The organism is Geopseudomonas aromaticivorans, from assembly GCF_019097855.1.
GTDB classification, from domain to species: domain Bacteria; phylum Pseudomonadota; class Gammaproteobacteria; order Pseudomonadales; family Pseudomonadaceae; genus Geopseudomonas; species Geopseudomonas aromaticivorans.
This window is the reverse complement of record NZ_JAHRGL010000015.1, coordinates 1-56,073: the sequence shown is the minus strand read 5'-3', so window position 1 is coordinate 56,073 and position 56,073 is coordinate 1. Positions and strand designations below refer to the sequence as shown.

Genomic DNA, 56,073 nt, shown 5'->3' with positions numbered 1-56,073 from the left:
GCCTTGGCCACCTACGCCCACAAGCTCAACAAGGACGAGGCGCGCCTCGACTGGAGCCGCCCGGCGGTGGAGCTGGAGCGTCTGGTGCGCGCCTTCAACCCCTGGCCGATCTGCCATACCACCCTGGGCGAGGCCGCGCTCAAGGTGTACGCCGCCGAACTCGGTGAGGAGCAGGGCGCGCCCGGCACCATCCTCGACGCCAGCCGCGACGGTCTCACCGTGGCCTGCGGCACGGGCGCGCTGCGCCTGACCCGCCTGCAATTGCCCGGTGGCAAGCCGCTGGCCTTCAGCGATCTGTACAACAGCCGCCGCGAGCAGTTCGCCACCGGCCAGGTGCTGGCCTGATGAGCGTCAATCCGCGGCTGGCCGCCGCCCGCGCCCTCGGCGCCGTGCTCGCCGGCAAGGCCTCGCTGGGCAGCGCGCTGCCGGCGCAGCTGGACAAGGTCGAGGCCCGCGACCGCGGCCTGACCCAGGAGCTGGCCTTCGGCACCGCGCGCTGGCAGCCGCGTCTGGCGCTACTCGCCGACAAGCTGCTGCAGAAGCCGTTCAAGGCCGGCGACAAGGACCTCGAGGCGCTGCTGCTGATCGGCCTGTACCAGCTGCTGTACACGCGGATTCCCGCCCATGCGGCGATCGGCGAGACGGTCGGCTGCGTCGACAAGCTGAAGAAGTCCTCGGCCAAGGGCCTGCTCAACGCCGTGCTGCGCCGCGCCCAGCGCGAGGGCGAGGCGCTGCTCGCCGAACTGGAAAGGGACCCGGCGGCGCGCACCGCCCATCCACGCTGGCTGCAGAAGGCGCTCAAGGCGCACTGGCCGGCGGACTGGGAAGCCATCTGCGCGGCCAACAACAGCCATCCACCGCTGACCCTACGGGTCAACCGCCGCCACGGCAGCCGTGACGCCTATCTCGCCGAGCTGGCCGCCGCCGGCATCGATGCCCGCGCCTGCCCGTTCAGCCGCGACGGCGTGCAGCTGGCCACGCCGTGCGACGTCACCACCCTGCCGGGCTTCGCCGCCGGGCGGGTCAGCGTGCAGGACGAGGCCGCCCAGCTGGCCGCCGACCTGCTCGAGCTGCAGCCGAACCTGCGCGTGCTGGACGCCTGCTGCGCGCCCGGCGGCAAGACCTGCCACCTGCTGGAGGCCGAGCCGACCCTCAGCGTCACCGCCGTCGACCTGGAAGAGAGCCGCCTGGTGCGGGTGCGCGAGAACCTTGCCCGCCTGCAGCTGGACGCCCGCCTGGTCGCCGCCGATGCCCGCGCCGTCGGCCAGTGGTGGGACGGCCAGCCGTTCCAGCGCATCCTCCTCGATGCGCCCTGCTCGGCCACCGGGGTGATCCGCCGTCATCCGGACATCAAGCTGACCCGCCAGGCCGACGACATCCTCGCCCTGGCCGCCCTGCAGGGCGAGCTGCTCGACGCCCTGTGGCCGACCCTGGAGGTCGGCGGCGTGCTGCTGTACGCCACCTGCTCGAGCCTGCCGACCGAGAACACCGAGGTAATCGGCGCCTTCCTCGCCCGCACCCCCGGTGCCCGCGAGCTGGACATCCCCGGCCCGTTCGGGGTCAAGCAGCCGCACGGCCGCCAGCTGCTGGCCCAGATCGACGGCCACGACGGCTTCTATTACGCCAAGCTGATCAAGATTGCCGCCGCGCCCCAGCCGCGCGCGCAAGGAGTAGTCGGATGAAGATCATCATTCTCGGCGCCGGCCAGGTCGGCGGCAGCCTAGCCGAACACCTGGCCAGCGAGGCCAACGACATCACCGTGGTCGATACCGACGGCGAGCGCCTGCGCGACCTCGGCGACCGCCTGGACATCCGCACCATCCAGGGCAAGGGCTCGTACCCGACCGTGCTGCGCCAGGCCGGCGCCGACGACGCCGACATGCTGGTGGCGGTGACCAACAGCGACGAAACCAACATGATCGCCTGCCAGGTCGCCTACACCCTGTTCAACACCCCGACCAAGATCGCCCGGGTGCGCGAGGCGGCCTACCTGACCCGCGCCGGCCTGTTCAGCAACGAGGCGATCCCGGTCGACGTGCTGATCAGCCCGGAACAGGAAGTGACCAACTACATCCGCCGCCTGATCGAATACCCCGGCGCCCTGCAGGTGCTCGACTTCGCCGAGGGCAAGGCCCAGCTGGTCGGTGTGCGCGCCTACTACGGCGGCCCGCTGGTCGGCCAGCAGCTCAAGCAGATCCGCGAGCACATGCCGACCATCGACGCCCGTGTGGCGGCCATCTACCGCCGCGATCGGCCGCTCATCCCGCAGGGCGACACGGTGATCGAGGCCGACGACGAGGTGTTCTTCATCGCCGCGCGCAGCCATATCCGCGCGGTGATGGGCGAGCTGCGCCGGGTCGAGGACAGCCACCGCAAGGTGGTGATCGCCGGCGGCGGCCATATCGGCGAGCGCCTGGCCGAGGCCATCGAGACCCGCTACCAGGTCAAGATCATCGAGATGAGCCCGGCGCGCTGCCGCTACCTGTCCGACGCCCTGGAAAGCACCATCGTCCTGCAGGGCAGCGCCTCCGACCGCGACCTGCTGGTCGAGGAGAACATCGCCGACGCCGACATCTTCCTCGCCCTGACCAACGACGACGAGGCCAACATCATGTCCTCGCTGCTGGCCAAGCGCCTCGGCGCGCGCAAGGTGATGAGCCTGATCAGCAACCCGGCCTACGTCGATCTGATCCAGGGCGGCGAGATCGACATCGCCATCAGCCCGCAGCAGGCAACCATCGGTACCCTGCTGACCCACGTGCGCCGCGGCGACATCGTCGCCGTGCACTCGCTGCGCCGCGGCGCCGCCGAGGCCATCGAGGCGATCGCCCACGGCGACTCGCGCTCGAGCAAGGTGGTCGGCCGCAAGGTCGCCGACGTGCCGCTGCCGCCGGACACCACCATCGGCGCCATCGTGCGCGCCGACGAGGTGCTGATCGCCCACGGCGAAACGCTGATCGAGTCGGGCGACCACGTCATCCTGTTCCTGGTCGACAAGAAGCATATCCGCGACGTGGAACGCCTGTTCCAGGCGGGCCTGACCTTCTTCTGACCCTGCGGCGCAGCGGGGCGGCCTGCCCCGCGGCCAACGCCCCACGCCACTGCGCCGGTAACCCCAGCCCATGCACTACGCCGTCATTTGCCGCATTCTCGGCCTCCTGCTGATGATCTTCAGCATCACCCACCTGCCGCCCATGCTGCTGGGCGTGCATGACGGCGACGAGACCTGGCGCAGCTTCGTCTGGTCGTTCGCCATCACCCTGGTGACCGGCGCGCTGATCTGGCTGCCGGTGCACCGCGCGCGCGGCGAGCTGCGGGTGCGCGACGGCTACCTGATCACCGCGCTGTTCTGGTTCGTCCTCGGCAGCTTCGGCGCCATCCCCTTCCTGCTCGGCGAGCGGCCGCACATGGGCCCGGTGGATGCGCTGTTCGAGGCCTTCTCCGGCCTGAGCACCACCGGCGCCACCGTGCTCAGCGGCCTCGACGCCATGCCCCGCTCGATCCTCTACTACCGCCAGCAGCTGCAGTGGCTGGGCGGCATGGGTATCGTGGTGCTGGCGGTGGCGGTGATGCCGATGCTCGGCATCGGCGGCATGCAGCTGTACCGCGCCGAGATGCCCGGGCCGCTGAAGGACAACAAGCTGTCGCCGCGCATCGCCGACACCGCCAAGACCCTGTGGCTGATCTACTGCGGCCTGACCGTCGCCTGCGCGCTGGCCTACTGGGCCGCCGGCATGAACCTGTTCGATGCCGTCGGCCACAGCTTCGCCACCATCTCCATCGGCGGCCTGTCCACCCACGACGCCAGCATCGGCTACTTCGACAGCGCGCTGATCGAGGTCATCTGCATCTTCTTCATGGCCGCCTCGGGGATGAACTTCGCCCTGCACTTCCTCGCCCTGCGCAGCCGCTCGCTGAAGGCCTACCTGCGCGATCCCGAGTGCATGACCTACCTCAGGTTGCTGCTCTCGGTGTTCGCCATCACTACCCTGATCCTGCTGCTCTACAGCCATCACGACGACCCGCTGGACTCGGTGCGCTACGCCGCCTTCCAGGTGGTCTCGGTATTCACCACCACCGGCTTCGGCGTCGACGACTTCAGCGTGTGGCCGAGCTTCCTGCCGTTCCTGCTGCTGTACACCACCTTCATCGGCGCCTGCGCCGGCTCCACCGGCGGTGGCATGAAGGTGATGCGCGCCATGCTGGTGGTGCGCCAGGGCCAGCGCGAGATCCAGCGCCTGCTGCATCCCAACGGCGTGTTCGGGGTGAAGATGGGCCGGCGCAAGGTGCCCGACCGGGTGATCGAGTCGGTGTGGGGCTTCTGCGCCATGTACATGGTCACCTTCTTCGGCCTGATGCTGCTGCTGCTCGGCACCGGCCTCGACCCGGTCACCGCCTTCTCCAGCCTGGCCTCGTGCATGAACAACCTCGGCGCCACCCTCGGTGCCGCCAGCGCCAACTATGCCGGCCTGCCGGACAGCGCCAAGCTGCTGCTCAGCCTGGCGATGATCCTCGGCCGCCTCGAGGTGTTCTCGCTGGTGGTGCTGCTGTCGCCGGCGTTCTGGCGCTATTGAAAGTCTGCCCACGATCGGCTGCGCATCGGCCATGCTGCTAAGATCGTCAACCGACTTTGCGCAGGTAAAAAATGACCACCGTCGCCGCCCTGGAAAAACTACTGGCCGCCGGCCACGACAACGCCCTGCTGCGCTTCGGCCTCGGCAACGCCCACCTGGATGCCGGGGACGCCGCGCAGGCGGTCGTCCACCTGCAGCGCTGCGTGGAGTTCGACCCCGGCTACTCCGCTGCCTGGAAGCTGCTGGGCAAGGCCCACGCCGCCCTCGGCGCCGCCGAGACGGCGCGCAGCGCCTGGCAGCAGGGCCTGGACGCCGCCCGCCGCCACGGCGACAAGCAGGCGGAAAAGGAGATGGCGGTGTTTCTCCGCAAGCTGGACAAGCCGCGGCCGGCGTAGGCCCCGCTGACGGTCAGTCCATCGTCATCCGCCGCCGCTGATGGCCGTGCCGGGCCATGCCTGCGCGCTACCACAGCCGGTAGAACGTCTCGTCGTCTTTCTGGCCGTCTTGTCGAGGTGGCTCGCCGGGCACGAGAACGGTTGGCGGGAGCGGTTCGACGTGGGCCGGCTGCATGACGCTGTCGGCGAGGCCGCCCTCGATTTGTCCGGCCATGTGGTTGACCCCGGCCAGCACCCCCGTGGCGGGGTTGCGCAGCAGGTCCAGCCACTCTTCGTCAAAGGCGGCGTTGAGGTTTTTGCGCAGCTGCGCCTCCATTTTCGGCCGCTCGTTTTCACGCACGAGGGCGCTGAAGCCCGCGACTCCCAGCGAAATAACCGTGCCGGCTACCCGGCCGACCATCGAGGAAACAGTTCCTGCGACACCGCGGGTGCGTTCGGCCACCAGGCTCTCGCTCGTCTGCTTTGCCAGTGACGAGATGCCGGCGTCCGCCGACCAGGCTCCCGGGCCAGCACGGGCCTGCTGGAGGCGCTCGACCAGGGCCACATAGGCCGGCTGACTGTCGATCGGCTCGGCGCTGACCAGCTGGTAGAGCGACGCGTCGAGGCTGGCTGGCGGCGCCAGCGCGATGGCGGGAATGTCCTGGAGGTGGGTGGCGAATTGCTCCACAGGGACACCATAGCGCGGCGCAATGCCTTGCAGTTGCTCGCGGAGCAGACGGACGTAGAGTTGCGTCGTCTGCGCCATGATCCAGGCGGGACTGACCTGCTTGGCGACGGGCTCCAGCACGCGCGCCTGGTATTGCTCCTGCAGATAGAGCGCCAGGCGATCCACCACCGGCCCCGTCTCGCCCCCGGCGTTCAGCTGGTACCAGGTCACCTTCATGGTCAGCCATTGCCGGGTCCAGTAGCTGGAAAACCACGGAATGAACTCCGCCTCGCTGCGCTGGTAGACGAGGGTCCTCCAGCGCTGCATGAGGTCGCGGGCGTAACCCGAGGCCTCCCCTGAGGCCTCCTGCGAGGCGACGAAGATGTCGCGGTCGACCTGCCGCCAGGTACTTTGCGCAATCACCACCGGAGGAGGCGCGACGGGAGGGCGCTCGCGAGCGGCACACCCCACCAGCGCCACCAGCAGGGCGACGATCAACGCGCGCAGAATCGACATCGCAGGTCCCCGGAACCGATTCGCCGGCGGCAAGCCAGCCGCCAGCGGACAGGTTTCCAGCAGACCCTTCATGCTGCTCATGGGGGCTCGAAGGCTCCGCAGGCCTCGAAGGGCTGCTCTCTTCCTCCTAACAAACCGCATGCGGAGCCTGCGCAGGTTTGCCAGCCTCTAGAACGGAACGTCCAGCACGTCCGACCACGGTCTATTGAGTGTAGATGGCGCAAGACGGCGCCGGCATATCCTCCGACCAGGTGCAGTTGCGCCGCTCCGGGGCCGGCGGTTGCACCGGCCGGCCCCTCAGTACCAGCGCTTTTCCCCCACCGGGCGCTTCTTGAAGCGTTTCATGCTCCACATGTACTGGCTCGGCCAGCGCCGCACGTAGCTCTCGATCATCCGGCTCATCGCCGCCACGCCGACTTCCGGGTCCTTGCTGTACATCTCCTCCGGCGCCGCCTCGAGGATCACCTTGAAGCCGCTGCCGTCCTCCAGGCGGATCGCATGCAGGAACACGCCGACCGCCTTGTGCCCGGCCAGCATGCCCGGCACGAACTTGCTGGTCAGCGCCTGCACGGCGAAGAACGGCACGAAGAGGCCGCTGCCTTCGCTCGGCTCCGGATCGGCGGGAATGCCCACCGCGCCGCCGCGGCGCACCTCCTTGATCACGCTGAGGATGCCTTCCTTGGTCGACGGCGCCACCCGGTTGCCCATCTGCACGCGCTGGCGCTGCAGCAGCTCGTCCACCGCCTTCTGCTTGGGCGGGCGGTAGAAGATGATCGGCTTGCACTGGTTGCAGTAGAAGTGGTTGAGCACTTCCCAGTTGCCCAGGTGGCTGGTGATGCCGACCACGCCCTTGCCGCTGGCCAGCGCCGCCTCGAGCACCTCGAGGCCCTCGACTTCCTTGACCAGCGCCAGCGACTTCTGCGGCGGCCAGATCCACGCGCAGGCGCTCTCGGTGAAGGTTTTGCCGATGTCCTTCAGCGTGCGGCCGAGCAGCGCCTCGCGCTCGGCGGCGCCCAGCTCGGGGAAGCACTTGGCCTGGTTGATGCGCACCACCTCGCGCGAACCGTTGGGCAGCTTCCACATCAGCCAGCCGATGGCCGCGCCTAGGCCCTGCACGGCGGACCAGGGCAGGGCGGCAACCAGCCGCAGCGCGCCCACCACCAGGGCGCCTTTGATCTTCTCCACAGGACTCTCCCGCGATTGGACAGGGCCGCCATTGTACCCGCCAGCAGGCCAACTCAAGCGACTTCCCTGCACGTCGCTGCCACGCCAGCCAGCGCCGCGCGCTGTGCAGCTTTTGGCACAGGCGCCGCGCCGGCCAGCCCCCCGGAATCCGCGGCAAGCCTTGCCCTGCCGGGCCCGCAGCCCAGTGCGCCACTTCCTGCACAGCACTGCGCAGGCTGTTGCGCAGACTTTGGTGACGCCGGCCACACTGCGCCGGGCCACACCCCCGCCCATGGAGCGCAAGCCATTGTTTACAAAGGAATAAACCAGGCTGGCACGGCGCTTGCGACCACCCGGGCTCCCGGACCGATCCGGTCCAAGACCCAGGCAAAGGAGAGCCCCCATGCCAACACCCGCGTACCTGTCCATCGAAGGCACCAAGCAAGGTCTGATTACCGCTGGCACCTTCACCGAAGGCTCGGTCGGCAACATCTTCCAGGAAGGTCATGAAGACCAGATCCTCGTCGAAGCCTTCCAGCACCAGGTGATCATCCCGCGCGACCCGCAGTCCGGCCAGCCGACCGGCCAGCGCGTGCACAAGCCGCTGATGATCACCAAGGTGTTCGACAAATCCTCGCCGCTGCTGTTCAACGCCCTCACCTCCGGCGAGCGCCTGACCAAGTGCCGCCTGGAGTGGTACCGCACCTCCGCCACCGGCACCCAGGAGCACTACTTCACCATCGAACTGCACGACGCCATCATCGTCGACGTGCAGTCGCGCATGCCGAACTGCCAGGACCCGAACATGGCGCACTTCACCCACCTCGAAGACGTCTACTTCACCTACCGCAAGATCGTCTGGACCCACGAGGTCTCCGGTACCTCCGGCTCCGACGACTGGCGCACGCCGATCTCCGCCTGATCCGCTCACGCTCCGCAATCCACGCATCGGCCAGATCCTCTGGCCGATGTCGTTTCCCGGGCAGCGACCGGCCCGAAATGCCGAGCGCTTGCCACCCGTGCCCGGGCAGATACATAAAACAACGCCCCCGTTCATGGAAGACCGACGAGGAACAACGGATGTTCGCTCCGGCCAACGCCGCCCATTTCACCCTGCACATCGACGGCCTCGCCCACGACCTGCAGATCCTCGAGTTCCACGGCCGCGAGGCCATCAGCCAGCCCTGGCGCTTCGACCTGGAACTGGTCAGCGAACGCGCCGACCTCGAACTGGAGGCCCTGCTCAACCGGCCGGCATTCCTCGCCTTCGCCCCGGATGGCGCCGGGGTGCATGGCCTGGTCTACCGCATCGCCCAGGGCGACTCCGGGCAGCGCCTGACCCGCTACCGGCTGAGCCTGGTGCCGCGGCTGGCCTACCTCGCCCAGCGCAGCAACCAGCGCATCTTCCAGCACCTGACGGTGCCGCAGATCGTTGGCCGGGTACTGGCCGAGCACGGCATCCTCGAGGGCGACGGCTACCGCTTCCAGCTCGGCCCGACCGCCTATCCCCCGCGCGACTACTGCGTGCAGTACGCCGAGTCCGACCTGCACTTCGTGCAGCGCCTGTGCGCGGAGGAGGGCATCCACTACCACTTCCAGCACGTGCCGGACGCTCATGTACTGGTGTTCGGCGACGACCAGACGGTATTCCCCAGGCTGACGCCGGTGAGCTACCAGCAGGACTCCGGTCTGGTCGCCGACGCCCCAGTGGTCAAGCGCTTTGGCGTGCGCCTGGAAACCCGCACCAGTCGGGTGACCCGCCGCGACTACGACTTCGAGCAGCCGCGCCTGCCGCTGGAAAGCGCCTTCACCAGCGAGTTCGCCCCGGACCTGGAGGACTACGACTACCCCGGCCGTTTCACCGAGCGTACGCGCGGCAAGCACCTGTCCCGCCGCACCCTGGAGCGCCACCGCGCCGACTATCAACTGGCCGAGGGCACTAGCGACCAGCCAGTGCTGGCCAGCGGCCACTTCCTTGAACTCGGCGGACATCCGCGCAGCGACTGGAACCAGCTGTGGCTGCTCACCGAGCTGCACCACGAGGGCAAGCAGCCGCAGGTGCTGGAGGAAGCGGTCACCAGCGACGTGGCGAGCAGCGACGGCTTCACCCAGGGCTACCGCAACCGCTTTCTCGCCACCCCCTGGGACGCGCCCTTTCGCCCGCCGCTGGCCCATCCCAAGCCGCGCCTGCTCGGCAGCCAGAGCGCGGTGGTCACCGGGCCACAAGGCGAGGAAATCCACTGCGACCCGTACGGCCGGGTCAAGGTGCAGTTCCACTGGGACCGCGAAGGTCAGGCCGACGACACCACCAGTTGCTGGCTGCGCGTCTCCAGCAGCTGGGCCGGCGACCGCTACGGCACCATCGCCATTCCACGGATCGGTATGGAGGTGCTGGTCAGCTTCCTCGAAGGCGACCCCGACCAGCCGCTGGTCACCGGCTACCTGTATCACAAGGAACATGTGGTCCCCTACGAGCTGCCGGCCCACAAGACCCGCAGCGTATTCAAGACCCTGTCCAGCCCCGGCGGTGGCGGCTACAACGAACTGCGCATCGAGGACCGCCAGGGCGCGGAGCAGATCTATATCCACGCCCAGCGCGACTGGGACCAGAACATCGAGCACGACCAGAAGATCCGCGTCGGCCACCAGCGCCACGACACGATCGAGGCCAACAGCTACTCGGAGCTCAAGGCCGAGGAGCACCGCACCACCCACCTTGACCGCAAGAGCGAAGTGCGCGCCAACGACCACCTGACGATTGGCGAGCAACAGCACGTCAAGATCGGTCAGGGGCAGTTCGTCGAGGCCGGCCAGGAAATCCATCTCTCCAGCGGCCTCAAGGTGGTGCTGGAAGCCGGCAGCGAGCTGACCCTCAAGGCCGGCGGCAGCTTCGTCACGCTCGATGCCAGCGGCGTCATTCTCAGCGGTGCGACGGTGAAGATGAACAGCGGCGGCAGCCCCGGCACGGGGACTCCGGCGGCGCCATTGCGGCCGGGGCCGCTGCAGCAAGCGGATGCGGACAAGCCGGGCCTGCCCCTCGAGGCGCTGGTGAAGCAGCTCCTGGTTTTCCGTCAGAGCAAGTCGGGGGTTTGTGAGGTGTGTGAAGCGGCCAAGGCGCAAGGAGAGCGCAAATGAACGGACGCAAGTTTTCCGGCGCCTTGCTCATGGATGGAGCCGCTTTCGATGACGCCGTTCAATGGATTTATCGCGAGTACACCGACGTCACTCCGCTGCTGTTGCTGCACGGCACTGACTACGAGCCCATTGCCGAAGCAGGCCCCATTCTGATTGGGGCGTCGATTGGCAGCCTCATCTATCGACACTGGCAGGCCGGCACGAACGCAATGGCGGATGCTGTTTGGCTGGAGAGCCGGATTCCAGTCCAGACACTCTTCAGCTCTCTGCAGAGGCGCCTGCGCGTGCTCGCTCCGGACAGGCGCGAGTTCTGGCTGCGCCTTGGCATGGCCGGGCCGCTGCGTCAGGCATGGCAGGAACATCAGCCATGGCCGGACGGATTCTGGCACGGCGTTGACCGCGTCTGGCTGCACCACGCGGGGGCCGTTCATTGCGCATGGAACAACCCTTCACCCGAACGTGACTGTACCCGACCTACCGACAACCTTCTGGAGGCCCAGGTCGTTCTGGACTGGCCGCTGCTTCAGGCGTTGGCGGCGACTGATCCACAGGAGGTGGACTGATGGCGGCTCCTGCCAACTTCAAACCTGCGGCATGCCCGCTGTTGAGCGCGGTCTGGCCCATGCGCTATGCCATCGGCACGACACCGGCCATCGATACCTCTGCCTTTGGGTTGCCCGCACTGACGGGAAACTTTCCGCCACTGGGCGAGGCGTATGGCGATGGACAGGGGCAGCCCCTGAACTACACGGCAAGGTTGCTCAGGGATGGCTGGCTTTATGTCTGGCAGGACGCTCAGAAGCGTCTGCTCGAATACAAGGTCGGCACTGCTCGGCTCTCGGAAACCTCTCGAGGCGGAAAGGTCATCGATACCAGCGCCCGGCCCTATCTGCTGGTGCCTGCCGGCGCGGCGCTGGGCCTGGTCTGGTCGCCCGCGCAATGGAGCGATACGCAGTTCCATGCCGCCAAGACCAACGCCAAGGTGCGCCAGCGAATCATGCGGATCTTGACCCCGGGTGCCGCTCCGTTCAGCGGCAAGCCTGACGGGATCCGGCCTGCGCAGGGCGACTATCTCTCGCCCAAGGGGTTCGGGTGGAGCTGCGAGGCGTCGCCCGGACGGCCAGACTGGACGCGGACGCTGAATGACATGGGCCGCTGCGAACAACAGGCCTACGCGGTGGTCGACGATGCATGGGGCGTGCTACTGGACCTGGCCGCCTTGCTGCGCCGGCGCAAGGCAGGCTTCGACGCGTTTCGCACCCAGCACTGCGAAGAATGGGCCATCGCCGGTGTACTGAAGCAGTTGAGCGACAGCGACAACCAGCTGCGTCGGAACATGCCGAGCATGACGCGCTTCGACAAGCTCCAGGCGGCATGGAAACAACAGCAGAACGAAGAGGCCGCCTACGCGGACGACATGCGTCGCCTCGCCACGCTCTGGGTTGGCTGGTTCGAGACACTCGGCCAGAAAACGCCAGCGAGTCTGGAGACTGCCTGCGGCCACTTCGATATCACTCAGCCGGAAGCACGCGCGTTGCTGGAGGCGAATTTTGCTGCTGGCTGCCTGGGTCCGGCAGAGACTTCCCTCGGGGTCAAATCCCTGACCAGGGCGCTCGACTACGCGAACCTTGGCGATGCCAAACCCTGGTTGCTCTGGGCGCTGCTGGGGCTGTACGAGCGCGCGAGCGTGCCCGAGCTCAAGACGCTGCTCGATAGCGGCGACAACCTGAACGACAACCTCGGCGCCACGGCCCAATCCGGCGCCCAGATGGGGCGTGCGCTGGCATTAACGGCGATGATCAACCTGGCCGCCAACAGGTTCGCGCAACGCAGACTGGCCGACGCCTCGGAGGCCTTGTTCATCGCGCTATCCCCGGTGGCGGGTGTGCACCTGCATAGCGCCAACGCTGAGCAGCCGCTGAATGCCGCAGCCAAGGCCTTCATGACGGCATCCCTGGCGCGTAGCGGCCAGCGCCTCGCCGTGCATGCCGCCGAGCCACGCCAGATCGGTGAATGGCTCAGCGAGCAGATGGGGACCCGGTCCCAGCCACCGAGCAAGTTCAAACTCACGCCTCTGGCGGGAGCGGTGCAGGAGGCTCTGCCCTTCTTCCATCTGGTGCCGGCTCAAACGGTGCCGGCGACAGCCAAGCTGCCGCCATTGAACACACAACTGGCCGCCGTTCATCCGCGCGACCTTCTTAGCATGAGCAAGGAGGCGGTGAGTCGGGCTCAGCTCAAGTGTTTGCTGGTGATGATGGCGGGGTGGAATCTCAAAGTAAGTGGAACGCAGTTTTGCGAGTCGGCCTCATTGAAGGGGGCACTTTCGCTTTTTGGCGGTGGATTGGGGGTAGCCTCCGCCGGTAGCGCAACTCTCCAGAAAGTTGCCGAGCTGAACTGGGAAGCAGCAGTGAAGGCTACGGGGAAAGAATCAGTATCTGCGCAAGCTACCTTGGCCAAGGCCCTGGGGCTTAGTGCTGGCACCTTTGCCTTGCAGGGCATCGTTTCCGGTCTGGATACCGTGGTCTACGGTATGGAAGTGCTGGAGGCCTACCGCGCCGGAGATCTGGATACCGCCGCGATCAATGCCGGACTCGCAGTTGCCTCCGCCGCCAACCTGGCACTGATGGTCCAAGCTTTCCGGGCCTACCGCACCGCCCGAGCCGCGGTACTCGCTGGTGAAGCCGCGGCAATGGCAAGAGGGCTCGGTGCAATGCCTCATCTGGCGCCCAAGGCGCTGGGGTTGGCGCTGACCATCTTCGCTGGTGTTTTCATGCGCCTATATACCAAGGACACCCCGTTGGAGGCCTGGGTGAAAGGCACTCGCTTTGGCACCCGTCCCGCGGATTGGGCCAACAGCTACACGAAGAGCATGCTGGAGCTCTACAAGGTGGTCTTCCCGGTCAGTTTCGGCGCCTACCGCTTCAATGAACTCAACCCATACACAGGCATGGTGGAAACCACCTACCTGATTCTGCGCCTGCCGGGCCAGGTCGTTCTGACCGATGAGATGATCCACTTCAAGGGAGAGGAAGTCTGGGGCGGCATTTTGGGCTTTGGCAGCCGGAAGAAGGCCGTGGAGTGGACCGGCAAGGATTTCGATCGTCATGGCGGCACCCGAGCACAGACTGAGGCTGGTGTTGCAACCTATCGGCGGGTCTATCACGAGGAAAAGGGGCAGGAGCTCAACCAGATCAACGGCCAACTCACTTACTATCCAGCTCCTGGTCTTGCTCTGGCGCCGATTACTATTGAGGAAGTTGCTTGGATATGAATTTCAGTCAATTATTAAAACAAACCCGTTTGAGGTTTGGACAGAATCCTATTGAAGTACTAGGGGCTGACCAATTGACGGGGGAAATACCAATGGATTTGTTCCTTGCAGAGGAACATACGGATAGGTACTTGGCGCTCAGCAGTGGAGGGGACTCTGATCGTGGTCTTCTCACTGGAATGATAGGCGGAACAATCATTTTGCTTTGCTGCGGAATGTCTGTCTTTCTGCTGCCAGGTGGCAAGTGGAGTGCGTTGGCGATGTTATGGGGACTCGGTCTCCCATTCTTCTTGATACCTTTTTCCTGGGAAACACTTCGCCCATTACCATTACCTGTCGTGTTCAATCGTCGCACTCGAGAAGTTTACTTCGAAAAAAACGGCACGCTCTATCACACCCCTTGGGACGATATCCAAGCGATAGCCGGTGAATTCATGATGGTCGGCCCGCAGATGGGGGGCATGCGCTGTGCCTCGCTGGAGGTGCTGATGCATCGCTTCGAGCATCCGCAGGAGCAGATCCTGGTCAGCCTCGGCTTGCCCATGGGCAAGACGCTGCCCCTGCAGAAGAGCCTCTGGGAATACATCCGCGCCTACATGAACAACGGCCCGTGGTTCGACAAGGATGGCCGGCACAGCGAATCCGATGCCTACGTGAAGAGCCTGCAGTCGGCGCGGCTCAAGCGCACCGACTGGCACAAGCACACCCTGGAAAAGATCCGCAAGGACAAGGCCGAGAGCCAAGGCAAGAACTACCTGAGCGGGCTGGATGCCGCGATGCTGCTCTTCGAGATCCTGTTCTACCCGATGAACTGGGTGCATGAGTTCACCAACAGCGTCGCCAGGCGTCGCCCTCGCCAGAGCTGGCCGGAAGTGGTGCAGGAGCGGCTACGCCCGGACGGACCTACCACCCGACTGATCGATCTGGAGCGTGATCGCGAACTGGCCGTCTAGCAAAAGGGGACAGCACCCGGATTCAGCACAGCGCCTGCCATTACTGAGACCCAACTATCGGGCAATAGCGTGCAGGAAAATCATCAAGCGGCAGGGCGGCACCTGATTTGCGCGATGGGCTTGGGCAGCGCCGCGTGACCGCTACTCGCCAGGTGCATGTTCCACGTGGAACACCGTTCCGACCGCGAGGACTCGACGGGCCCTCGGCGCCCGCTCTTTCCCTCATCCGCGCCGCGGACGGACGCCGTCGAATCGGTGCACAGCACGCGATACGCGCCCCTCCACAACTTTCGCCATCGGTTATACTCGGCGGCTTTACGCAAGCCTCAGAACAGGTGATTTCGTGAGCCAGACTACGCCTGCCGTGCGCACCTTCCAGGACCTGATCCTCGCCCTGCAAAGCTACTGGGCGGAGCAGGGCTGCGTGGTATTGCAGCCCTACGACATGGAAATGGGCGCCGGCACCTTCCACACCGCCACCTTCCTGCGCGCCATCGGTCCCGAGACCTGGAACGCCGCCTACGTGCAGCCCTCGCGCCGCCCGGCCGACGGCCGCTACGGCGAGAACCCCAACCGCCTGCAGCACTACTACCAGTTCCAGGTGGTGTTGAAGCCCAACCCGGACAACATCCAGGACCTGTACCTCGGCTCGCTGCGCGCCATCGGCATCGACCCGCTGGTCCACGACATCCGCTTCGTCGAGGACAACTGGGAATCGCCGACCCTCGGCGCCTGGGGCCTGGGCTGGGAAATCTGGCTCAACGGCATGGAAGTCACCCAGTTCACCTACTTCCAGCAGGTCGGCGGCGTCGAGTGCTACCCGGTGACCGGCGAGATCACCTACGGCCTCGAGCGCCTGGCCATGTACCTGCAGGGCGTCGACTCGGTGTACGACCTGGTCTACTCCGACGGCCCGTTCGGCAAGGTCACCTACGGCGACGTGTTCCACCAGAACGAGGTGGAGCAGTCCACCTACAACTTCGAGCACGCCAACGTCGACAAGCTGTTCGAGCTGTTCGACTTCTACGAGGCCGAGGCCAACCGCCTGATGGCCCTCGAGCTGCCGCTGCCCACCTACGAGATGGTGGTCAAGGCCTCGCACACCTTCAACCTGCTCGACGCCCGCCGCGCCATCTCGGTGACCGCGCGCCAGCAGTACATCCTGCGCGTGCGCACCCTGGCCCGCGCCGTGGCGCAGAGCTACCTGCAGGCGCGCGCCAAGCTCGGCTTCCCGATGGCCAGCCCCGAACTGCGTGACGAAGTCCTGGCCAAGCTGAAGGAGGCCGCAGAATGAGTACCCAAGATTTCCTGGTCGAACTGGGCACCGAAGAGCTGCCACCCAAGGCGCTGAAGACTCTCGCCGAGGCGTTCCTCGCCGGCGTCGAGAAGGGCCTCAAGGCCGCCGGCCTGGGCTACGCCCGCGCGCGCTACTACGCCGCGCCGCGCCGCCTGGCGGTGCTGGTCGAGGCGCTGGCCACCCAGCAGCCGGACCGCAGCGTCAACCTCGACGGCCCGCCCGTGCAGGCCGCCTTCGACAAGGACGGCCAGCCGACCCAGGCGGCGCTGGGCTTCGCCCGCAAGTGCGGCGTCGATCTCGAGCAGATCGACACCAGCGGCCCCAAGCTCAAGTTCGTGCAGAGCATCCCCGGCCAGCCGGCCGCCGGCCTCTTGCCGGGCATCGTCGAGACTTCGCTGAACGAGCTGCCGATCCCGAAGCGCATGCGCTGGGCGGCCCGGCGCGAGGAGTTCGTGCGGCCGACCCAGTGGCTGGTGATGCTGTTCGGTGACAGCGTGATCGACTGCACCATCCTCACCCAGCAGGCCGGTCGCGTGTCACGCGGCCACCGCTTCCACGCCAACCACGAGGTGCGCATCAGCAACCCGGCCAGCTACGCCGAGGACCTGCGCAGCGCCTACGTGCTCGCCGACTTCGCCGAGCGCCGTGCGCTGATCGACGCCCGCGTCGCCGAGCTGGCCAGCGCGCAGAACGGCAAGGCCATCGTGCCGCCGGCGCTGCTCGACGAGGTGACCGCGCTGGTCGAATGGCCGGTGCCGCTGGTCTGCTCGTTCGAGGAACGCTTCCTCGAGGTGCCGCAGGAAGCGCTGATCGCCACCATGCAGGACAACCAGAAGTATTTCTGCCTGGTCGACGCCGACGGCAAGCTGCTGCCGCGCTTCATCACCGTGGCCAACATCGAGTCCAAGGACCCGGCGCAGATCGTCGCAGGCAACGAGAAGGTGGTGCGCCCGCGCCTGACCGACGCCGAGTTCTTCTTCAAGCAGGACAAGAAGCACGCCCTCGAAGACAACAACCAGCGCCTGGCCAACGTGGTGTTCCAGGCCCAGCTGGGCAGCGTGTTCGACAAGGCCGAGCGCGTTTCCAAGCTGGCCGCGTTCATCGCCGCCCGCATCGGCGGCGACGCCGAACGCGCCGCGCGCGCCGGCATCCTCTCCAAGTGCGACCTGGCCAGCGAGATGGTCGGCGAGTTCCCGGAGATGCAGGGCATCGCCGGCTACTACTACGCCAAGCATGACGGCGAGGCCGAGGACGTCGCCCTGGCGCTCAACGAGCAGTACATGCCGCGCGGCGCCGGCGCCGAGCTGCCGACCACCCTGACCGGCGCCGCCGTGGCGGTGGCCGACAAGCTCGACACCCTGGTCGGCATCTTCGGCATCGGCATGCTGCCCACCGGCTCCAAGGACCCCTACGCCCTGCGCCGCGCGGCGCTGGGCGTGCTGCGCATCCTGATCGAGAAGCAGCTGGATCTCGACCTGGTGCAGGCGGTGGCCTTCGCCGTCGAGCAGTACGGCGACAAGGTCAAGGCCGACGGCCTGGCCGCCCAGGTGCTCGACTTCGTCTTCGACCGCCTGCGCGCGCGCTACGAGGACGAGGGCGTCGAGGTGGCGGTGTACCAGGCCGTGCGCGCCCTTCAGCCTTCCGCGCCGCTGGACTTCGACCAGCGCGTGCAGGCCGTGCAGGCATTCCGCCAGCTGGCCGAGGCCGCGACCCTGGCCGCCGCCAACAAGCGGGTGTCCAACATCCTCGCCAAGGCCGAAGGCGAAGTGCCGGCACTGGTCAGCAGCAGCCTGCTGGTCGAACCGGCCGAGCAGGCGCTGGCTAGCGCGGTGGCCGCCGCCGCCGAAGCGGTCGCCCCGCTGGCCGCCGCGCGCAACTACAACGCCGTGCTGCAGCGCCTGGCTGCCCTGCGCGCGCCGGTGGATGCGTTCTTCGAGGAAGTGCTGGTCAACGCCGACGATGCCGCGGTGCGTGGCAACCGCTACGCGCTGCTGAGCCAGCTGCGCGGGCTGTTCCTCGGCGTGGCGGACATCTCGCTGCTGGGCTGACCGCCCCTGTGGATAACGGCTCCGGCCGTTATCCACAGATCTCGAATATCCGTCCTGTGGATGATGGCCCAGGCGTTATCCACAGGGCCAACGCGTAGGGTGGACAACGGCGGAGCCTTGTCCACCATGCACCCGGTGGAAAAGCGCTGCGCGCGTTTTCCACCCTACGTCCGCCCCAACAGGGCCCGACCATGAAACTGCTGATTCTCGACCGCGACGGGGTCATCAACGAGGACTCCGACGCCTACATCAAGTCCGTCGCCGAATGGATCCCGATCCCCGGCTCGGTGGAGGCCATCGCCCGTCTGAGCCAGGCCGGCTGGACCGTGGCGGTGGCCACCAACCAGTCGGGCCTGGCGCGCGGCTACTACGACGAGGCCACCCTCGAGGCCATGCACGCGCGCCTGCGCCAACTGGTCGCCGAGCAGGGCGGCCAGCTCGGCCTGATCGTGCACTGCCCGCACGGCCCGGACGACGGCTGCGACTGCCGCAAGCCGCTGCCCGGCCTGCTGCAGCAGATCGCCGCGCACTACGGCGTCGAACTGGCCGGTCTGTGGTTCGTCGGCGACAGCCCCGGCGACATCGCCGCCGCCCAGGCGGTGGGCTGCCAGGCGGTGCTGGTGCGCAGCGGCAAGGGTGAACGCACCCTGGCCAAAGGCCTGCCGCAAGGCGTCCTGGTGTTCGACGATCTGGCGGCCGTCGCCGCCCACCTGCTGGCCGGGGAGGCCGACCGATGACCCTGCGTACGGCCCTGTTCTACCTGCTGCTCGGTCTGAGCACCGTGCTCTGGTGCCTGCTCAGCCTGCTGATCGCCCCCTGGCTGCCGCAGAAGGCCCGCTACATCTTCATCGCCCGCACCTGGTGCCGCTTCGCCGTGTGGCTGAGCCGGGTGATGCTCGGCATCGACTACCGCCTCGAAGGGCTGCAGAACATTCCGCAGCAGCCGTGCGTGATCCTCGCCAAGCACCAGAGCGCGTGGGAAACCTTCTTCCTCACCGCCCACTTCGCACCGCTGACCCAGGTGCTCAAGCAGGAGCTGCTGCGCATCCCGTTCTACGGCTGGGCGTTCAAGCTGCTCAAGCCGATCGGCATCGACCGCAGCAACCCCAAGCAGGCGCTCAAGCAGGTGGCCAGCGTCGGTCTCGAACGCCTGCAGCAGGGCAACTGGCTGCTGATCTTCCCGGAAGGCACGCGCATTCCGGCCGGCGAAATGGGCAAGTTCTCGCGCAGCGGCGCCTCGGTGGCGGTGGCGGCCGGCGTGCCGGTACTGCCGGTGGCCCACAACGCCGGCGAGCTCTGGCCGCGTGACGGCTGGCAGCGCCATCCGGGCACGGTCAGCGTGGTGTTCGGCCCGGCCCTGCATGCCGAGGGCGAAGGCCCGCGCGCGGTGGCCGAGCTGAACCAGCGCGCCGAGGAGTGGATCGGCGCAACCATGCAGAAAATCAACGGCACGGCGCGAGCGAAGCAGGCAGACTGACGGCCTGCAGCCCTTCCCGCGCCGGGAGGGGATCGCGCCGCTCGGCCAGCCTCGCGCCGGCAGCAGCAGCGCCAGCACTCTTCCCGGTTCACGGAGGCAAGCGGCATGGATGTGTTTCGTTACCTGCACCTGATGGTCGAACAGGGCGGTTCCGACCTGTTCTTCAGCGTCGGCGCGCCGGCGCAACTCAAGCGCGAGGGGCAGAGCCTGCCGGTCGGCAAGGTGCCACTGGCGCCGGGATCGGTGCAGCAGTTGGCCTACCAGATGATGAACCAGAAGCAGATCGCCGAGTTCGAGCGCGACCTGGAGATGAACCTGGCCATCGGCCTCGACGGCGCCGGGCGCTTCCGGGTCAACGTCTACTACCAGCGCGGCGACGTGGCCATGGTGGTGCGCCACATCAAGAGCAAGATCCCCGGCATCGAGGAACTCGGCCTGCCGGCCAAGCTGGAAGAGCTGGTGATGCTCGACCGCGGCCTGATCCTGGTGGTCGGCGCCGCAGGCAGCGGCAAGTCGACCACCCTGGCGTCGATGCTCGACCTGCGCAACCGTTCGCGCGGCGGCCACATCGTGTGCATCGAGGACCCGATCGAATTCATCCACAGCCACCAGCGCGCGATCATCGACCAGCGCGAGGTGGGCCTGGATACCCGCAGCTTCGAGCAGGCGCTGCTCAACGTGCTGCGCGAGTCGCCGGACGTGATCATGATCGGCGAGATCCGCGATCTGGCCACCATGCAGCACGCCCTGCACTACAGCGAAACCGGCCACCTGTGCCTGGCCACCCTGCACGCCACCAACACCACCCAGGCCATCGAGCGCATCTGCAACTTCTTCCCCAAGGAAGCGCGCCAGCAGGTGCTCGGCGACCTCGCCCTCAACCTGCAGGCCATCGTCGGCCAGCGCCTGGTGCCGGGACGCGAGGAAAAGCGCGTGGCCGCCGTCGAGCTGCTGCTGAAGACCCCCTACATCGCCGACCTGATCCAGCGCGACCAGCTCGACGACATCAAGACCGCCCTCGGCCGTAGCCAGGAGCTCGGTCTGCAGACCTTCGACCAGCACCTCTACGCCCTGGTGCAGGCCGGGCGCATCAGCCTCGACGAGGCCCTGCGCCACGCCGACTCGCGCACCGACCTGACCCTGCGCGCCAAGCTGGCCCGCGGCTTCCACGCCGAGGACGCCGAACTCAAGGTGATGCGCGATTCCGAGCTGAACATCACCCTGTAACCGCCGCTCTTCCATGCTGCCTGCCGGGCTGCCGCCCGGCGGTAGCCGCGTGCGCGGAACATGAACGAATGCACGCCGGCCGCTGCCCGCGGTCCGCGGCATTTGGTTAACATGCCCGGAGCTCCTCGCGCGCAACCAGGGAATCGCGGATGAAAGACCAGCCAGACATCGAGTGGAAAGACCTCCAGCCGGAGTCCGCCGGCACGGCCGCCGGCCGCTTCCCGCACCCGGATACCGGCGGCAGCTGGGACGACCAGCCGATCCCCCAGGTGCAGCTGGCCGATCTCGATGCCCGCGCGCTGGCCGACTTCCGCCAGCGCGCCGCCAGCAGCCAGCGCCTGCCCGGCAGCGCAGAGGAGGGCGATGCCGCGCTGGTCGAACAGCTGCAGCTGTTCCATCTCAAGCGTGCCGCCGTGCTGCTGTTCCACGCCGAGCCGGAAAAGCTGGTCACCGGTGCCTACATCCGCATCGGCCACTTCCGCCGCGATAACGGCCTGGTCGAACAGCATGCCATCGGCGGCAATCTGTTCGCCCAGCTCGAGCGCAGCCTGGCACTGCTCGAGGAATACCTGCAGCGCGATCCCAATGGTGGCGAGCCGCGCACTCCCGCCGCCTATCCGCTGCCACTGGACGCCCTGCGCGAGGCGCTGGTCAACGCCCTGGTGCACAAGGACTACGCCAGCGGCATCCCGATCCAGATCCGCATTCACGACGACCGCATCAGCCTGTGGAATCCGGCGCGCCTGGCGCAGGGCTGGAACGTCGCCAGCCTGCGCGCCCGCCACCTGTCGCGTCCCGGCAATCCGGACATCGCCAACGCCTTCTACCGCGCCGGGCTGATCGAGGCCTGGGGCCTGGGCATCGACAAACTCATCACCGCCTGCCGCACCCACGGCATCGTCGAACCCCTGCTGCGCCACGAGCAGGATGGCCTGTGGCTGGAGTTTTCTTTCACCCGCGCGCTGCCCCGCCACTTGGCTGCAAGCCCCGCCAGCCGTGGCGTCGGTCGCGTGACAGGTGAAGCAAAAAGTGAAGTCACCAGCGAAGTCGCAGGTCATGTCGCAGGTGAAGATACAGGCGAAGTAACAGGTCATGTGGCAAGTAAAGAGACAAGTCATGTTACAGGCTATGTTGCAGGTGAAGTTCGCCGTCTGATCCAGGCCTGCGACGGCGTGATGAGCCGCAAGGCGCTGCAGGATGCGCTGGGCCTGCGCAGCGACGCCAACTTCCGCACCCTGTACCTGGTGCCGGCGCTGGAAGCCGGACTGCTCGAGATGACCATCCCCGACAAGCCCAAGAGCAGCCGCCAGCAGTATCGGTTGTCGGCGGCGGGCGCCGCACTGCGCAAGCGCGCACCGGCCTGACCGGCAGACAGGGCGCGCGCAGGATGGCCCGCCTCGCCCAGTCCCGAGCCGCTGCTAGACTCACTCCAACGTTATCCACTGACGGCCGACAAGGCGCACCCGCCCGAGGGAGTGTCCAACCATGCACCGCTTCGCCCGCATCCTGCTGCTGCTCGTGGTCGTCCCCGCGGTCTACTTCTTCGTCTACTGGCTGCCGTTCGACTTCGTCCCCCTGGAGCAGCGCGAGTGGGTCGCCAGCCTGGTCGCCCTGCTCTGCGCCGTGCTGGCCGGGCGCTTCCTCTGGATCCGTACCGTCGGCGGTGCAGCGGCTCGCGGCCTGCTCGCCGCCATGAGCAGCGGCGCGCTTGCCCTGGGCGGCATCGGCTTCTGCGCCGGCTTTTTCGGCCCGCTGCTGCTGACCCCGGACGCCAACCAGGGGCCGCTGCTCGGCCTGTTCATCACCGGCCCGCTGGGCTTTCTGCTGGGCGGGATCGGCGGCTTCTTCTACTGGCTGCGGCACCGCGACAAGCCGCTGTCCTGACCTTCAGCCCGGCTTGACCCGTAAAGCAGCTCGGATCGCTGTGGATAGTTGTTGGCAATTATCTCGCCTTGTGGATAACCATTCCTGCAAACTTATCCACAGTCTCGACGCGCCTGGCCGGCCATCTGCTGCCGCATGCTAGATTGCCTTCCGCCTACCACCACCCAGGAGTTCAGGATGAACACCGACCTCGCTTTCCGTCCGGTCCGCGACGCCGACCTACCCAGCATCTGCACCTTTGCCCGCAGCGCCGAAGAGCTGTATTTCCTCGCCCCGCGCGCCCGCTTCCCGCTCGACGTCGATCAACTGGCAACCAGCATCGCCCAGCGCAGCGACTCCCGTGTGGTGTGCCGCGGCGACCAAGTGCGGGCCTTCGCCAACATCTACAAGCGCGAGCAGGGCGCCTGCTACGTGGGCAACGTCGCGGTGGCACCGCAGGCGCGGCGCCAGGGCGTGGCCCGCTTTCTTATGCAGCAGATGGCGCGGCTGGCCAGCGCGCGTTACGCGGCCAGCGAGCTGCGGGTGTCCTGCTTCAACCGCAATACCGCCGGCCTGCTGTTGTACTCGCGGCTCGGCTACACACCCTTCGCCCTCGAGGAACGGCTGGATGGCCAGCAGCAGCCCATCGTGCTGATCCACCTGCGCCTACCGCTCGCGGCGACCTGAGCGGGACTCTGCCAACCGGCGCGCAGCCCGCGCCGCGCCCGGGCTGCTAGAGTGCCGCCATCGCCTTCGACAAAGGGACTTGTCCATGCGCAATCTCATCCTGCTGCTTGCCCTGTGTGGCGGCGGCTATAAGGCCTGGGAGCACTTCTCCCGCGAAACCAACGCCCCGCTGAGCATCGAGCCCTACCTGGCGGTCTACGGCCGCGACGCTTGCGGCTATACCCAGGCCACCCTGCGTCAGCTGAACCAGGCCGGCATTCGCTACCAGTACCACTCGGTGGATGAGCCGGCAGTGGCCGACCTGCTGCACCGGCGCATGCAGAATGCCGGCCTCGAGGTCAGCCGCTACATGCTGCCGGTGGTCGACCTGAACAACCGGATCACGGTGCATCCGGACAACGGCGAACTGCTGGCGCAGGCGCGCCAGCAACTGCGCTGAGTGGGGCATCTCGTGCTGCCGAAGGATCCGCTGGCCCGCCTGCTGTGCAAGCTGGGCCTGCTGCCGCTCGCCTGGTTCGCCTTCCTGTTCTGGTTCGAGAACTTCGCCATCTGGGGCACTCGGGCCAGCATCGACTCGCCCACCGGCGGCACCACCGCCCACCTGATGAGCCTGATCCACGAAAGCAGCAAACCGGGCCATGCGCCCTACGGCCTGCACGTGTTCCTCGCTCCGGCGTGGCAGCCGCTGCCGCAGCGCTTCGGCGAGCTCGCCTTTGCCGGCTACTGCAAGGGCGATGCGACCATCGCCTGGCAGGCGGCCGACCGGCTGGTCATCCGCTGCGAGACCCGCAAGATCGTGACGCCGCCGAACAGCCGGCGCGGTATCCACGTCGAACTCGACAGCCGACCCCGATCATCACCCCTCCACCCACAAGGCAACGGAAGCGCCAGATGAGCAAACTGTTCCGCAACACCCTCTACCTGCAGTTGCAGTCGGACAAGCTGCGGGCGCTGCATGTGGAGTCCGGCCGGGCATTCGCGGAGGCGCCGGTACTGGCCTGGCGCAGCGAGAAGGGCAGGGTGATCCCGCTGGCGGCCGGCAACGCGGCACTGGTCCTGCGGGGGAGCCCTGGGGTGACGGTGGTCAACGGCTTCCAGCATCCGCGCAGCCTGTTGGCGGACTTCAGCGTGGCGGAGCAGACCCTGCAGCTGCTGTTCAAGACCTTCATACCGGCGACGCTGTTCCAGGCTGCCCCGACCGTGATCCTCCATCCGCTGGAGCACCTCGAGGGCGGCCTGACCCAGGTCGAGATCCGCGGCCTGGCCGAGCTGCTGCTCGGCGCCGGGGCACGGCGGGCATTCATCTGGAGCGGGGTGGAGTTGAGCCGGACGGCGCTGGAGAACCTGCAGTTCCCGGCCGAAGGTGGCACATTGCACTATCCCGAACCCAGCTGAAACCAGTGCCGAGCGGCAAGGATGGAGTGCATGACCGACGAGCAGTATCGCCACGAATCCCTCAACGTGCTGCGCGAGATCCGCGATGGCCAGCAGGCGATCCTCGCCCAGCTCAGCGCCCAGCGTACTCTGGCGGAAGAGCAGGTCGCCCGTTCCCGGGACAAGGTCGACGAGTCCATCGGCCTGCAGAAGCTGGCCCTGCAGCGCCAGCGCACGATCGCCCTGATCGCGGTGCCGGGCATCCTCGCCTGCATCGCCGCCATCGCCTATCTGGTGCTGCGCTACTTCTAGCCACGCTGTTCCACGTGGAACACTCCTGCCCCAGAAACACGAAAGCCCGGCATCGCCGGGCTTTGTGGTCTTGCGACGGTGGAGCGGTCAGCTCACCGACCGAGCTTGCTCGCCGGTGTGCCGCCGATACCCCAGTGGCTCTTGGGCAGCTCGGTGATCAGCACCCGCACGCGGTCGAGTGGGGAGTCGAGGGTGCGCGCCAGCGCCTCGCTGACCTCGCGGATCATCGCTTCCTTCTGCTCGTCGCTGCGGCCTTCCATGATCTGGACATGGGCAATCGGCATGTCACGGTTCCTCGCAAAGAAGGCCCCGGCCAGCGGCCGGGGCAGGTGACTCAGACGAAGCGTGCGGAGACGCTGCCCAGGCCCTGGTAGCGCACGGTGACGTTGTCGCCCGGCTCCACCGCCACGGCGGCGGTGATGCCGCCGGTCATGATGAAGGTACCCGCCGGAATGTGCTCGCCGCGCTCGGCCAGCAGGTTGGCCAGCATGGCCACGCTGGACAGCGGATGGCCGAGCACCGCGGCGCCGGCACCGACTTCCACCACTTCGCCGTTCTTCTCCATCACCACGCCGAGGGTGCGCAGGTCGACGTCCTCGAGATTGGCCATCTGGCCGCCGGTGATGTAGCGGGTCGAGGAGGCGTTGTCGGCCACCACGCTGATCAGGTCGAACTTGAAGTTCTCGTAGCGCGAGTCGATCACTTCCACGGTGGGGATCACGTAGTCGACCGCGGCGATCACGTCGCCGATGTGGCAGCCCGGGCCGCGCAGCGGTGCCTTGGTGACCACAGAGATTTCCGCCTCGATCTTCGGGTGGACCAGCTTGGAGCAGTCGATCACGCCGCCGTCCGGCACGCTGAAGTAGTCGGACAGGAAGCCGTAGATCGGCGTCTCCACGCCCATCTGCGCCATCTTCGCCCAAGAGGTCAGGCCCATCTTCAGGCCGACGGTCTTGTTGCCGCGGGCTTCCTTGCGGCGACGGATTTCCCACTGGATGTCGTAGGCGTCGGCGAAGGTCATCTCCGGGTAGTCGTTGGTGATCTTCGGGATGTCGTGGACGTTCAGCTCGGCGCCTTCGACGTGCTCGGCCAGGGCCAGCACCTGTTCGCGGGTCAGGGTACGTTTCATGCAGTCACCTTCAGGTTCTGACGGGCCTTGGCCATATCGAGGGCCAGGTCTTCGATCATGTCTTCCTGGCCACCGACGGTACCGCGGCGGCCAAGCTCTACGAGGATGTCACGGGCCGGCACGCCGTACTTCTTCTCGGCGCGCTGGGCGAACAGCAGGAACGAGCTGTACACGCCGGCGTAGCCCAGGGTCAGGGCATCGCGGTCGACGCGGATCGGCTGGTCCATCAGCGGCACCACCAAGTCCTCGGCGACGTCCATGATCTTGTACAGGTCGATGCCGGTCTCGGCGCCCATGCGCTTGAGCACGGCGCAGAGCACTTCCAGCGGGGTGTTGCCGGCACCGGCGCCGAGGCCCGCTACCGAGCCGTCGATACGCACTGCACCGGCCTCGATGGCGGCCAGCGAGTTGGCGATGGCCATGCCCATGTTGTGGTGGCCGTGGAAGCCGACCTGGGTGGCCGAGTTCAGTTCGGCGCGCAGCAGGCCGATCTTCTGGCTGACTTCATCGGGCAGCATGTAACCGGCCGAGTCGGTGCAGTAGATGCAGTTGGCGCCGTAGCTTTCCATCAGGCGGGCCTGCTCGAGGATCTTCTCGGGGCTGGTCATGTGCGCCATCATCAGGAAGCCGACGGTGTCGACGCCCATCTTGGCGGCCATGCCGATGTGCTGCTCGGAGACGTCGGCCTCGGTGCAGTGGGTGGCGACGCGGATGGTCGACACGCCGCAGTCCACCGCCATCTTCAGGTGGTCGACCGTGCCGATGCCCGGCAGCAGCAGGGCGGAGACCTTGGCCTGCTTGAGCTGCGGGATCACCGTGCTGAGGTATTCCTCGTCGCTGTGCGCCGGGAAGCCGTAGTTGATCGAGCGACCGCCGAGGCCGTCGCCGTGGGTGATCTCGATCAGCGGCATGCCAGCGGCGTCCAGGCCCTTGGCCACGGCGACCATCTGCTCGAGGCTGATCTGGTGGCGCTTGGCGTGCATGCCGTCGCGCAGGCTCATGTCGTGCAGGGTGACTTGCTTGCCTTGCAGATTCATCGGGCTTCTCCTCAGGCCAGGGCAGCGGCGCGGCGCGGCAGTTGAATGGTGCCGGCGGCGATTTCCTCGGCGAACATCTCAGCGGTGCGCAGACCGGCGGCGGTCATGATGTCCAGGTTGCCGGCGTACTTGGGCAGGTAGTCGCCCAGGCCCTCGACCTCCATGAAGATCGACACGCGGTTGCCGTCGAACACCGGGCCGTTCTTCAGACGGTAGCCAGGCACGTACTTCTGCACTTCGGCGAGCATGGCGTGCACCGACGCGGTGATGGCGTCGCGGTCCGGCTCGCTCTCGGTCAGGCAGTGGATGGTGTCGCGCATCATCAGCGGCGGCTCGGCCGGGTTGATGACGATGATCGCCTTGCCTTCCTTGGCGCCGCCGACCTTCTCGATGGCGCCGGCGGTGGTGCGGGTGAACTCGTCGATGTTCTTGCGGGTGCCCGGGCCGACCGAACGGGACGACACGGTGGCGACGATCTCGCCGTAGGCCACCGGCTGCACGCGCGACACCGCGGCGACCATCGGGATGGTCGCCTGGCCGCCGCAGGTGACCATGTTGACGTTCATCTCCAGCTTGCCGACGTGCTCCTTGAGGTTCACCGGCGGCACGCAGAACGGGCCGATGGCGGCCGGGGTCAGGTCGATCATCAGCACGCCCAGCTCGTTGAGCTTGCGGCTGTTCTCGGCGTGGGCGTAGGCCGAGGTGGCATCGAAGGCGACGCGGATGTCGTCGGCGATGACGTGCGGCAGCAGGCCGTCGACGCCCTCGCTGGTGGTCTTCAGGCCGAACTCGCGGGCACGCTTGAGGCCGTCGGACTCGGGGTCGATGCCGACCATCCATACCGGCTCGATCCAGTCGGAGCGCAGCATCTTCATCACCAGGTCGGTACCGATGTTGCCTGGGCCGATGATCGCCGCTTTCAGTTTCTTGCTCATGGGATTGTTCCCTTTATTGTTCTGGTCAGACGAAGCGCACGCTGGCGCTGCCGATGCCGCCGATGTCGACGCGCATGAAGTCGCCGGCCTTGACCGGCTCCAGCGGCACCAGGGAACCGGAGAGGATCACTTCGCCGGCCTTCAGGCCGATGCCGAAATGGCCGAGGGTGTTGGCCAGCCAGGCCACGCAGTTGACCGGCGAGCCCAGCGCGGCGGCGCCGGCGCCGGTGCTGATCTGCTGGCCGTTCTTCTCCACCACCATGCCGCAGGTGACCAGGTCGACCTGACGCGGCGAGACGGCCTGGTCGCCGAGGATGAACAGCCCGCAGGAGGCGTTGTCGGCGACGGTATCCTGGATCTTGATCTTCCAGTCCTGGATGCGCGAGTCGACCACCTCGAAGCAGGGGATCACGCACTCGGTGGCGGCCAGCACGTCGGCATTGGTGATGCCGGGGCCCATCAGGTCCTTCTTGAGGATGAAGGCGATCTCGCCCTCGGCCTTGGGCTGGATCAGGCGGTCGCTGATCGGCATCACTGCGCCGCTGCTGAACACCATGGCGTCGGTCAGGTAGCCGAAGTCCGGCTGGTTGACGCCGAGCATGGTCTGCACGGCCTTGCTGGTCAGGCCGATCTTCTTGCCGATGATCCGCTCGCCGGCCGCCAGGCGGCGCTCGAGCATGCGCAGGGAGATCTGGTAGGCGTCGTCGATCGACAGGTCGTAGCGGCTGGTCAGCGGCGCCACGGTTTCGCGGCTCAGCATGGCCTGGTAGAGCTCGTCGCCGAGCTGTTTGATCAGTTCTTGGTTCATGCGCATTTTTCCTGTTGGGTGGCGGCGTCGGCCTCGGCGAGGAAGTCCTCGACCAGGCGGGCGAAACGGCCGGCGTGTTCGATCTGGGTCCAGTGGCCGCACTGGCCGAAGACGTGCAGCTGGCTGCGCGGCAGCCACTGGGCGAGGGTCAGCGAGGCCTCGAGCGGGATGATCTGGTCCTCGCGGCCGTGGATGACCAGCGCCTCGTGGGGCAGGGCGCGGATGTCGGCCTCCTGGCTGGCCAGGTCGTCGACGCCGTTCTGGCGCGGCGGCGGGAACATGGCGGCGAACGACTCCTGGAAGCCCGGGCGGATGCTGGCCTGGTAGCGCAGCTCGGCCAGCTCGTCGTTGACCAGGTTGCGGTCGTAGGCGAACAGGTCGAGCAGCTGGCGCATGTTGGCCAGCGACGGCGTGTAGCCCCAGGCGGTGTCCAGACCCTTGGTGATCGGGAAGGACACGCCGACGCTGCCCATCAGCACCAGCCGGCGCACGCGCTCGGGGTGGCGGATGGCCAGGGCCAGCGCCAGACCGCCGCCGAACGAGTTGCCGACGATGTCGGCCTGGGCGATGCCGAGGGCGTCGAGCACGCCGATGGCATGCTCGACCCAGCGCTGCTGGCTGTACTGCGCATCGGCCGGTCGCTCGCTGTAGCCGAAGCCGAGCATGTCCGGGGCGATCACCCGGCGGTGCTGCGCCAGCTGCGGGATGATCCCGCGCCAGTTGGCCCAGGCGGTGACGCCGGGACCGGAGCCGTGGATCAGCAGGACCGGGAAACCTTCGCCCTGCTCATGCAGGTTGGTGCGGTAGCCGGCGGCGACGATCTCGCGGCCGATTTCCGGGCTTTGTACGGCTTGATTCATGCTCGCCTCACAGCTTCACGCAAATGTTCTTCAGCTCGGTGTAGAACTCCAGCGAGTGCACCCCGCCTTCGCGGCCGATGCCCGACTGCTTGGCGCCGCCGAAGGCGGTGCGCAGGTCGCGCAGGAACCAGCTGTTGACCCAGACGATGCCGGCCTCGATCTGCCCGGCGACGCGGTGGGCGCGCGAGCTGTTCTCGGTCCAGATCGCCGAGGCCAGGCCGTAGGGCAGGCTGTTGGCCAGCTCGATGGCTTCTTCCTCGGTGTCGAACGGACGGATGTGGCAGCACGGGCCGAAGATTTCCTCGGTGACCACCGCGGAGTCGTCCGGCAGGCCGGTCCAGATGGTCGGCTGTACCCAGGCGCCGCCGGCCAGGTGCGCCGGCATGTCCGGCACGCCGCCGCCGGTGACGATGGTGGCGCCTTCGTCCTTGGCCTTCTGGTAGTAGGAGAGGACCTTCTCGCGGTGCTTGTGGCTGACCAGCGAACCGAAGTTGGCGCTCGGATCGTTGGGCTCGCCGATCTTCAGTGCCTCGGCGCCGGCCTTCAGGCGGGCGACGAACTCGTCGAAGATCGGCCGCTGCACGTAGACGCGCTCGGTGCCCAGGCAGACCTGGCCGCAGTTGGCGAAGGCCGAGCGCAGGGTGCCCTCGATGGCCTTGTCCATGTCGCAGTCGGCGAACACGATGCCGGCGTTCTTGCCACCCAGCTCCAGGGACACCTGGCGCACGCCCTTGGCGGCGGCACGCATGATGGTTTCGCCAGTGCCGGTCTCGCCGGTGAAGGTGATGGCGTCGACGTCCGGATGAGCGGTGAGGAAGGCGCCGGCCGAGTTGCCGCCGAAGCCGTGCACCACGTTGTACACGCCAGCCGGCACGCCGGCGGCATTCATCACTTCACCGAGCAGGGCGGTAGTGGTCGGAGTCTCTTCCGAAGGCTTGACCACCACGGTGTTGCCGCAGGCCAGCGCCGGACCGACCTTCCAGGTCATCAGCAGCAACGGCAGGTTCCACGGGCTGATCACGCCGATCACGCCCTTGGGGCGGCGCACGCCGTAGTTGAGCGCGCCGGTGCCGTCCGGGGTGGCCATCTCGAAGGCCTCGGTGGGCACGTTCTTCACCAGGTCGGCGAACACCGAGAAGTTGGCCGCGCCGCGCGGAATGTCGATGTGGCTGGCCAGCGACTTCGGCTTGCCGGTGTCCAGGCACTCGGCCTCGAGGAACTCGTCGAAGCGTGCGGTGATGCCGGCGGCGACGCGATGGAGGATCTCGGTGCGCTCGGCGACGGTCATCTTGCCCCACGGGCCCTTCAGCGCGGCGCGGGCGGCCTTGACCGCGGCGTCGACCTCGGCCTCGCCGGCCTCGTGGATCTTGGCGATCACCTGGCCGTTGGACGGGTTGACGTTGTCGAACAGCTTGCCGCTGGCCGAACCGACGTATTCGCCGTTGATGAAATGCTTGATCTCTTTCATGTACGCAGTCTCGTTAGGCAGGGGCAATCAGGTCAAAACGGTCAGGAAGCGTTCGTTGAGCTCGCGGTCGTGGTAGAAGATCGCCTTGCCCAGTTCGGCGGCGGTCCAGGTCACCGGCGGGTGGTCCGGGTAGTGGTAGTCGCCGCCGCAGAACACTTCGTTGCGGTTGCCGGAGGGGTCGAAGAAGTAGATGGTCTTGCCGTGGGTCAGGCCGTGGCGGGTCGGGCCGATGTCGATCGAGGTGTTGGTCATGCTGATCAGGTCGGCAGCGCGCAGCACGTCGTCCCAGGTCTCGAGGAAGAACGAGGCGTGGTGCAGCTTGCCCGGCTCGCCGTGCTGGATGAACGCCACGTCGTGGGCCTTCATGCTGCAGGTGAGGAACTGGGCGACGCGGTTGCCGTGCGGATCGACCACCTGCTCGGCGAGATCGAAGCCGAGCACCTCGGTGAACAGGCGCAGGGTGTCCGGCAGGTTGTCGCCGTAGAGCAGGGCGTGGTCGAAGCGGGTCGCCCGCATGCCCTTGAGGCCGCGCGGCCAGGCTTCCGGGTTGATCTCGGCAATGCCCCACTTGCCGGTCTGCTCCTTCTCGGCGAACAGCTCGAAACGGTGGCCGGTCGGCGCGCTGAAACGGATGCGGCGGCCGCAGCCCTTGAGTTCGCCGGCGGGGATGCTCTCCACCATGCAGCCGAAAGCCACCAGCTCCTCGGTCAGGCGGCCGAGGGTGGCTTCGTCGAGCACCTTGAAGGCCATGAAGTCCATGCCGGCCTCGTCGGCCTCGCGCAGCACCACGGAGAACTTGTCGACCTCGGTCCAGCCCTTCAGGTAGACGCGGCCACGCTCGTCGCGATCGACCTCGATCAGACCGAGCAGCTCGACGTAGTGCTCGAGGGCCTTGGCCATGTCCAGGACACGCAGCTGGATGTGCCCAGGGCGCATTACACCTTTTTTCATTTCGATACCCCTTTGTATTTTTTGTCGGGTCCAGCGTGGTTAGTTGTGAAGCTATACACCGGGGGCACGCTGGCTAGCGCGCCGCTCCCGCCGCCACCAGGCGCTCGATGGCCAGGTCGCTGCGCGGAAACAGCCGACAGGCGAGGGCCTGGCCGCTGGCCTGCGCAGCGGCATCGACGTGGCGGCTGCTCATGCGCCCGCAGTCGTATTCGCCGCTGAGCACCTGCACCTTGCACTGGCCGCAGCCGCCACCGCGGCAACCGACCGGTACGCAGCGCTGCTGCTGCTGTTCCATGGCGGCCAGCACCGTCTGCTCGGCGCTGCAGCTGAAGCTGGTACCGCTATGGGTTTCGGTAATGCGGAAGGATTGGTCCATGGGTCACCTCAGTTGCGCTTGGGCAGCGCGGCAGGCGCGCTTGCCGAGCCGTCGGGGTCGACGCCGGTGGCCAGGGGGGAAATCAGACTGGGCCGCAGGTTGCCCATCGCGCCGAAGGCAATGACGAGGGTGAGGGCCGCGATTTCCTGCATGCGGGCACGACGCCGTACGCGGGTGCCGCAGGGGGAGGGCTGGCGGATTGACCCCAGCGCATGGATCTTGGGTTGAATGCTCATGTCGACCGTACCGTGTTGTTTTTGTGTGCGGTTGGCGGCAGCAGGCTGATCGCTTCGCGTACTCCGTCGGAGGACGCCTTCAGGCAGCTCTGCTTGCACGGAACACTAGAGCAACGGTTGTGCCAAGGTTGCCCGGCACCCCGTCAAAAAATCTCAACTCATTGATTTATATATGTTTTTTAATTTTCACGGCGCGCCCGTAAGCGACCGATGCGGCTTGGCGTCGCATGGACAGGCGTTTCGGGGCAGGCGGTTTTCACCATTTGATCAAGATATCGCCGGATGCCGGAACGTTTGATCAGCAAATCGTCAATCCAGATGGGTTTTGGGCAATGCTCCAAAACCTCAACTGGCGGATTTTTTTATCATTTGGTTGAATTTTTTCTGCAAACCCGCTTCCATGCAGCTGTCTGCGCCGCGAATCAGGCCTCTCGCCCGCCGCACCGACCTGCTCGCCGCTTCCCCGCGCCCGCCTGCGCCGGGGAGTCCGGCAGCCCCCGACACAACAACAACCAGGGGATTGTTCCGATGGCCATCAAGTACAAGCCGCAACTGCAATACCCGGACATTCAGGACCTGAGCAACCAGATCCGCTTTGTCAGCCAGGAAGGCAAGATCTGGCTGGGCGAGCAGCGCATGCTGCTGATGCCGCTCTCGGCCCTGGCCAACTTCCGCCGCGAGATGGTCGACCTGCTCGGCGTCGAGCGTGCCAAGGGATTCTTCCTGCGCCTGGGTTACCAGTCCGGCCTCAAGGACGCCGAGCTGGCGCGCAAGCTGCGCCCCGGCAGCAGCGAACTGGACATCTTCCTCGCCGGCCCGCAGCTGCACATGCTCAAGGGCATGCTGCGCTCGCGGCCGATCGAGGTGGACATCGACATCGAGCACGGCCGCTTCTACGCCGAGATGGAGTGGCTCGACTCCTTCGAGGTGGAAATCTGCCAGACCGAGCTGGGCCTGATGGACCAGCCGGCGTGCTGGACCCTGCTCGGCTATGCCTGCAGCTACTCCTCGGCCTTCATGGGCCGCGAGATCATCTACAAGGAGGTCAGCTGCCGCGGCCGCGGCGACGACAAGTGCCGGGTGATCGGCAAGACCGCCGAGGAGTGGGACGACACCGACCAGTTCAAGACCTACTTCAAGAGCGACCCGGTGATCGAGGAGCTCTACGAGCTGCAGTCACAGGTCGCCACCCTGCGCAGCCGCCTGCAGACCCAGGACGGCCAGTACTACGGCGTCGGCCAGTCGCCGGCCTACCAGCGCATCTGCCAGACCATCGACAAGGCCGCGCACGGCAAGGTCTCGGTACTGCTGCTCGGCGAAACCGGGGTGGGCAAGGAAGTGATCGCGCGCAGCGTGCACCTGCGCAGCGCGCGGGCCGAGCAGCCGTTCGTCGCGGTGAACTGTGCGGCGATCCCGCCGGACCTGATCGAGGCGGAGCTGTTCGGGGTGGAGAAGGGCGCCTACACCGGCGCCACCCAGTCGCGCGCCGGGCGCTTCGAGCGCGCCCACGGCGGCACCATCTTCCTCGACGAAGTCATCGAGCTGACCCCGCGCGCCCAGGCCACCCTGCTGCGCGTGCTGCAGGAAGGCGAACTGGAGCGGGTCGGCGGCGACCGCACGCGCAAGATCGACGTGCGGGTGATCGCCGCCACCAACGAGGATCTGGCCCAGGCGGTGCAGGCCGGGCGCTTCCGCGCCGACCTGTTCTACCGCCTCAACGTGTTCCCGGTGCAGATCCCGCCACTGCGCTCGCGCCAGGAGGACATCCCGCTGCTGGCCGAGCACTTCCTGAAGAAGTTCCACGCCGAGTACGGCAAGAAGACCCTCGGTCTGTCCGACCGCGCGCTGGAGGCCTGCCTGCAGTACGCCTGGCCGGGCAACATCCGCGAGCTGGAGAACGTCATCGAGCGCGGGGTGATCCTCGCCGACAGCAACGAGAGCATCAGCGTCGAGGCCCTGTTTCCCGGCCTGATGCTGGAGGGGCAGAACAGTGGCGTGCGCCTGTCCAGCGCCGGCGAACTGGTGCCGCGGCAAGCGGAAACCGCCAGCCACTGGCTGGAGCAGATCCTCGCCGGCGGCATCAGCCTCGACGAGGTGGAAGCCACGCTGATCCGCGAAGCGATGCAGCGCAGCAAGCACAACGTCTCGCGCGCCGCGCGCCTGCTCGGCCTGACCCGGCCGGCGCTGGCCTACCGGCTGAAGAAGGCCGGCGGCGAAGCGGCAGGCGAGTAGCCGCCCTGTTCCACGTGGAACACGACGAGGCCTACAGCCGCGCCAGCACTTCCTCGGCCGGGGTGTAGGGCAGGCGGTGCGCCGCCGCCACGCCGGCGTTGGTGAGGGCGCCGGCGGCCACATTGAGACCGTTGCGCAGGTGCACGTCCTCCTCCAGCGCCCGGCGCACGCCTTTCTCGGCCAGGGCGATGACGAAGGGCAGGGTGGCGTTGTTCAGCGCCAGGGTGGCGGTGCGCGCCACGCCGCCGGGCATGTTGGTCACGCAGTAGTGCACCACCTCGTCGACCACGTAGGTCGGATGGCTGTGCGAGGTCGGCCGCGAGGTCTCGGCGCAGCCGCCCTGGTCGATGGCCACGTCGACCAGCACCGCGCCGGACTTCATCTGCCGGACCATGCCGGCGGTGATCAGCTTGGGCGCCGCCGCGCCGGGAATCAGCACGCTGCCGATCACCAGGTCGGCCGCCAGCACCAGCTCGCTGAGGGCCGCGCGGGTCGAGTAGCGGGTGGCGATGCGGTTGCCGTACTGGGCATCCAGGCGGCGCAGGGCATCCATGTTCCTGTCGAGGATGGTCACCTCGGCGCCGAGGCCGATCGCCATGGCCGCGGCATGGCTGCCGACCACGCCGCCGCCGAGGATCACCACCTTGCCCGGCGCCACTCCCGGCACGCCGCCGAGCAGCACGCCGCGGCCGCCCCGGGCCTTCTCCAGACAGCTGGCGCCGACCTGGATCGACATGCGCCCGGCCACCTCCGACATCGGCGCCAGCAGCGGCAGGCGACCGCGGGCATCGGTGACCGTCTCGTAGGCGATGCAGGTGGCGCCGCTGGCCAGCAGCTCGTCGGTCTGCGGCCGGTCAGGCGCCAGGTGCAGGTAGGTGAACAGCGTATGCCCCGGATGCAGACGCACCCGCTCCGAGGCCAGCGGCTCCTTGACCTTGACGATCAGCTGCGCCTCGGCGAACACCTGCTCGGCGTCACTGGCAATCTGTGCCCCGGCCTTCTCGTAGTCGGCATCGCTGAAGCCGATGGCCGCGCCCGCCTGGGTCTCCACCCACAGCTGGTGGCCGAGCGCGCGCAGCTCGATCACCGACTGCGGGGTCAGGCCGACACGGTATTCGTGGTTCTTGATTTCCTTGGGTACGCCGATGCGCATGGCAGTGCTCCCTCGCTGCTTTTCTTATCCTGTTGTGAGCGTAGCATGGTGCCAGCATCCTACCGCTGGTCGGGCCAGGGGAAAATTCGCCAGCGGTTAACCGCCGTTTTTTGACGACGGTCCAGCCACTGCGGCCTAATGCCCACCTGCTGCCCACCAGCCCGAGAGTCGCCATGTCCGCCCCGCCCACCGCCACCCCCGCCATGCGCCCGAGCACCCTGCATCTGCCCCAGGGCGAGTGGCGCACGGTCCTGGACTGCCTGAGCGCGCACTTCCCGGCCATCGACCGCGCCACCTGGCTGGCGCGCATGCAGCGCGGCCGCGTGCTGGACGCCGCGGGCGCGCCGATCGGCGCCGAGCATCCGTACCGGGTCGGCCTGCGCATCCACTATTTCCGCGAAGTGCCCAACGAGGCCGCGATCCCCTTCGTCGAAACCGTGCTGCACCACGACGAGCACCTGCTGGTGGTGGACAAGCCGCACTTCCTGCCGGTGATCCCCTCCGGCGCCTATGTCGAGGAAACCCTGCTGGCGCGCCTGACCCGCCGCCTGGGTAATCCGCAGCTGGTGCCGCTGCACCGCATCGACCGCCATACCGCCGGCCTGGTGCTGTTCTCCACCAACCCGGCCAGCCGCGACCACTACCACGCGCTGTTCCGCGAGCGGCAGATTGACAAACGCTACGAGGCCATCGCCCCGGCGCTGCCGCAGCTGCAGTTCCCGCTGCAACGCACCACCCGCCTGGTACGCGGCGAGCCGTTCTTCCGCATGCAGGAAGCCCCCGGCACGCCGAACAGCGACACCCGCATCGAGGTGCGCGAGCGCCACGGCGAGCTGTGGCGCTACGCGCTGTATCCGGTCACCGGCAAGCAGCACCAGCTGCGCGTACACCTGGCCGCCCTCGGCGCAGCGATCTGCAACGACCCCTTCTACCCGCAGCCGCTGCCTGCCGATGCCGCGGACGACTACTCCCGCCCGCTCAAGCTGCTGGCCCAGCAGCTGCGCTTTCGCGACCCGCTGAGCGGCGTCGAGCGCGAATTCGTCAGCGGCCTCCAGCTCGCCTGGTAACCGCGGTGTCAGCGCGCTGAACTATCCTTCAGGCGTAACGAACCACCGCGCGCCGGCGCCAGCCCGGCGGAGGTTGCATGGACCATCGCGAGCCCATCGAGCTGCTCGAACTGGAACGCCTGCTCGACAAGCTCGGCGGCAGTCTGGAAACCCGTGTGCTGTGCCAGGTCGACGTCGGCGCGCGCAGCCTGCCGGTGTACGCCATCAGCCTCGGCAACCCCGAGCCCACGGCTCCCGCGGTCGGCTTCTTCGGTGGCGTGCACGGCCTGGAGCGTATCGGCTCCGCCGTGGTGCTGGCCTTCCTGCACAGCGTGCTGATGCGCCTGCGCTGGGACACCAGCCTGCAGCAGCAGCTCGAGCGCCTGCGCATGGTGTTCATGCCGGTGGTCAACCCCGGCGGCCTGTGGCACGGCACCCGCGCCAACCCGCAGGGCGTCGACCTGATGCGCAACGCCCCGGTGGAAGCGGACGAGCGGGTGCCGTTCCTGCTCGGCGGCCAGCGCCTCAGCGCGCGCCTGCCCTGGTACCGCGGCCCGCGCAGCGCACCGATGCAGGCGGAGAGCCAGGCGCTGTGCCAGGTGGTCGAGGAGGAACTGCTCAGCCATCGCTTCAGCATCGCGGTCGACTGCCACTCCGGCTTCGGCCTCAGCGACCGCATCTGGTTTCCCTACGCGCACAGCCGCACCCCCATCGCCCACCTGGCGGAGATGCACGCGCTGTGCGAGATCCTCGACCAGAGCCAGCGCCACCATCCCTACGTGTTCGAGCCGCAGAGCCGCCAGTACCTCACCCACGGCGACCTCTGGGACCACCTCTACCAACGCGCCTGCAGCGACCCGGCGCGGGTCCTGCTGCCGCTGACCCTGGAAATGGGCTCCTGGCTGTGGGTGAAGAAGAACCCGCGCCAGCTGCTCTCGCTGCAGGGCCTGTTCAACCCGCTGCTGGCGCACCGCGAGGCCCGCGTGCTGCGCCGCCAGGTCGAGTGGCTGGACTTCGTCACCCGCGCCGCCGGCGGCCACCGCGGCTGGCAGCCGACCGGCAGCGAGCGCGAGCGCCATCGGCAGATGGCCCTGCACCGCTGGTACGCCTGGGAATGAGCACGGCCACCTGGATACTGCTGCGCGGCCTGACCCGCGAGTGCGGCCACTGGGGCGACTTTCCCCGCCAGCTGGCCGCCCACCTGCCGGCCGCACGCATCCTCGCCATCGACCTGCCGGGCAACGGCGCGCTGCACCGGCAGACCAGCCCGACACGCATCGAGGACATGGTGCAGGCCTGCCGCACTCAGCTGCAGGCGCAGGGCATCGCCGGCCCCTGCCACCTGCTGGCCATGTCGCTGGGCGCCATGGTGGCAGTGGCCTGGGCCGGCGCCCATCCCGCGGAGGTGGCCGGCTGCGTGCTGATCAACACCAGCCTGCGCGGCGTCAGTCCGTTCTACCGGCGCCTGCGACCGTCCAGCTACCCGCCCCTGCTCGGCGTGCTGGCCCGTCGCGATCCCCGCGCCCGCGAGGCCGCCATCCTGCGCCTGACCAGTCGCACGGCACCCCCTACCACGCTGGACCACTGGGTCGCCCTGCGCCAGCAACACCCCGTGTCGCCGCGCAACGCCCTGCGTCAGCTGGCCGCCGCCGCGCGCTTCCGCGCCCCGGCGCAGCCGCCGGCGGTGCCCATGCTGCTGCTCAGCGGACGGGCCGACGCACTGGTCGACCCGCACTGTTCAAGCGACCTGGCCCGCCGCTGGCACCTGCCACTGGAGCAACATCCGCGCAGCGGCCACGATCTGCCGCTGGACGACGGCCCCTGGGTCGCCAGCCGGATTGCCGATTGGCTGGATGAGCGCGAACGGGTACACACTGCGCCTCCTGTTACGCACGAGTGATTGCCGAGTCCCCCATGCCGACTGCCAACCTGTTCCAGCCCCTGCCCGACGCCCGCCATGGCGAGCGCTTCGACGACCTGCTCCGCCGCCCCGGCTGCCGGGTGGAGCGCATCGTCTCCCACGGTCAGAGCAGCCCGCCGGACTTCTGGTACGACCAGGACTGGGACGAATGGGTGCTGCTGCTCAGCGGCAGCGCCGTGTTGCGCCTGGAGCCGCAGGCCGACGCCATCCGCCTCGCCCCCGGCGACCACCTGCTGATTCCGCGCGGCATGCGCCACCGCGTCGAGGCCACCGCCACCGAGGAGCCGACGGTGTGGCTGGCGGTACACTGCGGCGAAGCTGTCGCCCCCTGAGCAGCGCGTCCGGCGGCGGACGGCAGCAACTACGGGGGTCCGCCGCTGCGGGACGGCCGGCTGGATCTGCGGGTGCTGCTGGGAGAGGGGAGTGGATACATCTCGGCCAGCGGGCGGAGACGCGGAGAACAACCTGGCAACGGTGGGACGCGGTATGTTGTCCACGGCACCGGCCGACACGCCGTCCACTGCGTATCTTCGCGACACCGGGCGTAGATCCGCCCGTCTAGACTAGAGACTGTCGTTATAGACTACCTGCACGCTACCCCGGCCACCGTCGAGCGAACTGGATATGCTGACTCCTGACGATGCAAGCCCGCCGCTCGCCAGCTGGCGCCCTCAAGACGTGGTGGACGCGCGCTTCGCCGCCCTCGCGCGCCTCGCCAGACGCCACTTCGGCGTCACCACGGCGCTGATCATGCGGATCGACGACGGCCGGTCGTCCCTGCTGGCGTGCGCCGGGGAGACCTTCGGCGCAGCGCTGCTCGATCTATCCTCTTGCGGACCGACCTTCGCCGACGAGGGGATTGCCGTGGTGGCCGATGCCCGCGCCGACGAACGCCTGCGCGACCATCCGCTGGTCATCGACAATCCGTGCCTGCGCTTCTATGCCCGCGGCCCATTGATCGCCTCGAGCGGCAGCACGCTCGGCACATTCTGTCTGTTCGATGACAAGCCCGGCGAACTGGATGACGAACAGCGCGAATTCCTCCGCGATCTGGCCCGCCTGGCAGCCATGGCCGTCGAGAGCGACAGCGCGGCGGCCCGGTTGCAGGAGGAGGCCGACGCCCTGCGCGCCAGCGAAGGAAGAATGGCGCTGGCCATCGCGGGCAGTGCTACCGGGATCTGGGACCGCAATCTGCAGACGCAGGAGATTCACTACTCCGCGGGCTGGAAATCGATCCTGGGCTATGCCGATGACCAAGTTTCCAATCGGATCGAAGACAGCTACCAGCGCATCCATCCGGATGACCTTGCCTACGTCCTGGCCAGCATGCAGGCGCACTTTGACTGCAAGACCGCCAGCTACGATGTGGAACACCGTATCCGCTGCCAGGACGGCAGCTACAAATGGATCTCCAGCCGCGGCAAGGTGGTCAGCCGCGACAGCGCAGGCAAGCCACTGCGCATGATCGGCACGACCACCGACATCTCGACCATGCACGCGATGTCGGAAAGACTGCAGCAGTCGGTCGACCTGATCACCAGTCTGACCGACGAGGTTCCGGGCCTGGTCTTCCAATACCGGCGCCTGCCGCAGGGAGAGTCGTTCTTTTCCTATGCGAGCGCGGGTATCTGGGATATCTACGAGGTCAGCCCGGAACAGGTTGCCAGCAGCGAAGCGGCGATCGATGCCATCATCCATCCGGATGACCGCGCTGCCTATCGTGCTTCGCTCGACACCTCCGCAGCCAGCCTGACGCCGTGGGATCTCGAATACCGCGTCCAGCTGCCCAGACAGGGCCTGCGCTGGCGCCAGGGCGCGGCGCGGCCACGGCGGCTGGAGGACGGCAGCACGCTGTGGCACGGCTTCATCACCGATGTGACCGACCGCAAGCGCATCGAAGCCGAACTGCAGGAATTCGCGACTATCGACTTCCTCACCCAGCTGCCCAACCGGCGCCATTTCATGACGCACATCGAGGCAGAACTGGCGCGAATCCGGCGCAGCGCTGGCGGCTGCGCGGCCGTGCTGATGTGCGACATGGACCACTTCAAGGCGATCAACGACCAGTGGGGGCATGCGCTTGGCGACCTGGCGCTCAAGCATGTTGCGAGCATCCTGCGCGGGCAGCTGCGCAAGACCGACATGGCCGGCCGGGTCGGTGGCGAGGAGTTCGCCGTGGTCCTGAGCGGTGCGGGCATTCCGGAAGCGATAGCCTTTGCCCGGCGGGTGCAGCAACGGCTGGCAGCAACCCCGCTGCCCGAGGGCGAGCAACGCATCGCCCTGACCATCAGTATCGGCATCGCCATCATGACGGCGAGCGATGCCAGCGTCGATACGGCTCTTTCGCGCAGCGACAAGGCGCTTTACCGGGCCAAGGAAAGCGGTCGCAATCGTATCGAGTGCCTCTGATCAGCGATGGCGCAGGTCGGCAGGTGGGCGATCTCGCGCCGGTTGGGGTGCCCGCATCTTTTTCCAGGCAACAAAAAACCCGCCGAAGCGGGTTCTTTCCTGACCATCCGACTTCCTGTCGGCTGCCTCCTGGCACTGGTCAATCATCCCTGATTCCGAGCGCGTCCTTTCGCTTGGTGGATGCTTGTAGATTAGTGATCGGTAGCGGGGCGCAACAGCAACAAAAGCCGCCAGTTCGTGTAAGCCATTTGCCATACAGGTCAGCAACTTGCTGATCACACATCAGATTCGACACCGCCAGCGCAGCGGCCTCGATGCAGTCGCGGCGCAGCTCCATGGCATCGCCCATCATTTTGCTGACCGCTTGTGGATAACATCTGCATCGGCTTCATCGGTGCAGCAGTCGATCAGCCGCCGCAATGATCCTGCGCATCTGGCCCACGGTCTGCGCCGTCAGCGCCATCGCGATATGCGAGCGCAACTGTCCCTCGAGAATCTGCGAGTTGTAGACCCTGAGCGCAAAGACCACGCTGGCCCGCAGAGACATATCCACAGCCCTGCTGTCCGGCAGGCTCAACCCGGCCGCGTCGACCAGCACGCTGGCGCCCAACTGGCAGGTGTCGTTCATGGTGTCCATAGGTAGCGCTTTCTCCAAGAGTTACCCACATTTTCGGCACTACTCATATCGTACTTGAGCCAATTCGCCGCTCAGCAAAACAAAACCCCCGACAGACTTTCATCCGCCGGGGGTCTTGTTTGAGTCACCTGTGGATAACATGGTTATCCACAGATATTGCTGGAGGTGCGCAAAGATAACCGACTTTGACACAACCGAAAAATGGGGTTAGACAAGCACTTTGGCCAAAGTTAATTTCCGTGTCGGGAAAAGTTAACAGCCCAAAACCTAGCCTTGGCCAAAGTTAATTGCACCCCCGCGAATTTAGGGGCTCTGGAGGGGGGAAGCCATATCGACTAGCGATCTATTAGGAGGCTTCCCAAAAATTGACAAATTGTCAAAATCTGCGCCTAGTTTACTCCAACCATGCTGGCCTGCAAGACTTTGCACCTCCCAACCAGCGGTGCAAGCTTTTCACTACATAGTCTTGGGACAGTCGCTCCTGCTCCAACCGCCCGATGCCGAGCGCTCCCGAACGAAGCTCTTTAAATAGCGCATCTTCATCAGCAGTCAGGCCTCGTTGGGGGGGAGTTGCTGAGGATCCTTCACTAACGCCTCGCTCTATGTGAGCAAGCAAGGTCGCCTTGTCCATCATCAAGGCCTCAATATGCGGCTGCATGAATCTAGCATCCGCTAGAAATTTCAGTCCCCAGGTATCCAAATCCCCCCAGTAGCCGATGCGCTTCTCGGCTAGCCATTGCGCCTGAAGCCAGACGGTATTCCGCCCGCCACCGAACACCGCAACAGTGTCAGGAAGATCCGGCAATCCGAACCCAGACTGTAGATTTTCCACGACCAGCACGCGCTCGCCGGGTAGGGGATGCTCCAAAAGCTGTTCTAGCGGGAGGCGAAGGAGATCGAACCCAGCTAAATGTCCACGCACCTTTGGGCATAACGGCCTCACATAGAGCCAATTTGAAGGGGTTGGGATGCACCCCAGCCACTGCTCGAGCCCCCCACTACTTGAGACTTCCTGCCCATGAAGCCCATCAAGCAGCGCAACAACCAGCGACTGGTTAACCTCTAAGAACTTGGTATCCATCCCCCGGAGCGGCAGTGCTCTCAAATACCGCCCCTCACCCATGCCGCGATGAAGCTGTGGAAGCACATGCGCCAGCAGCTTGGCGCCTTCAACAGGCAGCTTCTCCAACTCCAAGAGCTGCTTGATCAACGTCGGGTACAAGCCTTTTTCGAGAGCGAGAAGAGGCTCTATTCGAGCCGTCCAACCCATACTCCTATCAATGGCTGGCTTCCCCAAAACCTCGATTAGCGCTTGAACCGACTCGATCTCCAGCCTTACTGGGACGTCGCAATCCCCTAACTGGCGGAACTGCCGAGACATCCAGATCACTTGATGCGGTTTGGGCCAACGCCGCCATGCCGCAACGTAATCATGGAAATGCCCAACGTCCTCAAGGGCCTGACTACCGGTTGGCGGCTTCAGCGATTGTTTGATTGGAAAGCGCCGCGCTCCCGCAAGGCGCTCTCTCAGCCTGACAGGGTGATCCCACTCTACTCGCAGGAGCTCCCCAATGACCTCCTGCGGAAGGCGCCCCCACTCCCTCATTAGGCAGACTCCACATCAATACCCAGTGATTTGGCAGCCACCAGAGCGGCATGCTGCTCGCGCTGGGCCTGCTGCTGGTCAATCTCCTCCCAGGTGACCTCACACAAGCGGCTCTCGTGCTTGTCCTGATCTCGCTCAGCAATCAGCAGAGAGCGTGCAGACTCCCTGGCAAGATTGAGATTCTTGTACGGCGTGATCAGGTTGACGTGGATCTTCAGCTCCCGGAACACTTTGAGCACGCGACGGCTCACGGCCTCAGCCGTGTTGGAAAAGGCCTCATCCAAGAAGACCGTGCAGTAAAGTGGCCGATCACATCCGTCAGGAGTCAGCACATAGGCCAGACTGGCCGCCACAATCGTCCCGGCAAATGACTCCTTCTCGCCACCTGACTTGCCACTGGAGGACTCCAAAACGTCGCGAACCCTTTTGCCGTCCTTCTCAACCTCTTCGGCATAAAAGGAGAGCTGATAGCGGGAATCTAGCAAGCGCAGGCTTTCTAGGTTGCCAGAGGTGGCAGGATTGGTCGCCTTTTCCAAGCGCTCAACCAACTCCTTCAGCTCTTCAAAACGCGCCTCGTGGTCATCACTTCCCGCCCTTGCCAGCACCCGGATCATCTGGCTGTTGAAGGCCTTCACGTGTTCATAGATCTCAGATCGGCTGCCCAGCCGGAGGAAGGTGCCTTGCTTGAACTCCGTGCGCTCCAAGACTTCATTGATGGTCGCTATACGATCCTGGATGTCTTCACGCTCGGCCCCAATGGCCTGGCTGATGCGGGCCAGAGACTGGGTCGCATTGCGATTCAATCGCTCGCGGAAACGCTCAACCAGATCCGGTAGCCCTTCGCTCTCAAGGTGTGCGAGGTGATCCAGATATTCTTCAAGCCCATCGATACCACTCAACCAATCATTCGCAACCAAGGGCCATTCTGTTTTGAATCTGGCTACGATCCCGCTAGCCTTGCTCGATGCAGAGGTAACCCGCGACTGAGCCCCTGACCTAGCCTCATCTAATGTCTTGCGATGGCGCCCTTCGATCTCAGAGGCCATTTCTAGGTCTTCAAGGTGCAACTGCCCCACACGTCCGGAGAGGGATTCCCTGACCACGTCCAGAAGTCCTGCTTGAGCAGCGTCAGAAGCTGCATCCAACGAAGCTTCTGCGTGCTCGATATCACGCTCTTTGGCACCGAGAGTCCTGATTACCTCACTCAATTTGTCCCGTATTTGGGTCTGCTCGGTACAGGCAGCCTCCCAACGTGCCTTTGCTACTCCCAGATTACTATCCGGTTGCTCCAGCGCCGCTAAATCCGCCGTGAGACCATCCACTCGTTGCTGCGCTGCCTGAACATCAATCGATGCCCAGGAGGTCTTGGCAACCCGCTCCCATACCCGCACCGTCTTATCGAGGTTTTCCATGGCAACACGGGCTGTCTGGGTGGCTTGCCCCAGCCTGGCCACTGTGCCCTCAAGCGCAACGCAATCCGCTTTGAGAGCAGCCAGCCGGCTCTTGTTGCTGAAACCCAGATACCAGTGGCGTGGATCGTCCACCCGCTGCTGATCCTTTTTCTCGAACCGCCCCCGATCCAGGTGCATGAGCCCCTGAATGGTCATCGCGAAGGGGGTCTGATCGAGGGTCTCAGTCGAGTCGACGCAATGCAGATCGAAACGGGCGAGATGCTTCTTCAACCAATCGCGGTAGCCATGCTCACGCCATACCAGCTTCCTCAAAAAGCCATCAGGCATGAACTCCGTACTCTGCCCATGTGCCCGAACTACTTGTACTCGGACATGCAGTCCAGTGTGACGGGTATTCAACCACTTGGTGACCAGTCGATACTGATGTTCGGGCACCAGCAAGGTGGTTCTCAACCCACCCAGCGCCCGCTCGATTGCTCCACGCCACAGCTGGTGCTCTTCCTGAACGTCGATCAGCTCGCCGATGAAGACGATCTCTGCCCTGTCCAGAGACAAGCTTTCAACGATCTCATCTCGTAGCCTCTGGTAGGGTGGGTCGATGTTAGAGTCTGGTCTCGACTCGATCTCCCGGATTTCCGCAGCAAGCCGGTTAAGGCGTAACTGATTCTCGGAGAGCTCACCGGCAGCTTGAGCAAAGCGATTCTGCGCCTGCTCCCGTTGCTCAGGAATATCCAATAGGATGCCTTGTGCTGTCGCTTGGTTCTGCTTGAACACCTCGGCAGACAGTGTCTCAGGGAGGTTCAGCTCCCTCGCATCCATCTGGTACGCACGGGCCTCACGAACGATCTGCGCGTGGGCAGAAGTCGCATCCCGGAGATCACGCCTCAGCCCCTCTAGGCGCTCCCCCCCCTGAGACTGATACGCATGGAAAAGCGTCTGAACCCGCACATTCGCTTGTTCCTCCAGTTGGGTTAGACGGCCTTGCTCCGCCCGCAGCAGAACCAACTCTTCATTGATCTGTGCCAGGCGCATCCCCCAGAGGCGGTGGCATTGCTCACCGAAGTACACCGACAGCCCTGCTGACTCGGCAGTCAATCTGCTCAGGTCATTTTTGGCCTGGTTGAGAAGCTGGCTCGTCTCTGGTAGTCCTATTAGGGCATCTCGCTGGCGTCGTGCATCGTCGAGCTCATCGTGAATGCTTACCAGATCATCGAACTCGCTCACCGCCTGTCTGGCGTACTCCTTAACCTGGCTGGGCTCCAACACCAAGTCTCGGATCAGGCTGGTGAGATCGTCGATTTTCTTCAGGCCCAGCGCACGCGAGAGCAGGGCAGGGGCATTTCTGTTTTCCATCCGCAGAAGGCGGATATAGGTCTCCTGGTACTCGGAAAACGAGTCAAAAACATCGACTAAGGGGTCTTCCTTGAGGTGCTGTTTGAGCGCGCGGGCGTTGCCCTCACCAAATTGGTGCAACAGCTCCTCAAGGCGAACGTCTCGCTTACCCACCACAAACAGGCGTTTGAGGTCATTGAGCGAGTTACTGGCCTGGGTAATCCAGAACAAGGCGGCGAGGGTGATCTTGGAGCCGTCCTCGGCGACATACAGTGCCCTAAGCCCAGTGGCTGTGGCCCCTGCTCGCTTCAGGAGGGTGGCGGTTTCGCTCCCATCGTGAGCTTTGCCGTAGTTACCCCGGATATACGACATCAGGGTGCGATCCGCTCGATCCCCCTGTGCTGCTGCGATATTGAACGACGCCTTGCTTGAGGGTAACAACAGGGCCATCAGTCCATCGATGAGTGTCGATTTGCCTGCACCATTGTCGCCTGTAATCAGGGTGCCCTCGCGGTCGATTCGTGCCGAGTGCAAGCCATGGAAGGATCCCCAGTTGTACACGGACAATTCAGCCAGACGAATCTGCCCAGTACTGAACAACTCAGTAGGGCTGATGACCGCATCCTCAAACATCCCGCACCTCCCTGTTTACGCTCATCCCTGCATCAATTGCGAGGCGCTCATACTCCGCCAATAGCCGCCCCAAAAAATCGGCGTTGACTACATAACGGATGACCGGTGTGATTTCAAAGCGCTCGTCATCTCCCCGCACAGCGCTGATCAAGCGCTTATCCTTCATCTGCGTCAGGGCGCCGTTCAGCGCTCGACGGTCGCCCCTGGAGCTATTGGAGAGCGGCAAAAATGGGGTCATCAGAGCTTCAATACGCTCAAGATCGATGATGATTTTTTGCTCGCCGGCGTTTTCTCGCTCTTGGTAGTACTTGCGCAAGACCAACAGCAGCAGCGTGTCGTAGAGACTCAACGTGCGCTTGTTGATGAGACGAGATCCCTCATCCGCCTCATCTTCTTGGTCAGCAAGCTCCTGCTGCAAAAGGATGGCAATCCCGGCCTTATGATCGAGCAGCATGTGCATGAACATGTTGCCGAGATGCTCGGCAATCAGCACCTCGTGACGGCAGAGCGCTTCGAACGCCAGACGCTTGGTATCCGCCATGACGACGCCGTGTCGGAGCAACAAAACCAGCGCGCGACGGGCCTCAAGGGGCATGCCGCTGCCTACAGGTTCAGAAGGCTGCGACTCAGGATCATCCATCTCGGTGTACTCAACCTGTTCCAGAGGTTCATCCTGCTGATAGCCGTCGGCCCGAAACTGGTCAAAAAGCGCTGGGGCCCGCTGATCAGGCTTGTGATCCATGCTCATAAGGCGAGCTCCTCCAAATCCGTTGGAAACTGTTCTGCGGCCATCAGCAAGGCTGGGATGGTGGCGCGGATCCGATTGCCTGCCCGATCCGGCACCAAAAGGTTTTCAGAGCTCTCCAGCACTATCGCATCGATGGCTTTGGCTATACGAACGTGCGCCACCAGCTCTTCCAACCCTCCAGTGATGGGACGGTACTGAACGACTTTTGCCACGGTCATCGGGCCAAACTGGTTGAGGAGAGCCCTTACATCTGCCGCGACCTCCAGAACCTTGACCGTGTTGAGATGGTCGAGCATGCCGGCGTTTGCAATATGGCTATTGGTGTTCGCGGTAACCTGGCTGGTATCCAGCCGTTCCTCTGGCAGACGCAGGTGAATGCTAGAGGGTGAGCGCACGCGGAGGCTGCCGGTAGGCAAGTCAACGGCAACAGGCACACGAAAGCTCAGCTCATGATCCTTGAAGTTGACGGCCTGCTTCTCCAGCTGTCGAAGCAGCAGCTCTACCGCTCGGCGCTCTTGCTGGGCTCCGCTCTCTACGAAGGCCCGAAGGCTCTCACCCGTACGACGCCGCACCTGGAATACGCGCTCGCTTTCCTTGGTCAGTTCACGAACCAGGTGTGCCAGATAGCGCGCCTCCTCTTGCTTGAGGTGCTGGGATGCCGGTCGCGCCAGGATTGAGCGCAATTGCTCGCGAAACTCGATGATCCGATTCTGATCGCACAGCAACTGGAAGAAACCATCGAAGGCTTGTCCTGCATCCGTTTGCAGTAACTCCCCCTCGTGTTCCAACAAGGCTTGCAAGACTTCACCGCGACCAGTCTCAGACTCAATCATCCGGACACGCATCTTCTGATCAAGCTGCCGGATTTCGTCTTCCAGGCGGCGAAAGTCGCCTGTCAAAACCGAGGTTAAGTGGTAGAGGCCTCGAATGCGTTCACGCTGTTCTGGCCCGGATAACTCGGGAACGATGCCCATACGCAACGCTTCAATCTCGCGATCCAACGCTTCCCGGCGTGCGCTGAGCAAGGTGATGCGCTCTTCGGGATTGGGGCTGAGCGCGACGGCCAGATCCCGAACGGCGTCCTGGACGATACGCAGATGGGAGGCAGTGGCATTGCTGTCGCGCTGCTCAAGGTTCTGAGCAAACCTGAGGGCAAGCTCGAACGCGTCCGTGCGCGTCAGCCGGTCATCATGCTCACGCAACCAGCCGGACTGAATCCAGTGCCGCAGATGCGCGCCGGCGTTTTCCTGCAAGCCAAAGCTTTCCTGCCAAGCAGGCAATTCCGCTTCCAGGGCGACACGCGCTTTGCCAAAGGGCACCTCGCTCTCTTGAGCGAACAGATCGCTGATAAAGGCCAAGACGATAGGAGCATGCTCTGCATGCAACAAGCGCCAAGCAGCGTGCTCAGCAAACAAGCGCCTGTAGCGTGCCTGTTGTTCATACAAGCTCATCGACACCTCCCTGTGTATCCACCCACGCCTTGAAGCTGGTCACAGAATACGCGCCAATGCTTGCAGCGGCGATACCAGCCTGCCAGCCCGCTGCGGGTGCAGGTAACCGCAGGAGAGGCGCCACGCCACAAGCGTTCAGCCAAGCCTGTTGGTATACCGCTCCCCAACCCTCGAAGTGCTCGACCAGCTCTGAGCCTGTCAGCGCGCCAACCGCCGAGCACTACTCCCTGCCCGTCACCCCCTGAATCACCAGCGCCCATAGCCAGACGGGGAGGGGATTTCGATCTCCTGATCCAACAGCTCGTCTCCAGCCACCACTAGGGGATCCAACCAGTCGGCCTTAGCCCGCCCCCAGACCAGGAAAGCGCGTTGCTCCTCGGTCAGTCCTCCGGCCCACAGGGCATGCTGCTCGAAGGCGCTCAGGTAGTCGCGCAACTGTTCGGCCCGCATCCAGTCCTGCGCATCACTCTCCACCTGCTGGAGTCGCTCCCGCTCCGCGTCCTGAAGCGCCTTCCGCGCCAAAGCCTCTTCGCGCCTACGTCGTAATTCAGCCTCTTGAATGGCCCGCTGCTCGCGGGCCAGCAGAGCCTGAACCGCCCGGCGCGCCATATACAGGATGAATGCATTAAGCTGGTCTTCGACGGGTATCTTCGCCGTGTCGACCACCTTGCCGCTGTAACCCTGATCAGCGATCACATGCAACTGACCGGAGGGCGTGTATTGCCACTGGGGGAGGTAGACCCACTGGCCACGCGCCTGCTTGGCGATCTCCTCAGGACTGGGGACATAGCGAGTGCGACGCGTCGGCTCGAAAAAGCTGAGCGAGGATGAGATGCCGAGGATCTCGACCTGGACGAAACGCCCATCCAGCGTGACCCGGTAGCCGCGTTGCTCCAAGGCCTTGAGCAAGGCGTCGGCCACCCGCAATGCCCTAGGCAGCAGCGCGGTAGACACCTTCAGATCCAGAGCCGGCTCAGTCGGCAATGGGATACCCCGCTGATCGTGGGCAGGCTTCTTCAGGGCATCACGGGTCTTCACCACCAGAGGGTGGGGACGGCTCAAGCGTTCCGCCACTCGGACGTTATGGGCCGGATCCTGCTCATAGCTGAGGATCGCTTGGAGACGCGGGTCGACGGGCTCGCTGGACGGCGAACTGCTGGGTACGGCGGCAGCCCGCGTGGGCTTGAGCAGCGCACCACGCGGGCCGGTATACTCGCGCAGCTCCGGCCTAGCAGGTACCCGTTTGCCGGCCTTCAGCTTGGCCCAGTAGCCACGACCCGGTGTCGGAATTTGGAGGCGGGCGCAGAGCTTCTTCAGCCCCACATCCGAGAGGCCATACCCGGGCGCCACTTCGCGCAGGGGCGCCGACCATACTTCCTCTTGCAGCCGGGCGCGGTCGTAGTATTCCGCCATGAATCTGCTCCTCCTGTTGGCCTGGTCTTGCGCCCGGCACGGATTGAACGATTACCCGATTATGCGCAGCGCGGTTCGACTCCCGCAGGCGAGGGGACTCCGCCGTGGTCAGCCGAGCTGACCGCCCCCGATCAATCCTCCGACGTGTCCTCACTACCCTCAAACCGCTGGCGGATCTCGTCGCTGCCCAGGGCGTCGAAATCCTCCGGAATCGGGCCCAGCTGATCTCGGAGCATACCCACCCGCTTGGCCGCTGCGGGCTCCTCCACCGTCGTCACCTCAATCCGTCCGAACCTCTCCGGATCGGCCATGCCCTCGTCATCGAACAAGTGCTGGACGTCGTGCTCCCGACGCAGATGTGCGAGCGTCTGGAAAAAACAGAGCTCGCACAGGCGCAGCCGATACTGCTCGCCAGCATGCTGGGAGCCTTCGCCCCAATGGGCGTGGAGCGTGCCGAACTGGCGGCCAGTCCCCTCCGCTCCACAAACTTCGCAGCACCAGCCTCTTGCTTCCCCCCTGGCAGGGTCACTGGTCGTCGTCATCGCTACGTCCCTCGGTCTCTATTGGAGGTTTCTCCGCACTCAACATGCCCTTGGCATACCGGCTCAGTGCACACACCAAAGCGACCCTGTCTGCGCTGCACTGTCGAACTGCTCGACCAGGTAACGAAGCGACTTGCGGCCCCCATGGGCATGAAAATCGGCCACAACATAGATTTCACCATCCATCGTCCTGATCACCCAGCGTCCGTAACGCTCGGTCAATTCAGCGATCTCCGCAGTGGTGATCCACACGCCATCGACGTGCCACCGCCAGCGGTCTTTATACAGGTGACCCTCCAGGCAACGATGCGTAATGCGAGCGTTGAGAAGAAAACCCGTCACAAGATAATCATCAGGAAATCGCACCAGCATGGCTCTGGCCAGATGGCTGAGCTGTCGGCAAGTCAGCATTTCTGGACTCAATACGTCGGTCGGCATAAGGGCAGTCCTCAATGGATGCTGAACAGCAGTTTGTAGTCGGCCTGTTTCGTGCAACCGTCTCCTAACAGCACGTAAACGGTGTTGCCGGTCTCAAAAAAACCGTCCTCTGGACACGTGATGCAGAGACTGCTTCTCACCCAGTCACCAGGAGCAAAACGACCGGCGCTGTCGAAAACGACCTCATGCGCAAACACCAGCAGGGGCAACCGACCAGATGCTTGGATTCCGGTCAGCGTCTGCTCTGCAACGAGCAGATCCACCAGCATCCACCGACGTACCAGGCAAAATGGTTTATGCGGATAGCGCCGTCGCACCTCAGCCATCGCCGCTTTCTCCTCCAACTCACAGCCATCCAAGTGGACGCCATTGCCGTAGAGAAAATCGGCCATCCGGGACAGGTCATCGGGTTCCTGCATCTTGCACCTCCTGGTTGATCAGCCGATCACTTCGGCAGACTCGTTATTCCGCCGCCAATGAGGGTCACGCCCAGAGGCAACGTTGATCAGTGCATCTGTAGAAAGGAGGAGACCGCGCAGGCTACCCTCTGACGTGGCATGAGCCCCTTTGGCAAGTACACCCTGGCGGGTGAGCCCCTTGGTCATCCAGACCGAGCGGGTGTTTAGGCGCTCCGCCGCATCGGCCGCCACGATGTAAGTCGAGAGGAAGGTGATGAGATTCGTCACACTGATCCAAATCTGCTTCTTGCCATCGCGGCTTTCCATGCGATGCGGGAGTAAGCCAGCCTCCACCCAGCTTTTTATCGTCTCGTGTTTCCAGCGGGTGATCCGCGAGAGATCGGTGATGGTCAGCTCCATCAGGTCGGTACCCTGGCGGAGATGCTGATTGAGTTCGTCGTGATCAAACTGGAATGCTGCTAAGCCCGTGATGCCTTGCAGTTGGTGCACCGGCTTGATTTGCCCAGCAAAAATCAGACGGTACAACTCGTTGGCCTGTTGGTTGGAGAATCGCTTGCCGCTAATGTCCTCCAGGCCGAGCAGATTGCGCCCCTCAGTGTGGGTACAGGCAGCCGCCAGCATCTGGAGGAGCCGCTGGATGTCTTCCTGCCGGTAGTCGCCCTTGGCAAACAATGGCCTGTCACCATCAGCAACCCGCGTCAGCACACCACACTCGACCATGCGGTCACGCACACGACGGGAGATGTTCAAGGCCTTGAGCAGATCCTTGCCCGCTACCAGCCCCGCCGCCGCGCGCTGCTCGGTCTCAACGGCTGACCGCTCCACCAAACAGAATTCCACCGATGCGCCCTGGAGAATATTTCCTGCCAGCTGACCACTCTTGACCAGCGAGACGATGCGATCTGGCGAGGATCCCAACTGGCGAGCAGCCTCGGCAGCGGTAAAAGTGCTTTTCGCCCCCAGCATCTCGGCACCAATTTGTTTCAGCTTGCGATTAATGGGTGCATTGGCCTGAGCCACGATGACGCGGTATGCCATGTCACGCAGCGGCGCATAGGCCTCGCCAGCAAATGCCGAGTTCAGCTCCCTGTACCAAGTGCCCAGGTTCTGGATAAATCGACTCGATTGGCGCTGATTCGCGGCCAGGACTCGCGCCTCAACAAATTCCGGAAAGCGGCGTTCCAGATCTTCCGCGATTTCATAGCTGGCACGATTGATCTCTCTGGCCCGCGCCAGATCGATGGCCGCATTTTTTCGCTGCGGTACGCTCAGCGTCAGGTTGGCGAGAAAGAGCCAGAAACGGTCGATGTCTGCGGGCATTTCTCGGCCTTCACCGAAACCGCTCAGAGCAATTTCACGCCCCGGCTGAAGCATGAGTAGCGAGGCGATATGCAAGTTGGCTACATCCGCCGCTGCCGCAGGAGCCCCGGTCAGGTCAAAACCACAACGGCAAGCGCAGACAGCGGCGCGATTCAGCTCCAGCGGTGCTTGGCACGCGGGGCAGTGATCAACGAGCTGAACGCGGTGGGTCGGGCAGACGGTGATCAGCTCATGGTGCCAAGCCTGACGGATATAGCCGGCCTCACGCAGACATGCAGGGCATACGGCAATCTCACCCTTGCGCAGGAAAGCCCCCGCCGGGATCGATCCTCGGATGGCCGAATACGAAGACAGCTGCTGGAGCTGTTGCGGTGGCAGCCCATGGACTTGAGCGAGTGAAACCAGGTCATCTCCGGTATAGCGGGCCTTGATCCTGACACCTGTCGGTCGCAACAAGGCATTGGTTGAACCGAGGTAATTCTCCTCTGCCAAGCGCAGCAAATAGCCATTGAGGCTTTCGTCGACAGCCGGGGGGGAAATAAACGTCAGCATGGCTTCACCACGCCAGCCTCGCGCATGACCTGGGTGTATACCAGAGCCATGTGCTCCGTCTCGATAGGCCGCGCAGGATCCAGCGGATTGAAATCCAGCCAGCGGTTCATCACCACCTGCGCATACGCCGCAGCAAACTCCTGGTAGTGGGCGGTCTTCCTCCCGCCGTGCACAGCCTGCACCTCCATGAAAAGCTTGTTGATAAGTCCGTAACGTCCCGCAGTCGCGACATACATACGCGCGGCAAATTCGGCATCATTGAATGGGAAAGTTTGCCACCCAGTTTCAGTCAGGTACTCCAGCGCACCGGCCAGTGCCGCGCGGAAATCCCTATAATCTGGGCCATCCCAGTAGTAAGGGGTATACTCGACTGGACGACGGGCGCGGTCTGCCAGTTGCTCATTAGCACTGAACAGCCCGGTCAATGTCGGTAGTCCTGCGAGTACCAGCGAAACCCCCGCCTGGTCGTAGAGGTGTTTCAGAAAATCTGCTGCCGCCCGGACTGTCGTTGAGCTGCCCCGCTCCAACATGTGTTGCGTCTCATCAAAAATGATCATCCGGGTTTCCAGTCGCCTCAGCGCCTGAATAAGAGCGTTGGTTGCTGCCACGTGGTTGTTAAACACCGCCGGGCTCATTCCGATGCCCACCAAGCAGGCATCCGGCAGTGCTCTTCCGGTCAGGTGCTTAGGGCTGACTACACGAATCACCTCACGCCCCTCCGAGCACTTGGCAGCCTGCTCCCTGAGAAACAGCTCTAGCAGTGTGGTTTTGCCAACTCGCGTCGGCCCAACTACCGGCAGGATTTGTGGGTCTCCTTCTTGGGCACGCGCCAGCACACTCTCCAAGTGCCCTCGGGTGCTGTTGAAACGTGCATGAAAGACCAGTTGATCTGCAATCCGGCTCATCGTGCTCGCTCTCCCTGAACAACGTATTGGTCGTATTTTTCGGCACTAATCGCCGAACATTGGTGTTGGCTGCTTTTCCGACACACACTGCTCCCAGTACAAACCGCATTCGCAGTCTGGAGTCTCTAGACGGGCCGTACTGCACGATGCCCCTGATATGTGCACTCAACAGACCGGAGGATCCGTGGCGAAACCGCTGATCAACGCTCATGGCTGAACTCCTGACGCGGGGCTGGCAGGAAATCGTCGTCATCCGACAGACTCGGAATCGGAGCAGTGACGGTAAGTTGCGGCAAAGCTTTTTCGATCTCCTCGTTGAACGCTGCTTTCTGCGCCAGCTTCTCCTGCTGCTGCATAGCCCGGTTGTTGGCCTTGATCTTCGGACGGCGGCGCTGACTGTCCACCGCGAACTGCGCCAGCATCTGGGCATAGGTCCGTTGGTAGTCATGCCCGGTCATCGGCCCACTCGCGGAATAAGCTGCCTTCAGAGCCTTGGCCGTCGCAAAACTGACGGAAGGCATACCGATCATCTTGTTATCCAACCGAATCAAGGTCCCGTCGTCCGGATGCACGGCATAAATCGCCGTGCAGTCCTCGGGATTGAACAGGAGGTCGATACGAGAGAGCACGCGCTCTCTGGCCAGTTGAGCCAGTTCGGCGCTGTGAAACTGGAAGCCCTCGAAATCGACACCGTAATGTTGAACCTGGCGCTCCGCACGGTTCAGATCCAAAATCAGCCGCCTGATCTGCTCTAATGAAGGCGGCGGCAGGGGCATGAAATGATTAAGCGCCTCGTCCATCGCCAATTTGATTGACATCCGCTGACCATGCTTGAAACCCAGCTTCACATTCGGTTTGTGGATGTAGACATCAGCAATGAACTTCACGACCTGCTGGTAAATCTCGCTGACGGAATAGCAGGCCTCCGCCTCCGCCCGCGCATGCCGATTCTTGACACGTTCGTCCGCGCTTTTTTTGGCGCCCGGCATCTTGCTGAATAGCCCGTCATCCAATACATCGAAGAGCGACTCCACATGGGTGCGGATTCCACGCCATCCGGCCACCCAGTCCACGCTTATCCGGCCGGGCATTCCACGCACATCCGGCCACCTGTTCCACGGCCATCCGGCCGGGCAGTCGGAGCGCAGCGACGCTAGGGTGGCAT

54 protein-coding genes (1 of these 54 only partly in view) are annotated in these 56,073 nt (G+C 65.1%); 28 read left to right on the top strand and 26 right to left on the bottom strand.

The window, feature by feature from the left end; translation table 11 throughout:
- The 5 genes from fmt to KRX52_RS06425 form a co-directional block, all read left to right on the top strand.
- Positions 1-345, top strand: the final stretch of a protein-coding gene (gene fmt / locus KRX52_RS06445; RefSeq protein ID WP_217680647.1) for a methionyl-tRNA formyltransferase. The gene continues 597 nt to the left of window position 1, outside the view; only the last 345 of its 942 coding nucleotides appear in the window; its start codon lies beyond the left edge, outside the window; it ends in the stop codon at positions 343-345.
- On the top strand, positions 345-1,682 hold the full coding sequence (rsmB, locus tag KRX52_RS06440) for a 16S rRNA (cytosine(967)-C(5))-methyltransferase RsmB (RefSeq protein ID WP_217680646.1): 1,338 nt from the start codon (positions 345-347) through the stop codon (positions 1,680-1,682). Before fmt ends, rsmB begins: the two co-directional genes overlap by 1 nt.
- The gene (trkA, locus tag KRX52_RS06435) at positions 1,679-3,052 is read left to right on the top strand and encodes a Trk system potassium transporter TrkA (protein WP_217680644.1); all 1,374 of its coding nucleotides are present in this window, start codon (positions 1,679-1,681) and stop codon (positions 3,050-3,052) included. The genes rsmB and trkA overlap by 4 nt, the downstream gene beginning before the upstream one ends.
- Before the next feature lie 70 nt (positions 3,053-3,122).
- On the top strand, positions 3,123-4,574 hold the full coding sequence (locus KRX52_RS06430; protein ID WP_217680642.1) for a TrkH family potassium uptake protein: 1,452 nt from the start codon (positions 3,123-3,125) through the stop codon (positions 4,572-4,574).
- 71 nt (positions 4,575-4,645) lie between these two features.
- Positions 4,646-4,969: a tetratricopeptide repeat protein gene (locus KRX52_RS06425; RefSeq protein ID WP_217680640.1), complete on the top strand. Its 324-nt coding sequence runs from the start codon at positions 4,646-4,648 to the stop codon at positions 4,967-4,969.
- Between the two features lie 67 nt (positions 4,970-5,036).
- Here KRX52_RS06425 and KRX52_RS06420 read toward each other — a convergent pair whose 3' ends face one another.
- Both KRX52_RS06420 and KRX52_RS06415 read right to left on the bottom strand, forming a co-directional pair.
- Positions 5,037-6,212, bottom strand: a complete 1,176-nt coding sequence (locus KRX52_RS06420) for a hypothetical protein (RefSeq protein WP_217680638.1) — start codon at positions 6,210-6,212, stop codon at positions 5,037-5,039.
- 216 nt (positions 6,213-6,428) lie between these two features.
- Positions 6,429-7,316, bottom strand: coding sequence for a lysophospholipid acyltransferase (locus tag KRX52_RS06415; protein ID WP_217680636.1), 888 nt, complete (start codon positions 7,314-7,316; stop codon positions 6,429-6,431).
- Positions 7,317-7,698: 382 nt separating this feature from the next.
- Between KRX52_RS06415 and KRX52_RS06410 the strand changes: the two genes are divergently transcribed.
- From KRX52_RS06410 to KRX52_RS06330, 17 genes are all read left to right on the top strand, one after another.
- On the top strand, positions 7,699-8,217 hold the full coding sequence (locus tag KRX52_RS06410) for an Hcp family type VI secretion system effector (protein WP_217680635.1): 519 nt from the start codon (positions 7,699-7,701) through the stop codon (positions 8,215-8,217).
- Between the two features lie 158 nt (positions 8,218-8,375).
- Positions 8,376-10,430, top strand: a complete 2,055-nt coding sequence (locus tag KRX52_RS06405) for a type VI secretion system Vgr family protein (RefSeq protein ID WP_217680624.1) — start codon at positions 8,376-8,378, stop codon at positions 10,428-10,430.
- The gene (locus tag KRX52_RS06400; protein WP_254797439.1) at positions 10,427-10,993 is read left to right on the top strand and encodes a DUF4123 domain-containing protein; all 567 of its coding nucleotides are present in this window, start codon (positions 10,427-10,429) and stop codon (positions 10,991-10,993) included. Before KRX52_RS06405 ends, KRX52_RS06400 begins: the two co-directional genes overlap by 4 nt.
- On the top strand, positions 10,993-13,701 hold the full coding sequence (locus tag KRX52_RS06395; protein WP_217680617.1) for a toxin VasX: 2,709 nt from the start codon (positions 10,993-10,995) through the stop codon (positions 13,699-13,701). The genes KRX52_RS06400 and KRX52_RS06395 overlap by 1 nt, the downstream gene beginning before the upstream one ends.
- A gap of 434 nt (positions 13,702-14,135) precedes the next feature.
- Positions 14,136-14,654, top strand: a complete 519-nt coding sequence (locus tag KRX52_RS21125) for a hypothetical protein (protein ID WP_254797438.1) — start codon at positions 14,136-14,138, stop codon at positions 14,652-14,654.
- A 343-nt stretch (positions 14,655-14,997) separates the two neighbouring features.
- Positions 14,998-15,948: a glycine--tRNA ligase subunit alpha gene (gene glyQ / locus KRX52_RS06385; RefSeq protein WP_217680615.1), complete on the top strand. Its 951-nt coding sequence runs from the start codon at positions 14,998-15,000 to the stop codon at positions 15,946-15,948.
- Positions 15,945-17,999 (top strand): glycine--tRNA ligase subunit beta, encoded by a 2,055-nt coding sequence (gene glyS / locus KRX52_RS06380; RefSeq protein WP_217680602.1) that lies wholly within the window; start codon positions 15,945-15,947, stop codon positions 17,997-17,999. The genes glyQ and glyS overlap by 4 nt, the downstream gene beginning before the upstream one ends.
- Before the next feature lie 191 nt (positions 18,000-18,190).
- Positions 18,191-18,736: a D-glycero-beta-D-manno-heptose 1,7-bisphosphate 7-phosphatase gene (gene gmhB, locus KRX52_RS06375; RefSeq protein WP_217680600.1), complete on the top strand. Its 546-nt coding sequence runs from the start codon at positions 18,191-18,193 to the stop codon at positions 18,734-18,736.
- On the top strand, positions 18,733-19,476 hold the full coding sequence (locus KRX52_RS06370; RefSeq protein WP_217680598.1) for a lysophospholipid acyltransferase family protein: 744 nt from the start codon (positions 18,733-18,735) through the stop codon (positions 19,474-19,476). Before gmhB ends, KRX52_RS06370 begins: the two co-directional genes overlap by 4 nt.
- Positions 19,477-19,581: 105 nt before the next feature.
- On the top strand, positions 19,582-20,703 hold the full coding sequence (locus tag KRX52_RS06365; RefSeq protein WP_217680596.1) for a PilT/PilU family type 4a pilus ATPase: 1,122 nt from the start codon (positions 19,582-19,584) through the stop codon (positions 20,701-20,703).
- Positions 20,704-20,852: 149 nt separating this feature from the next.
- Positions 20,853-22,067 (top strand): Fic family protein, encoded by a 1,215-nt coding sequence (locus tag KRX52_RS06360; RefSeq protein ID WP_217680594.1) that lies wholly within the window; start codon positions 20,853-20,855, stop codon positions 22,065-22,067.
- Between the two features lie 121 nt (positions 22,068-22,188).
- Positions 22,189-22,587 carry a hypothetical protein gene (locus tag KRX52_RS06355; protein WP_217680592.1) on the top strand — a complete coding sequence of 133 codons (399 nt, stop codon included), beginning with the start codon at positions 22,189-22,191 and terminating at the stop codon, positions 22,585-22,587.
- A gap of 177 nt (positions 22,588-22,764) precedes the next feature.
- Positions 22,765-23,253, top strand: a complete 489-nt coding sequence (locus KRX52_RS06350) for a GNAT family N-acetyltransferase (RefSeq protein WP_217680590.1) — start codon at positions 22,765-22,767, stop codon at positions 23,251-23,253.
- An 85-nt stretch (positions 23,254-23,338) separates the two neighbouring features.
- A complete protein-coding gene (locus tag KRX52_RS06345) occupies positions 23,339-23,692 on the top strand; it encodes a glutaredoxin family protein (RefSeq protein ID WP_217680588.1) in 354 nt (117 codons plus the stop codon).
- A gap of 12 nt (positions 23,693-23,704) precedes the next feature.
- Positions 23,705-24,148 carry a hypothetical protein gene (locus KRX52_RS06340; protein WP_217680586.1) on the top strand — a complete coding sequence of 148 codons (444 nt, stop codon included), beginning with the start codon at positions 23,705-23,707 and terminating at the stop codon, positions 24,146-24,148.
- Complete coding sequence (locus KRX52_RS06335) at positions 24,145-24,648, top strand: hypothetical protein (protein ID WP_217680584.1); 504 nt, start codon at positions 24,145-24,147, stop codon at positions 24,646-24,648. The genes KRX52_RS06340 and KRX52_RS06335 overlap by 4 nt, the downstream gene beginning before the upstream one ends.
- Positions 24,649-24,678: 30 nt before the next feature.
- Positions 24,679-24,939 (top strand): hypothetical protein, encoded by a 261-nt coding sequence (locus tag KRX52_RS06330; RefSeq protein ID WP_217680582.1) that lies wholly within the window; start codon positions 24,679-24,681, stop codon positions 24,937-24,939.
- A 92-nt stretch (positions 24,940-25,031) separates the two neighbouring features.
- Here KRX52_RS06330 and KRX52_RS06325 read toward each other — a convergent pair whose 3' ends face one another.
- The 10 genes from KRX52_RS06325 to KRX52_RS06280 all read right to left on the bottom strand — a co-directional run bounded on the left by KRX52_RS06325 (position 25,032) and on the right by KRX52_RS06280 (position 32,739).
- Positions 25,032-25,256, bottom strand: coding sequence for a 4-oxalocrotonate tautomerase (locus tag KRX52_RS06325; RefSeq protein ID WP_302850347.1), 225 nt, complete (start codon positions 25,254-25,256; stop codon positions 25,032-25,034).
- Positions 25,257-25,273: 17 nt separating this feature from the next.
- Entirely contained in the window at positions 25,274-26,068 is a 795-nt protein-coding gene (gene dmpH / locus KRX52_RS06320) for a 2-oxo-3-hexenedioate decarboxylase (protein ID WP_217680578.1), read from the bottom strand.
- Positions 26,065-27,105 (bottom strand): 4-hydroxy-2-oxovalerate aldolase, encoded by a 1,041-nt coding sequence (gene dmpG / locus KRX52_RS06315; protein ID WP_217680577.1) that lies wholly within the window; start codon positions 27,103-27,105, stop codon positions 26,065-26,067. Before dmpG ends, dmpH begins: the two co-directional genes overlap by 4 nt.
- 11 nt (positions 27,106-27,116) lie before the next feature.
- On the bottom strand, positions 27,117-28,040 hold the full coding sequence (locus tag KRX52_RS06310; protein WP_217680575.1) for an acetaldehyde dehydrogenase (acetylating): 924 nt from the start codon (positions 28,038-28,040) through the stop codon (positions 27,117-27,119).
- Between the two features lie 25 nt (positions 28,041-28,065).
- Positions 28,066-28,848 carry a 2-oxopent-4-enoate hydratase gene (dmpE, locus tag KRX52_RS06305; protein WP_217680573.1) on the bottom strand — a complete coding sequence of 261 codons (783 nt, stop codon included), beginning with the start codon at positions 28,846-28,848 and terminating at the stop codon, positions 28,066-28,068.
- Positions 28,845-29,708, bottom strand: coding sequence for an alpha/beta fold hydrolase (locus tag KRX52_RS06300; protein WP_217680565.1), 864 nt, complete (start codon positions 29,706-29,708; stop codon positions 28,845-28,847). Before KRX52_RS06300 ends, dmpE begins: the two co-directional genes overlap by 4 nt.
- 7 nt (positions 29,709-29,715) lie before the next feature.
- A complete protein-coding gene (locus tag KRX52_RS06295) occupies positions 29,716-31,176 on the bottom strand; it encodes a 2-hydroxymuconic semialdehyde dehydrogenase (protein WP_217680563.1) in 1,461 nt (486 codons plus the stop codon).
- 27 nt (positions 31,177-31,203) lie between these two features.
- Positions 31,204-32,127, bottom strand: a complete 924-nt coding sequence (locus tag KRX52_RS06290; protein WP_217680561.1) for a catechol 2,3-dioxygenase — start codon at positions 32,125-32,127, stop codon at positions 31,204-31,206.
- A 73-nt stretch (positions 32,128-32,200) separates the two neighbouring features.
- Positions 32,201-32,503 (bottom strand): 2Fe-2S iron-sulfur cluster binding domain-containing protein, encoded by a 303-nt coding sequence (locus KRX52_RS06285; RefSeq protein ID WP_217680553.1) that lies wholly within the window; start codon positions 32,501-32,503, stop codon positions 32,201-32,203.
- An 8-nt stretch (positions 32,504-32,511) separates the two neighbouring features.
- Positions 32,512-32,739: a hypothetical protein gene (locus KRX52_RS06280; protein WP_217680551.1), complete on the bottom strand. Its 228-nt coding sequence runs from the start codon at positions 32,737-32,739 to the stop codon at positions 32,512-32,514.
- A gap of 528 nt (positions 32,740-33,267) precedes the next feature.
- Between KRX52_RS06280 and KRX52_RS06275 the strand changes: the two genes are divergently transcribed.
- On the top strand, positions 33,268-34,971 hold the full coding sequence (locus KRX52_RS06275; RefSeq protein WP_217680549.1) for a sigma-54-dependent Fis family transcriptional regulator: 1,704 nt from the start codon (positions 33,268-33,270) through the stop codon (positions 34,969-34,971).
- A gap of 31 nt (positions 34,972-35,002) precedes the next feature.
- Here KRX52_RS06275 and ald read toward each other — a convergent pair whose 3' ends face one another.
- Entirely contained in the window at positions 35,003-36,124 is a 1,122-nt protein-coding gene (gene ald, locus KRX52_RS06270) for an alanine dehydrogenase (protein ID WP_217680547.1), read from the bottom strand.
- Between the two features lie 173 nt (positions 36,125-36,297).
- Between ald and KRX52_RS06265 the strand changes: the two genes are divergently transcribed.
- The 5 genes from KRX52_RS06265 to KRX52_RS06245 all read left to right on the top strand — a co-directional run bounded on the left by KRX52_RS06265 (position 36,298) and on the right by KRX52_RS06245 (position 41,500).
- Positions 36,298-37,191: a pseudouridine synthase gene (locus KRX52_RS06265; RefSeq protein ID WP_217680539.1), complete on the top strand. Its 894-nt coding sequence runs from the start codon at positions 36,298-36,300 to the stop codon at positions 37,189-37,191.
- A gap of 77 nt (positions 37,192-37,268) precedes the next feature.
- The gene (locus tag KRX52_RS06260; protein WP_217680537.1) at positions 37,269-38,288 is read left to right on the top strand and encodes a M14 family zinc carboxypeptidase; all 1,020 of its coding nucleotides are present in this window, start codon (positions 37,269-37,271) and stop codon (positions 38,286-38,288) included.
- Positions 38,285-39,070 (top strand): alpha/beta fold hydrolase, encoded by a 786-nt coding sequence (locus KRX52_RS06255; protein WP_217680535.1) that lies wholly within the window; start codon positions 38,285-38,287, stop codon positions 39,068-39,070. The genes KRX52_RS06260 and KRX52_RS06255 overlap by 4 nt, the downstream gene beginning before the upstream one ends.
- A gap of 14 nt (positions 39,071-39,084) precedes the next feature.
- The gene (locus tag KRX52_RS06250; RefSeq protein WP_217680533.1) at positions 39,085-39,423 is read left to right on the top strand and encodes a cupin domain-containing protein; all 339 of its coding nucleotides are present in this window, start codon (positions 39,085-39,087) and stop codon (positions 39,421-39,423) included.
- A gap of 292 nt (positions 39,424-39,715) precedes the next feature.
- A complete protein-coding gene (locus tag KRX52_RS06245; protein WP_217680531.1) occupies positions 39,716-41,500 on the top strand; it encodes a sensor domain-containing diguanylate cyclase in 1,785 nt (594 codons plus the stop codon).
- On the opposite strand, the gene KRX52_RS06240 is transcribed toward KRX52_RS06245, so the two are convergent.
- The 13 genes from KRX52_RS06240 to KRX52_RS06180 all read right to left on the bottom strand — a co-directional run.
- Positions 41,501-41,779, bottom strand: coding sequence for a hypothetical protein (locus KRX52_RS06240; RefSeq protein ID WP_217680523.1), 279 nt, complete (start codon positions 41,777-41,779; stop codon positions 41,501-41,503).
- Positions 41,780-41,888: 109 nt separating this feature from the next.
- Positions 41,889-42,137 carry a hypothetical protein gene (locus KRX52_RS06235; protein WP_217680521.1) on the bottom strand — a complete coding sequence of 83 codons (249 nt, stop codon included), beginning with the start codon at positions 42,135-42,137 and terminating at the stop codon, positions 41,889-41,891.
- Between the two features lie 394 nt (positions 42,138-42,531).
- Positions 42,532-43,743 carry a DUF3322 domain-containing protein gene (locus KRX52_RS06230; protein WP_217680520.1) on the bottom strand — a complete coding sequence of 404 codons (1,212 nt, stop codon included), beginning with the start codon at positions 43,741-43,743 and terminating at the stop codon, positions 42,532-42,534.
- Positions 43,743-47,120: an ATP-binding protein gene (locus KRX52_RS06225; protein ID WP_217680518.1), complete on the bottom strand. Its 3,378-nt coding sequence runs from the start codon at positions 47,118-47,120 to the stop codon at positions 43,743-43,745. The genes KRX52_RS06230 and KRX52_RS06225 overlap by 1 nt, the downstream gene beginning before the upstream one ends.
- Entirely contained in the window at positions 47,113-47,868 is a 756-nt protein-coding gene (locus KRX52_RS06220) for a DUF4194 domain-containing protein (RefSeq protein WP_217680516.1), read from the bottom strand. The genes KRX52_RS06225 and KRX52_RS06220 overlap by 8 nt, the downstream gene beginning before the upstream one ends.
- Positions 47,865-49,319, bottom strand: a complete 1,455-nt coding sequence (locus KRX52_RS06215; protein ID WP_217680508.1) for a DUF3375 domain-containing protein — start codon at positions 49,317-49,319, stop codon at positions 47,865-47,867. The genes KRX52_RS06220 and KRX52_RS06215 overlap by 4 nt, the downstream gene beginning before the upstream one ends.
- Positions 49,320-49,565: 246 nt before the next feature.
- Complete coding sequence (locus tag KRX52_RS06210; RefSeq protein ID WP_217680506.1) at positions 49,566-50,732, bottom strand: hypothetical protein; 1,167 nt, start codon at positions 50,730-50,732, stop codon at positions 49,566-49,568.
- A 131-nt stretch (positions 50,733-50,863) separates the two neighbouring features.
- On the bottom strand, positions 50,864-51,274 hold the full coding sequence (locus tag KRX52_RS21040) for a hypothetical protein (protein ID WP_217680504.1): 411 nt from the start codon (positions 51,272-51,274) through the stop codon (positions 50,864-50,866).
- Between the two features lie 63 nt (positions 51,275-51,337).
- Positions 51,338-51,712 (bottom strand): hypothetical protein, encoded by a 375-nt coding sequence (locus tag KRX52_RS06200; RefSeq protein WP_217680502.1) that lies wholly within the window; start codon positions 51,710-51,712, stop codon positions 51,338-51,340.
- An 11-nt stretch (positions 51,713-51,723) separates the two neighbouring features.
- A complete protein-coding gene (locus KRX52_RS06195) occupies positions 51,724-52,131 on the bottom strand; it encodes a DUF6957 family protein (protein ID WP_217680500.1) in 408 nt (135 codons plus the stop codon).
- Positions 52,132-52,149: 18 nt separating this feature from the next.
- Positions 52,150-54,003 carry a TniQ family protein gene (locus KRX52_RS06190; protein ID WP_217680498.1) on the bottom strand — a complete coding sequence of 618 codons (1,854 nt, stop codon included), beginning with the start codon at positions 54,001-54,003 and terminating at the stop codon, positions 52,150-52,152.
- Entirely contained in the window at positions 53,997-54,908 is a 912-nt protein-coding gene (locus tag KRX52_RS06185; protein WP_217680496.1) for a TniB family NTP-binding protein, read from the bottom strand. The genes KRX52_RS06190 and KRX52_RS06185 overlap by 7 nt, the downstream gene beginning before the upstream one ends.
- Positions 54,909-55,108: 200 nt before the next feature.
- The coding region (locus tag KRX52_RS06180) for a Mu transposase C-terminal domain-containing protein (RefSeq protein ID WP_217680494.1) at positions 55,109-56,073 on the bottom strand (965 nt) is incomplete at its 5' end.

What these genes read in the sequence shown, in the direction of transcription:
- glyS (WP_217680602.1), top strand. Translation starts at nt 15,945, where the DNA reads ATGAGTACCCAAGATTTCCTGGTCGAACTGGGCACCGAAGAGCTGCCA.
- KRX52_RS06335 (WP_217680584.1), top strand. Translation starts at nt 24,145, where the DNA reads ATGAGCAAACTGTTCCGCAACACCCTCTACCTGCAGTTGCAGTCGGAC.
- ald (WP_217680547.1), bottom strand. Translation starts at nt 36,124, where the DNA reads ATGCGCATCGGCGTACCCAAGGAAATCAAGAACCACGAATACCGTGTC.
- KRX52_RS06190 (WP_217680498.1), bottom strand. Translation starts at nt 54,003, where the DNA reads ATGCTGACGTTTATTTCCCCCCCGGCTGTCGACGAAAGCCTCAATGGC.
- KRX52_RS06215 (WP_217680508.1), bottom strand. Translation starts at nt 49,319, where the DNA reads ATGAGCTTGTATGAACAACAGGCACGCTACAGGCGCTTGTTTGCTGAG.
- dmpH (WP_217680578.1), bottom strand. Translation starts at nt 26,068, where the DNA reads ATGAAACGTACCCTGACCCGCGAACAGGTGCTGGCCCTGGCCGAGCAC.
- KRX52_RS06330 (WP_217680582.1), top strand. Translation starts at nt 24,679, where the DNA reads ATGACCGACGAGCAGTATCGCCACGAATCCCTCAACGTGCTGCGCGAG.
- KRX52_RS06300 (WP_217680565.1), bottom strand. Translation starts at nt 29,708, where the DNA reads ATGAATCAAGCCGTACAAAGCCCGGAAATCGGCCGCGAGATCGTCGCC.
- KRX52_RS06310 (WP_217680575.1), bottom strand. Translation starts at nt 28,040, where the DNA reads ATGAGCAAGAAACTGAAAGCGGCGATCATCGGCCCAGGCAACATCGGT.
- gmhB (WP_217680600.1), top strand. Translation starts at nt 18,191, where the DNA reads ATGAAACTGCTGATTCTCGACCGCGACGGGGTCATCAACGAGGACTCC.
- KRX52_RS06290 (WP_217680561.1), bottom strand. Translation starts at nt 32,127, where the DNA reads ATGAAAAAAGGTGTAATGCGCCCTGGGCACATCCAGCTGCGTGTCCTG.
- KRX52_RS06225 (WP_217680518.1), bottom strand. Translation starts at nt 47,120, where the DNA reads ATGTTTGAGGATGCGGTCATCAGCCCTACTGAGTTGTTCAGTACTGGG.
- KRX52_RS06200 (WP_217680502.1), bottom strand. Translation starts at nt 51,712, where the DNA reads ATGCCGACCGACGTATTGAGTCCAGAAATGCTGACTTGCCGACAGCTC.
- KRX52_RS06185 (WP_217680496.1), bottom strand. Translation starts at nt 54,908, where the DNA reads ATGAGCCGGATTGCAGATCAACTGGTCTTTCATGCACGTTTCAACAGC.
- KRX52_RS06235 (WP_217680521.1), bottom strand. Translation starts at nt 42,137, where the DNA reads ATGGACACCATGAACGACACCTGCCAGTTGGGCGCCAGCGTGCTGGTC.
- KRX52_RS06295 (WP_217680563.1), bottom strand. Translation starts at nt 31,176, where the DNA reads ATGAAAGAGATCAAGCATTTCATCAACGGCGAATACGTCGGTTCGGCC.
- KRX52_RS06345 (WP_217680588.1), top strand. Translation starts at nt 23,339, where the DNA reads ATGCGCAATCTCATCCTGCTGCTTGCCCTGTGTGGCGGCGGCTATAAG.
- KRX52_RS06410 (WP_217680635.1), top strand. Translation starts at nt 7,699, where the DNA reads ATGCCAACACCCGCGTACCTGTCCATCGAAGGCACCAAGCAAGGTCTG.
- KRX52_RS21125 (WP_254797438.1), top strand. Translation starts at nt 14,136, where the DNA reads ATGATGGTCGGCCCGCAGATGGGGGGCATGCGCTGTGCCTCGCTGGAG.
- KRX52_RS06400 (WP_254797439.1), top strand. Translation starts at nt 10,427, where the DNA reads ATGAACGGACGCAAGTTTTCCGGCGCCTTGCTCATGGATGGAGCCGCT.
- KRX52_RS06245 (WP_217680531.1), top strand. Translation starts at nt 39,716, where the DNA reads ATGCTGACTCCTGACGATGCAAGCCCGCCGCTCGCCAGCTGGCGCCCT.
- KRX52_RS06275 (WP_217680549.1), top strand. Translation starts at nt 33,268, where the DNA reads ATGGCCATCAAGTACAAGCCGCAACTGCAATACCCGGACATTCAGGAC.
- KRX52_RS06255 (WP_217680535.1), top strand. Translation starts at nt 38,285, where the DNA reads ATGAGCACGGCCACCTGGATACTGCTGCGCGGCCTGACCCGCGAGTGC.
- dmpG (WP_217680577.1), bottom strand. Translation starts at nt 27,105, where the DNA reads ATGAATCTGCAAGGCAAGCAAGTCACCCTGCACGACATGAGCCTGCGC.
- KRX52_RS06370 (WP_217680598.1), top strand. Translation starts at nt 18,733, where the DNA reads ATGACCCTGCGTACGGCCCTGTTCTACCTGCTGCTCGGTCTGAGCACC.
- KRX52_RS06285 (WP_217680553.1), bottom strand. Translation starts at nt 32,503, where the DNA reads ATGGACCAATCCTTCCGCATTACCGAAACCCATAGCGGTACCAGCTTC.
- KRX52_RS06230 (WP_217680520.1), bottom strand. Translation starts at nt 43,743, where the DNA reads ATGAGGGAGTGGGGGCGCCTTCCGCAGGAGGTCATTGGGGAGCTCCTG.
- KRX52_RS06360 (WP_217680594.1), top strand. Translation starts at nt 20,853, where the DNA reads ATGAAAGACCAGCCAGACATCGAGTGGAAAGACCTCCAGCCGGAGTCC.
- KRX52_RS06220 (WP_217680516.1), bottom strand. Translation starts at nt 47,868, where the DNA reads ATGAGCATGGATCACAAGCCTGATCAGCGGGCCCCAGCGCTTTTTGAC.
- KRX52_RS06405 (WP_217680624.1), top strand. Translation starts at nt 8,376, where the DNA reads ATGTTCGCTCCGGCCAACGCCGCCCATTTCACCCTGCACATCGACGGC.
- dmpE (WP_217680573.1), bottom strand. Translation starts at nt 28,848, where the DNA reads ATGAACCAAGAACTGATCAAACAGCTCGGCGACGAGCTCTACCAGGCC.
- KRX52_RS06395 (WP_217680617.1), top strand. Translation starts at nt 10,993, where the DNA reads ATGGCGGCTCCTGCCAACTTCAAACCTGCGGCATGCCCGCTGTTGAGC.
- KRX52_RS06210 (WP_217680506.1), bottom strand. Translation starts at nt 50,732, where the DNA reads ATGGCGGAATACTACGACCGCGCCCGGCTGCAAGAGGAAGTATGGTCG.
- rsmB (WP_217680646.1), top strand. Translation starts at nt 345, where the DNA reads ATGAGCGTCAATCCGCGGCTGGCCGCCGCCCGCGCCCTCGGCGCCGTG.
- KRX52_RS06350 (WP_217680590.1), top strand. Translation starts at nt 22,765, where the DNA reads ATGAACACCGACCTCGCTTTCCGTCCGGTCCGCGACGCCGACCTACCC.
- KRX52_RS06420 (WP_217680638.1), bottom strand. Translation starts at nt 6,212, where the DNA reads ATGAGCAGCATGAAGGGTCTGCTGGAAACCTGTCCGCTGGCGGCTGGC.
- KRX52_RS06430 (WP_217680642.1), top strand. Translation starts at nt 3,123, where the DNA reads ATGCACTACGCCGTCATTTGCCGCATTCTCGGCCTCCTGCTGATGATC.
- trkA (WP_217680644.1), top strand. Translation starts at nt 1,679, where the DNA reads ATGAAGATCATCATTCTCGGCGCCGGCCAGGTCGGCGGCAGCCTAGCC.
- KRX52_RS06365 (WP_217680596.1), top strand. Translation starts at nt 19,582, where the DNA reads ATGGATGTGTTTCGTTACCTGCACCTGATGGTCGAACAGGGCGGTTCC.
- KRX52_RS21040 (WP_217680504.1), bottom strand. Translation starts at nt 51,274, where the DNA reads ATGACGACGACCAGTGACCCTGCCAGGGGGGAAGCAAGAGGCTGGTGC.
- KRX52_RS06260 (WP_217680537.1), top strand. Translation starts at nt 37,269, where the DNA reads ATGGACCATCGCGAGCCCATCGAGCTGCTCGAACTGGAACGCCTGCTC.
- KRX52_RS06425 (WP_217680640.1), top strand. Translation starts at nt 4,646, where the DNA reads ATGACCACCGTCGCCGCCCTGGAAAAACTACTGGCCGCCGGCCACGAC.
- KRX52_RS06265 (WP_217680539.1), top strand. Translation starts at nt 36,298, where the DNA reads ATGTCCGCCCCGCCCACCGCCACCCCCGCCATGCGCCCGAGCACCCTG.
- KRX52_RS06250 (WP_217680533.1), top strand. Translation starts at nt 39,085, where the DNA reads ATGCCGACTGCCAACCTGTTCCAGCCCCTGCCCGACGCCCGCCATGGC.
- KRX52_RS06355 (WP_217680592.1), top strand. Translation starts at nt 22,189, where the DNA reads ATGCACCGCTTCGCCCGCATCCTGCTGCTGCTCGTGGTCGTCCCCGCG.
- KRX52_RS06195 (WP_217680500.1), bottom strand. Translation starts at nt 52,131, where the DNA reads ATGCAGGAACCCGATGACCTGTCCCGGATGGCCGATTTTCTCTACGGC.
- KRX52_RS06280 (WP_217680551.1), bottom strand. Translation starts at nt 32,739, where the DNA reads ATGAGCATTCAACCCAAGATCCATGCGCTGGGGTCAATCCGCCAGCCC.